The following is a 42,963-nucleotide window of genomic DNA, read 5'->3' as shown; positions in this document are numbered from 1 at the left end:
GAACTGACATCCCCCGGTGGTGGACCAGTGGGCAGATTCATGTCCGCCACCGGGCACACCTTCGTGACCGTCTACGGGCAGTTTTCACGTCCGCCCGTGGGCACTTCCCGATGTCCCTTGACAGTGGTTCTCCTGTGATCTGACCAAACCGGACGAGATCGATGCCCTGGTCGCCGCCATCGGCGAACGGTTCGGCTCACCCGACGTCCTGATCAACAACGCAGGGCGATCGATACGGCGACGGGCCCGGGATGCCACCGATCGTGTGCACGACTATGAGCGAACGATGGCCCTCAACTACTTCGGCCCCGTGCGTCTGACGTTGGGTCTGTTGCCTGCGATGCGGGCACGGGGAGCCGGCCACATCATCAACATCAGCACGTGGGGAACCACAGCGGGGTGATGCCCAAGTTCTCGGCCTATCACTCTTCCAAGGCGGCGCTGTCGGCGTTGGGCGCAGTCTCGGTGCTGAAGAACGCGAGTCGGGGATCTCGGTGTCCAGCTTGGGTTTTCCGTTGGTCAGAACCCCGATGATCGCACCGACCGCCGACTATGACGCGCTGCCGACCTTGACTCCCGACCAGGCCGCACGCTGGGTGGAGCGGGCCATCGCGACTCGCCCGGTCGAGCTGTATCCCGCGTACGCCGGCTTGCTGCGTGCGGTCTCCGCCGTGTCACCGCGGCTGGCCGACCGGCTTGTCGCGGCCGCCGGGATCTGACCGCCGACGGATCAGGGTCACGCCACCCGCCGGAACACGCCGGGCTCGGCTTCGGCGACCGCGCCGGCACCGATCAGCCGTTCCAGGTGCAATTGCGCCGTCCGTGTCTCGACGGCCTGCACGTAGGGCGCCTGCACGTGTGGGCGGTAGACAAGTCGGTGGCCGACGATGTCATCCATCGTGCGTGGTTCGTCCAGGAACTCGAGCAAACGCTCTTCGCGACTGAGGAGCTTGTCCCGATATGCGGCGAGCCGCGTCCGGAACTCGGCGCGGCCGTCGATCACACCCTTCTGGTGGAAGGTCCCGAACCAACGGGCGTCCACCGCGTCGGCGACCGCGATGGAGGCCAAAAAGTCGTCGACGCTGCTGCCGATGTCGCCGTACATGGGCCCGAACGATGTGAGGTCGATGTCGGCCACATAGAAGAACCCGTCGGGCTCCACCAGTACTCCGCTGTGACCAGGGGTGTGCCCTGGTAGGTGGATCACCCTCGCGGTGCGGTCACCGAGGTCGAAGACGTGTCCGCCGTCGATGCCCTCGACCCGCCGGGTGGGTGCCAGTTCGAACCTGTCGGCCATGTACTGCTCGATCTCGGCGCGGGCCTGCGTGTCGAGACCGTACTGATCCACCATCACCTCGAGCGATGCGACGGCAGCGGCGTCGAGTCCGTGCGTGTACGTGGGTGCCGCAAAATGGCGCACCCCGGCGATGTGGTCCTCATGTGCGTGGCTGATCAGCACCGCGTCGGCGCCCACCGGGTCGCGGTCCAGTGCCAGCGACGGATCTATCACCAGCGTCCCCGACGAACCATGCACGACGACCGAGTTGCCGTAGGGGACGGCTCCGCCGTTGTCGGCCATCAGGACCGAGACACCGCCGTAGCGATGTTCGACGTACCCGGCGGACGGTCGGGTTGGTTGGCTCACGACTCGTCGGCGGTCCCGAGCTTGAAGCCGACTTTGAGGGTCACCTGGAAATGCGCGACCTGTCCGTCCGCGATGTGACCGCGTGTTTCGGTCACCTCGAACCAGTCCAGGTGGTCGAGTGTCTCAGCAGCGCGGGCGATGGCGCTGCGGATGGCGTCGTCGGTGCTCGACGTCGACGAGCCGACGATCTCCACGACCTTGTAGACGTGGTCTCCCATGGGTATTCCGCCTTCCTTTCTCGGCCGGCCCCGATCCGGTTCCTGTTCGATACTCCTGAATTTTGTCTACCAGGTCGGCCCGATGATGGCCGTCGAATCGGCTGCGCGATGTCGGCAGTGCGAGGTCGGGCGTCGGCCGGACCCAAGTGGCCCCGTCCAAATACCCCGGACGAATTTATGAACAGCACCACTAAGATCACGAGATGACCGCCACCGATCGGCCCGACCCGAACTCGCTGAGGTGTCCGTGCTGCTCTGGACTGGTTTTCGGAGAATGCTGTGGACCACTGTTGAGCCGGGTGCGGCCGGCACCGACCGCCCAGGCGATGATGCGTTCGCGTTTCACCGCTTTCGCCCGCGGTGATCGCGACTACCTGCTCGACACCTGGCAGCCCGACACCCGGCCCAGGGAACTCGTCCTCGCCGACGACCTGCGGTGGTACCGACTGGACGTCGAATCGGTCAGTGCCGGAACCCCTTTCGATTCGGCGGGTGAAGTGGGATTCACTGCCTACTACCGGACGCCAGACGGCCCGGGCACCCTGCACGAACTCAGTCGGTTCACGCGGGTGTCCGGGCGCTGGTACTACGTCGACGGAAAGGTCGGCTGACCCGGCTACTCCTTCGGCGCCGGCTTTTCGACGGCGATGAGTGGATCGCCCACCGACACCTGGCCGGTGCCGATCTGGGTGACCGACGGGAATTTCTTCGTGTTCATGATGACGACGGGTGTGATGTCGGAGTACCCGGCCGCCGCGATCTTGGCCTTGTCGAACGTCACCAATGGTGTTCCGGCGGTGACCTTCTGGCCGGCCTTGACCTTCACGTCGAAGCCGTCGCCCTTCATCTGCACGGTGTCGATGCCCACGTGGATCAGCAACTCGATTCCGCCGTCGAGGACGAGACCGAAGGCGTGACCCGTCGGCTGTGCGGCCACCACCATGCCGTCGGCGGGCGCGTACACCGTGTCGCCGGAAGGCTTGATCGCCGCACCGCTGCCCATCGTGCCCTTGGCGAAGACGGGATCGGGGACGTCGCTGATGGGTACCGCTTCACCCTCGAGCGGGGCACCGATCTCGGTCACCGGCCCGGCCACCTTGGTGTCGGCGTCTGCTTTGGACAGCGTCGCTGTCGCTCTGTCGGGCCTGTCGATCACCGCTGTGGTCGCTGCCGCCCCGGCCGCAGCTCCCGCCGCCAGCCCGGCGCCACCACCGCCTCCACCGTCAGGTCCCGAGACCGGAGAGGTCCCCTTGGCTTCGGCTCGTTCCTGCTCTTCCGCGTCGCGGATGGCCTCGAACTCGGCCTGTTGTTCGGGTGTGCGGAAACCAGAGATCATCACCAGAATCATGGCGGTGAAGAACGCCGCGGCAACGGCGATGCCATAGAGAACCACGCTGTCGAAGGCCGGGATGGTCAACAGCGAGGTGAACACGAACGCGTTGGTCGTGACACCGCCGCCGATGCCGATGATGAGTCCACCGACGAAGCAGCCCACCAGTAATCGCGGGTAGATCCGTTTGAATCGCAGATGAATGCCGTACAACGACGGTTCCGAGATGCCACCCAGCAAACCTGCGGCCAGTGCGCCCGTCGCTGTCTGTTTCATCTGCCGGTCACGCTGACGCCACGCCAAGACGAGGACGCCGGCGGTCGCACCGAAGCACGCGAAGTTCCACGCGCCCATCGGGCCCTGGATGTAGTCGTAGCCGAGCTGCTGGATGTTGAGCAGCATGATCGCGTTGATCGGCCAGTGCAGACCCAGTGGAACCATGAACGGGTAGGCGAGTGGCACCACGATCGCGAAGATGAACGGCGAGAAATCGTTGATCGACTTCAAGATGTCCGCCAGACCGGCGCCGACGTAGACGCCGAACGGTCCGATCAGGAATGCCGTCAACGGGATCATGATCAGCATCGCGAGAAACGGCACGAAGATCAGCTGGACGTTGTCCGGGATCAGCTTCTTCAGGTACCGGGTCAAGTAGCCGAGAACCGCCGCCATGATCAACGGTGGGAACACCTGCGAGCTGTAATCGAAGAATGTCAGCGGGATGCCGAAGACGTCCACGATCTGGATTTCTTGGCCTGCGACGGTGACCTTGTGCGTGTACTGCTCGAGGTCGGCAAACTGCGGGAGCATCAGCACCGCCATCACCGAGAAGCCGACCCACGGGTCGGCGCCGACCTTCTTCGACGCGTTGTAGGCGATCATCAACGGCAGGAACACGAAAACGCATTGCCAGCACAGGTTGACGAACTGCCAAGACGGTGAGAGTTGCGATGCCTCATCGGGATTCGACCAGTTCGGGATCACGTCGAGCGTGCTCATCAGGGACATGAACGTGATGAACAGCGATGCGCCGAGCAGAGCGCCGAGGATCGGTCGGAAGGAATCGGACAGGTACTCGAACAGTGAGTCGAGCCAGGCGGACTTCCCGCGCGGACCCTTGGAGCGCTCGGCGGCCTTGATGGCGGCCGCGGAGTCGCGGGCCTTCATCTCGGGCAGCGCCATGATGTCGTTGTAGACCGACTCGACAGCGCCGCCGATGACCACCTGATAACGGTTGCCCTGTTGCGGTACGGCACCGAGCACGCCTGGAACCGATTCGACGACTTCTTGATCCACATGCGACGAGTCGCGCAGTTGGAAACGCAATCGAGTTGCGCAGTGGGTGAGGCTTTCGATATTGCCGGGACCGCCAACACTATCGACGATATCGGCTGCGGAGTTCGTGGCCATGACTCTCCTTTGAGTGCCTGAAACCTATGAGTGCCGAAACACGGGTGCGATGCACCTTTTCGTGCACTCACGGGCACCGCAGTTCCACGGTGCCCGTGCACCTTTCTCGATGCTATTACGACGTGTCCGCGCGTGGTGTCAGGTTGAGAAAGACGGCGTTCGAATCGTGATGCGCCGCAATTGCGGCAGCTCCCAACGCCGCCGCTGTCGCAATTGCGGTGGTGAGGGAGTGGGCGCCGAAGCGGGTGTCAGTCGCGGTCCTTCTTGCCCGGGATTCCGATGAAGAAACCGATCCCGATGATCACGCTGGACAACAGAGCAACGGCGGGCATCATCCACATGCTTTCCATGCGTGTGACGATACGATCGCCGAGCCGACCGCGCAGGAGTATTTGGTCCCTTGGTGTTCTGAGACGCTGGGTTGACGATGGCGCTCGGCGGACGTCAGTTGGCTCCGTGGCGGGCGATCCACTCGACGAGTGGTGTTGTCGCCCGCCAGTCGGAGCGGATCTTGTCGACGAGCGCGCGGCCGTGGATGACCTCGTCGAAACCGTAGTCCTTGCCGACCGTGAGTGATTTGTGTCGAAGCAGATCGATCCGGGGATGGTCGGAATCCCATCCGCGCGGTGCCGTCTTGAGCCGATTGCCGCCGATTTCCCAGCCGGATGTGTTGAGCTTCTTGAGAATGCGCTCGAGTTGCGGTCCGTGGCGATCGTGGTCGATGGCTTTGCGCAGCGCGGCCAACCGTTCGGCCAGTGCTTCGTAATACCCCGCCCCGACGCGCACTCCGGGTGCGCCGATCTGGACGTAATACCCGGTGGCCGGGCCCACTGCGACAAACGCACCCTGGTGCGTCTTGTAGGGCGTCTTGTCCTTGGCGAACCGGACATCTCGGTAGGGCCGAAAGATCTTGGCCGGACCGAATTCCCCGGCCAGTTCATCGGTGAGAGCCGCCATCGGCGCGGCGACTGCGTTCGTGTAGATCTCCTTGTGCGCTTCCCAGAAGACCTTACTGTTGTCGATCTCGAGATCGTCGTAGAAGTCGAGCGCCGCCTCGGGAAATCCCGCAAAGGTCATGGCACCACGCTACGTCCGGTACCCAAAGGCACGTCAAGCGGCTGACGATCTCAGGTTTGACGCGCGGCCGTGGCAGCCGTGGCAGGTTCGGCGAACGCTGGGGCGTGCATGTGCACCCACGAAGAAATGTCGTGCGCCGGGCGCCCGGTCAGCTCTGAAACCCCATCGGAGACCGCGTCGAACCCGCCGTCGCGAATGACGCCGAACGCGCCGCTAAGCTGAGCAGCGAGCCAGGGTGGCAGGCCGGCGCCCGCAAATCGGGGCGCGGCTTCCTCTGGTGTGAGGTCGTCGAAGACGACGGACCGTCCGGTGGCGATACCGAGGGCATCGGCGACCTCGGCGAAGGTCACCGATTCCGGTCCGGTGAGCGAGTAGCCGGCGCGCAAGTCACGGTTCGACATCAACGCGCCCGCAGCAGACGCGGCAACGTCGCGGACGTCGATCATTGCCGCCCGTGCGCCTGCGGTCGGTGCAGCGAGGTGTCCGGTCGCCGCCACGCCCGGGGCAACCATCAGCAGGTTGTCCAGAAAGAACGCCGGACGCAGGAGGACGTGCGGCACCCCGCTGTCGGCGAGTTCGAGTTCGATCCGCCCGTGCCAGTCGAAGGCGGGCAATGGCGACCCGATGCGAGCGTGCATCGCCGAGAGTTTGACGATCCGCTCGACGCCTGTGCGTTGCGCCGCGGCTATGACGGCGCTCTCGTGTGCGACCTTGTCCGGTCCGTCGGCGGAGGTGAGGAAGACCCGATCGGTTCCGCTCATCGCGGCGTCGACACTGCTGACGTCGTCGAAGTCGCCGAACGCCACCTCGACACAGTCGTCGTCAAGCCATGGGTTGACCGGCCGGGCGGTATCCCGGATCAAGACGCGCGGTCGGACCCCGGCCGCGACGAGGTCGGCGACCACGCGGGAACCGACGTTGCCGGTGGCTCCGGTGACGAGAATTGTGGACATGTGCTCACTCCTTGATTGATGTGTGCCCGGTGGATTCGGGCAGTGCTGGGACTTGGTGGGAGGGCCGGAAGATGTCGTCGGGGTCCCACCGTGACTTGATGTCTCGAAGCTTGCGGAAGTGCCTGTCGGTGAAGGCCGTTGCGGTGAGCTCTGGCCGGGTCAGCAGCGTCAAGAAGGAACCGCCGGTGGCGCGCGCACGGCATATCTGATCGAGACGATCGACCGCAGAGTCGACGCCTTGCCGGTCCGGTGTCAAGTACGGCGCCACCGCGAGGATCGAGAACGGGGTGTCCCGGTGCCCGGCAGGCCCGGCGTCCGACGCCGGCTCGGACATCGCGCCACCCCAATGTCGCAGCTCGATGAACGCATACGGTGAGTCCGGTGCCCGGCCTTCGTCGTCGATGACGCGCGCAATCACGTCGTCGTCGAGGCTGTCGAACAGGTGGATCAGCTGACGGTGTGGCATGGGTGGGGCGTCCGGTCCGTTGGTGGCGGTGCTCGCATTGGCGAACCCGCGCTCGGCGAATCCGTCGTGCAGCGCCGGCCCGGCCGCTTGCAGGACCGCGTGGAGCTGACGACGACCCTCCCGTTCGTCGCACAGTGCGAAGGCCCGCAGCGCGACCACCTGGCGTCCCCGCACCGCGTCGGGAATCGTCGGCGCAGGTGGCAGGCGCATCAGGAGCACCGCGGTGTTCATCCCGTCAGGCTCGTCGAGCGACCAGTCACGATAGGCGCGGAAGATGTCGGCAGCACGCTCAGCAGGGAAGAACGACATCCCGGAGAAGACACGCTGAGCGGGGAACAGCCGGAACGTGAGTGAACTGACGATGCCGAAGTTGCCGCCGCCACCCCGGATCGCCCAATGGAGATCGTCGTGCCGGTACCGGTCGACGGTGACCATATCTCCTGTGGCGGTGACGATCTCGGCTTCCATAACGGAGTCGGCCGCGTATCCGTAGATGCGTGACAGCCAGCCCGACCCGCCGCCGAGGGTGTAGCCGGTGACTCCGACCGTTCCACAACGACCGGAGAGCGATCCGAGTCCATGTGCGGCAGAAGCGCGGTTGACGTCGTTCCAGGTTGCCCCTGGCCCGACGGTCGCGAGCATGCGTTCGGTGTCGACGTGCACGTCGTTCATCGACGACAGGTTGACGAGTAGTCCAGAAGTGCTCGATGTCAGCGTGCCGTGCCCGGTGGCCTGGACGTGCAGCGGGACATCGAGCTCACGCGCCGTTCGCACCACCGCCTGAATGTCTGTGCGGCCGTACGGCATTGCCACAACGTCGGGCGACGCCGTGACGGTGCGATTCCATCCCAGACGCGCGGAATCGTAGTCCGTGTCGGTGGGCGTGATGACGGGACAATCGACGCGTGCGCTCAATCGGGAAACCAGCCTCGTCGAGCGATTGGTTGTGTAGTACGTGCTCATGTCCAATAGGAGATCAGCGCATTCGCCCGAAATGGATGTGGTCTGGATGCGGTGACCGGGTGACACTGGTGATGTGACCGTGATCGGCGTGCTGGGTGGCCTTCGCATCGTCGATGCCGAGGTGACTGCGAGTGCGGCAGGAGAGTGCCGGTTGGTGCTCGAACGCAAGGCGCGTGAGGTGCTGACATTGTTGGCACTTCACCGGCCCGCCACGCTCTCACTTGCCGAGATTGCCAATGTGCTCTGGGATGATCCACCGCCGTCGGTGGCGAAATCCGTACGCGCCCACATCTCGCGCATCCGACGAGCATTGGGCGATGCCGGCCTGCCCGACGGGATCGTGACCGTCGGGAATGCCTATCGCCTGGACGTCGCCACCGACATCAGCGAGGTTCGCGACCTCCGGGAGCGGGCCCGACACCTGGTGCCCACCGAATCTGACTCGGCTGCAACGATTCTCGCGGATGCACGAGCGCGCTGGCGAGGTGATCCGGAGTTGCCCGCGACTCGTGGCGGACAGGCACTGCTGGTCGGTTGGCAACGTGAGCGTACACAACTGGTGCGCGAGCATCTGGCGTCCCTGGCTCGCGGCGATCACCCCGACCGTGCGCTCGGAGAGTTGGCAGCGATCACGGCTGCCGATCCGGTCGATGAGTCGTCGTGGGTGGACTACGTTGTCGCCCTGAGCCGTTCGAACCGGCAAGCCGAGGCGCTGGCGGCGGTGTCCCGTGCACGCGCTGCGCTGCTCGACGTCGGACTCGACCCAGGACCCGCATTGGTCGCTGCGCACGCGCGGGTTCTGGGTGGGCTGGAGCCGCCCGCCGAGTCGAGCGTCGAACGCGGGGGAGGGCCGCCGACAGTTACTCGGTACACCGCCGACGGCGCCACGGCCTACGTCGCGCTGTCGGACGCGGGGCCCGACGTCCTGCTGCTCAATCCCGCCATGATCACGATCGACGGGATTCTCGACGAGCCGCATGTGCGCGCCGCGCACCGCGACCTCGCTTCGGTGGCCCGACTCGTCTGTCTCGACCGACGTGGGGTGGGTTTGTCCGAACCACTCGACCGACGCTCGCCCCTCGACGTCTGGGTGCACGACGTGGAAAGTGTCGCAGAGTCGGCCGGCCTGCAGAGGCCAATCCTGGTCGCCAACTTCGACACCGGTCTGATCGCGCTGGAGTATGCGGCGCGGCACCCGGCCGACATCGCTGGGTGCGTCTTGGTCAACTGCTACGCGCGCTATCAGCGAGGTCCGGACTACCCACATGGCCTCGATCCGATGACGGCGCGAGATCTCATCGACGAGACGGTTGACCCGGCGCGAACTCAGCCGGTGGACACAGCCTCGCTGGTGGCACCGAGTTTGGCGGCCGACCCTGGATTTCGCGCATGGTGGGAAAGGATCGGTCGTCGTGGGGCGGGGCCGGGAACCGCGCGGGCGATTCGACTGGCCGCGACGACCACGGACCTTCGAAACAGGCTGTCCGACATAGAGTCCCGTGTCCTGGTGATTCATCGTCGAGCCTGCACCAACGTCGATCCGGGTCATAGCCGCCACCTGGCCGACCACCTGCCGAACGCGACTCTTCAACTCGTCGACGGCGTCGACGCGGTGTGGTTCGCCGCCGCGGACACGGTGACCGGCCACATCAAGCGGTTTGTTCTCGACCAGACACGTTGAGCCGCACCACGCTGAGTCGGTTCATCAACCGACTCGGCGGCGTCCACACTGTCGCAATGCCACCGAACAGCCGACAATCGGTTTCATGCCCCCGAATGTGGCGCAAGCTGTTCCGCAGCCGGTCCCGACCGTCACCACCATCGACGACGTGGTGGCGGCACTCGACGGCATCCTCGAATGGGCCGGTGCCGAGGCCAGCCGTCTGGGCTATTTCGCCGCGCTGTACAAGCGGATCACGCTCGCCGTGGGCAAGGCCATCGACGACGGCGCATTCGACGACGGTCCGCGATTGGAACGACTCGACGTCGCCTTCGCCGCCAGGTATTTCGACGCGTTCAACGGATACTTCCATCCGAGCGAGTGCCCCAAGCCGACGCGGTCGTGGCGCACCACGTTCGACCACGCGAGTGATGTCAAACCAATCGTGGTGCAGCACATGCTCTCTGGTATCACCAGCCACATCGTCCTCGATCTCGGGATCGCCGCGCTCGACGTGACGGGCCGGCGCGGCCTACGCGCGGTCAAGCATGATTTCGACGTCATCAACGCGGTGTTGGCGAGTCAGATCAACGGGGTCGTCGCCGACATCAACGACATCTCGCCGGCACTGGCCGACATCTACGCGGTGCTCCGGGACAATCAGATCTTCGTGATCAACCAGGCGATCAAGGCGTTGCGGGACAGTGCCTGGCGATTCGCGACGGTCCTGGCCCTCGAACCGTCGTTCGCGCGACGCCCGACGATCCTTGCCCGCGATATTCAAGTGTCGCGGCAGTGCGCGTCGGTGTTCGACCCGCCGGGCATCGTCGGTGTGCTCGACGCGGCAATCAAGGCCATCGCCGACCGAGAGAGCCGCGATGTTGCCGCGAACATTCGAATCCTCGACGATGTGGCGTCCTCTCCGTCGGACATCATGACCGAACTCTGATCGGAGCGGATTCGCGTGACGAATGAGACGCGAATCTGGTCAAACCAACGAAACCTCAGATGGATCTCGCCATATTGGAGAGAGGAGTCCGGATCCGCGCGACTCCGACATGACGAGAGGATGTCCGATGGCAATCGAAGATGATGACATCGAAACAGGTGGTACGGGCGTCGGCGAACCCGGTGAAGGTGTGGCCGACGGTGGTTCCGACCCAGGGGGTCACGACGGTGGCGCCGATGGCAGCGCCGCACCGGGTGAGGGCGTGGCCGACGGTGGTTCCAACCCCGGGGGACACGACGGTGGCGCCGACGGCAGCGCCGATCCCGGCGAAGGCCCGGCCGATGGCGGATCGAACCCCGATGGTCACGATGGCGGTGCCGACGGAACTGCCTGAACCGCAACGTAATCAATCGAGAACGATGCTGAGTCGCTGCATCAGCACCGATGCGAACGTGTTCGCGCGCGAGGTCTGGGGTCGACGTCCGCTGCTCACTCGTTCTGCGGCGCTGCCCCGTGATTTCGGCGATCTGCTGTCGTCGGAGAACGTCGACGAACTGATCGCCGAACGCGGGGTGCGCACGCCGTTCATCCGGATGGCCAAGGACGGCGATCTCATCTCGCGCGACTGTTACGCCGGGCCGGCCGGATTCGGTGCCGAGATGCCCGACCAGGTCGATTCGGCCAAGGTGCTGGCCGAATTCGCGGCAGGCGCCACGATCGTGCTGCAAGGCCTGCACCGACTGTGGCCCCCGATCATCGATTTCGTGCGTGGACTCATCGACGACCTCGGCCACCCGGCGCAGGCGAACGCGTACATCACGCCACCGGCAAATCGAGGTTTCGATCCGCATTACGACGTGCACGACGTCTTCGTCCTGCAGGCCGACGGCCGCAAACGGTGGACGGTGCACGCGCCGGTGCACACCGATCCGCTTGTCTCACAACCGTGGACCGATCATCGCGAAGCGATCGAGGATCGCGTCCGCGACGAGCCGATCCTCGACACGGTCCTCGAACCCGGGGATGCCCTCTATCTGCCGCGCGGTTGGGTGCACTCCGCGAAAGCGCTGGGACACACGTCGATTCACCTCACAATCGGTGTCGCGGCGATCACCGTCTTCGATGTCGTCCGAGCGGTCACGGACAAGCTCGCAGCCAACTCCGAACTACGGAGCTCGCTTCCGATGGGCGTCGATCTCACCGACCCCGATGAGACCACGGCGATCGCCACCAAGGCGGTCGCCGGGTTGATCGACGTTCTTCGGGAGCGCGAGACCTTCTTCGATGAGGCGGTGGGCGCAAAGGTCACCGCGCGCTTCTCCGAACGAACTCGCCCCGCGGCCGTGCGACCCATCGCGACACTGCGTGAGGTCTCCGCCCTCGGAGACGACACTGCCGTGCGATGGCGGCGCGGGCTCATCGCTTCCGTGCGGGTACACGGCGAACGAGTCGAGTTGCGGCTACCTGACCGCGTGGTGACCTTCCCCGGGCTGTGTGCCCCAGCTCTGCGAGCACTGCAGACTGGTCATGTGTACACCGCGCCAGAACTACCCGGCCTCGACACCCACGACGCCCTCGTCGTACTACGTCGACTCCTGCGTGAAGCGGTGGTCGTGGTGTCCCGGCCCGCGGAATCGGCCTCGTCTGACTCGTTTGCATCCGGCGATTCCGAGCGCAGCTGATGGCTGAGCGCCGCCCGTGCAGTGACCAGTCCATCGATCGTGCTGACCCGATGTACGGGACGGCCTCGGCGGGAGTTTCCTGGGTGCTGCTCGAGCTGTCGGGTCCGTGGGGGCACTCCGCGTTCCTGACGTCACCCACCACCATCGACCCCGACCTGGGCTGGTCGATTGTCCGCCGCGTCGAGACCGCCAAGATGCGTATCGTCGCCATCCGCCGACCCGGTCGACGTGACGCCACCCCGCGCTGGCGATGGTTCATCGCGCACGCCGAACCGGGTGCGGAGGCGGTGTTCGGTGGCGAGGTCGCCGGGCCCGAGGGCTACCTGGATCTGGCCCTGGACGGGTCGGACGGCGAACCATCTGCCGATCCGGTGATCGCCGTATGCGCTCACGGGAAACACGACCGGTGCTGCGCGGTGCGCGGGCGGGCTGCGACGGCGGCGATCGCCGCCGCATACCCGGAATGGACGTGGGAGTGTTCGCACCTGGGCGGTGACCGATTCGCCGCGACGATGATCGTGCTGCCGCACGGCCTGTGCTACGGCCGCGTCGACACAGCGGCGGACGCCGCGGATCTGATCCGACGCTATACCCAAGGGCGGCTGAACAATTCCCTGCTTCGTGGCCGAACCTCGCTGCCCCACGCGGTACAGGCGGCACAGTATTTCGTGCGGCAAGAGACCGGTGACGATCTGATCGATTCCCTTGCGCCGCTCGCGGTCACGCACGCCGATCATCAGATTCAGGTGCGGCTCGCCGGGAAACTCGGCCCGATCGACGTGGTGCTCGGTGAGCAGTTCTCCGAGCCCCTGTTGTCGACGTGCACGGCCGGGATCGCCGGCCGGGTGCGCCAATTCGTTCTGGTCGACATCGACCTCACGGTCAGATGACTTTGGGTCAAAGCGCGGGTTTCCGCCCGCGGTCTTGGTGTCTGGCGGGGTGGCGACGTAGGTAGTGTGCCGTACATGACGATGTCCAACCTGCCGTTTCTGCTGCTGTCGATCCGCGCCGAGACCGAAGCGGCCGACGATGAGTACCGGTCGGTTATACGCCTCGGTGGCCTCGCGCCGGCAGACATCGCGGCCGTCAACCTCACACAACGTTCGCTTGGGTCGATCGATCTGGACGACTGGTCGGCCATCATTCTCGGCGGCGGTCCGTACAACGTGAGCGACCCGCAGGACACCAAGACCGACACCCAGCGTCGTGTCGAGGGGGAGTTGCTGGAGTTGGTCGGCCGGGTCGTCGAGGCCGATTTCCCGTTCTTGGGTTGCTGCTACGGAGTCGGTGCGGTCGGTTCGGCGATCGGGGCAACGATCGATCGCGCGTACAGCGAACCGGTCGGGGCGGTGACGGTCAGCCTGACCGACGAAGGCCGGCGTGATCCGCTGTTCGCCGATGTACCAGACACTTTCGACGCCTACGGGGGTCACAAGGAAGCTGCCGCGACATTGCCGGACGTCGCGGTCCACCTCGCGACCTCGCCCACGTGCCCCGTGCAAGCCTTTCGGGTGGGGCACAACGTGTACGCAACCCAGTTTCATCCGGAACTCGACGCCGACAGCCTGTCGACCCGGATCGACGTCTACCGCGAGTTCGGATACTTCGCACCGGAGGAGGCCGACTCGCTGAAAGCCGCAGCGCGCGAACGCGATGCCCGCCACCCAGCCGCGATCCTGCAGCGTTTCGTCGAACGTTACCGCCGCCCGTCGAGCTGAATCCCGTCCCGGCGGTTCACTGTCGGAATCCGGCAACCATCGATTCGACCGCGGCCTTGCCGGCCTCGTCGACGGTGAGACTCATGATCGACGACATCGCGAGCAGGACCGTGAACTCCCGCGGTTTGCGGGGTTTGCCGAACAGCGAGGTGTTCTCCGAGATCTTCAGTTCCCGAAACGTCGAGACCGGATTGCGGGCGGCCTCGTCCTTGCCGTGATGCCGGAACTTCGCCACCGTGAGGCCATCGCAGAGAATCGATTCGCCGTTGGCGCCGTGTACTTCGGATACGGGTGTCTCAGACATGGACCCTCCTTTTCGACGTGATCATAGTTTCACAGTGGGAGGAGCGCGGTCTCGCCGCAGAAACCGCACTTGTCGCCAGAAACCGCAGGTGTGGTCGGAAACCGCTGGTGTGCACCGGGTTTCTGACCAGACACGCAGTTTCTGCACTCACGCCACGCCGATGTCGCGCCTCGGGACGCCATCTCGCCCGCGCGCAGACACCTCACATCGAGGGCGCTGCCACCTGCCTCGTCGAGCCCGCGCATTGTCGACCGACGCGTCCCGTCGAACGCTTCACACGCTCGCGGCACCCACGAAAAGTAGGGGAAGAACTTCTTCCCCTACCCTTGGTGTCCTCCTCCAGAAATTTCTCGCGGACGACTGTGAAACCCGGGGAAGAAACTCTTCCCCTAGATTTTGCGGGCACGGCACCGACGCATTTGACCAGGTCAGCGCGGTGGTCACCAGACTCTTCGGATCAGCGACCCACCCGCCGACGTCGTCGGCGATCGTGGAGACAGGAAGAACGTGGCCGCCCATGCGGCCCGGAGCCTCCGCGCGGCCGGCACCCGCGACAACCGGAGCCGAGTTGGAGAACGCGAGTGCTGCAGCACTCGCGTTCTCCAACTCGGCTCGAGTTCTCGCAGGACGACGCGGGACATGGCCAGACCGAAGCCGAGGCCGCCCTGGGCGGTGGTGTGCCATGGGTGGCCTCGGACCACACCCTGTGCCGAATCGGGTCAACCGTGTGCTGCAGCACACAGATTCTCCAACAGGACACAGAGTGTCAGGAGCGACTCCTCGGCCTGCTGCATTTGCCCAGTTCAGAGCGGTGGTCACCGACCTCGTCGATCAGCCGACAGGCGCTAATCGCAGCAGTCGCAACAATCGCAGCAGTCGCAGTCGTCGCACGCGGCGTCTTTCCACTTGTCGCTGCAGTGGTTCCAATGGTCGACGACGCAGGCCTTGCCGAAGCACGAGACACCGATGAACGGCAGGATGCGTTCGTGGAGCTTGCGGTTCGGTTTGAATGGCGGCGGGTAGGGCCAGTCATCGGGATAGTTGGGTGGTCGCATCGGTGGCCATTGGGTGTCGGCGGCGGTCGGGATGCGATGGTGATGGGTTGCGCGACACTCGGATCGGGGTTCGCGCCTGCCGATCGCGCGCTGAAGTCCGCCGAGCAGCAGGACCCTGAGCAACCGGTCGTCGTGGACGGTCAGTTTCGCATAGCGGGTTCGAATCGCGTCGGCGAGCGTGCGACATTCCGCGAGCGCGGTCTCGCGTGACGTGTCCGTGGCCCGGAGAGGATTGAAGCTGCCTGACTCGTGATCGGATTCGTAGTCGTCGATGGCATCGAGGAGATGCGCGATGCGGCCGAAGTCGAATCCGATTGCCGCGAGATGGTCGGCGTTGGCGGGCGTTCCCGACAACTCGGCGGAGGATGCGAACACCTGCGCGCAGGCCTGACCGGATGCCTGGGTGATCTGGTCGAGTTCTGAACTATCACACTCGATTTCGGCCTGGTGAGACAGCGTCTCGAGGATATCGTCGACGCCGAGCTGCATCGCGGTCGACTCGTCTGCGCCGGCACTTGAGCGGAGGCGCCGGCCCGCCTGGCGCAGCGCTGCCGACCGCACCCGAGACCGAGGTGCCAGCGCGTGGTCCTGTTCGGCGGTGACATCGAAAGCCTTTGCGGCGGCGAGGGTGAGCGACGTGGTGGTCGCCAGTCGCACTCCAGGTTCCGACGCGGCGACCACCGTGGCCGGGCGCATTCCGCGCAGCGCGCACCTGCCCACCTCCGTGGAGGCGGGCGCCTCGACGCGTTGTGCCGCGGTCAGCACGGACACCATGACCGCATCGGTGTTGGTCGTCAGGCGCATTGCCTGGCCGTGGTTGTCGCGCAAGGACACGCACAACCCGCACATGTGACTGCGCCACTGCGACATCAACTCATCGTCGAACGCGTGGCGGCACGGTGAGAGCAGTCCGAACATTGCAGTATTCAAACACGCCGATCACCGGTTTCGTCGGGGACGAAAGCAGATTCGTTCAGACAACGCAGGCCGCACCACTGATCCGGTTAGATTCTCCTCGTGGCCAAGGAGAAGTCGCAGGTGAACCTGCGTCAGACAGTCAGCGGAACGTCCCTGTTCGAGCGCGGCAAGCAACTGCGCCACACCATCCCGATCGAGGCACACGACCGGGTCGTCGAATCCGTTGAGCGCCCCGGTGTCCTCGACTTCATCGACGCCAGCAATCGTGGTCGGCTGCCGCACCTCATTCCACTCCGCATCGGCCGAATGGTGTCGTCACCGTTCGCGTTCTACCGCGGCTCGGCCGGACTCATGGCGGCTGACCTGGCCGCGTCTCCGGTGAGCGGCATCGAAGCGCAGCTGTGCGGCGATGCCCATGCCGCCAACTTCGGTCTATACGGCACCCCAGAGGGTGACATCGTCATGGACATCAACGATTTCGACGAAACGATCGTCGGCCCGTGGGAGTGGGATCTCAAACGGCTGTCGACCAGCCTGGTGCTCGCGGGTCGGGAAGGTGGTGTGCCCGACACGGAGTGCGTGGAGGCCGCCGAGGACGCGGTGAAGTCTTACCGGCGAACCATTCGTGAACTCGCGCAGCAACCCTTCCTCCAATCCTGGAGTGCCTTGCCCGATCAGTCGGTCATCACGCGCGCCAAGGCGGATGCGTTGCTCGACGATTTCGCCAAGGCCGCGAAGAAGGCCAGCCGCAACACCAGCGCGCGGGTGGCAGAGAAGTGGACCGCACACTTCGACGACCACGAAACGGGTGTCAAGCACCGCAGATTCGTCGAAGAGCCACCCACGCTCACCTCGGTGGACGCAGACGTGGCCGACGCTGTGATCGATGGACTCGAGCGGTACGTCGACACGTTGCGTGAATCCCGGCGCAACCTGATCGGCCGCTACTCGGTGGCCGACGTGGCATTTCGGATCGTGGGTACCGGAAGCGTCGGCCTCCGCAGTTATGTCGCGCTGTTGCTGGGCAACACCGACGAGGTACTCGTCCTGCAGATCAAGCAGGCTCAACCGTCGTCGCTGGCGCCATATCTGTCGGCGGCAGAGCCGTCACACGAGGGCAAGCGGATTGTGCACGGCGCCAGGCTCGTTCAGGCCGAGACCGACATTCTGCTTGGCTGGACCACCATCGACGGAATCCCGTACATCGTGCGCCAGTTCCGGAATCTGAAGGGTGACATCGACCCGAGTGCGTTGGAAGCAGATCACCTCGACGACTACGGCCGACTCGCCGGGGCGCTGCTCGCCCGCGCACATTCACGCTCGCTCGATCCTCGGCTGTTGAGTGGCTACCTCGCCGGCGACCAGGAACTTGACGAGGTCATCGGCCGCTTCGCGGTTCGCTACGCCGACCACGTGGAGGCCGACCATGCTGTGCTGGCAGAGGCCGTGCGAGCCGGACGGATGGCCGCGGAGTCCGGATGACGTTGTCGGACATCATCGATGACGCTCCGCGAAGGCGGCGGCGAAGTAGGTGAAGTCGCGGGCCGGGCGGCCGAGAACGTCGGCGACATCGGTGGTCACGCTGGAGTTCCGCCCATCGAAGAGGTTCGTCAGCAGGGTGGACATGAGTTCGATCGTCGGCGCGTCGAGACCTGCCGATGCCAGTATCGCGCGGTACTCATCGTGGGTCACGCGGTGGAAGGCGATTGCGGCTCCGGTGGCCCCGCCGAGTTCGGTGGCCACCTCGGCGAAGGTGAGTAGCCGCGGGCCGGTCAGGTCGTAGGTCTTGCCGGCGTGTGGGTTCTCACCGTCTGACGTCGTGTCGAGGAGAGCGGCGACGGCCACGTCGGCGATGTCGTCGGCGTCGATGAACGGTTCACCAATCTCGCCCACCGGCAGCGTCAACGACCCGGCGTCGATCTCCGGGGCGAAGCCGCCTTCGGAGAAGTTCTGGTCGAACCACGCACAGGACAGGACGGTCGAATCTGCCTGCGCGGCATGCACGACACGGCCGGCATGCTCGGCCTCGGGTTCACCGCGCCCGGCAAGCAGAACGAGCCGTGCCGCACCCGCCTTGTCGGCGAGTCGCACGAACTCCGCGATGTCGGCGACCGCTCCGTCGGCGATCAGGTCGGGCTGATAGGAGATGTACACCAGTCCAACGTCTTCCAGAGCGGACGCCCAGGTGGTGCGGTCGGTCCAGTCGAACCGGGGTTCGGTTGACCGGCCGGCCCGGCGGACGGGAACCCCGCGCGCATCGAGTCGATCGGAGATGCGCCGTCCGGTCTTGCCGGACGCGCCGACGATGAGGGCCGGGCGAAGGTCGGGGCGTTGAATGGTTGCGTCGGGGAGTGTCGAGAGTTGTGTCATGCATCGAGTACACCGCCCTCAGGCGAGACGATCCATGGCTCATAGGATCAGTTGCATGTCCGATCGTCTCATCGCGGCGTACTCTCGTGGTCGTGGATGCTCTGGGAAGTCTGCTGAACGGTCCGCGCGCGCACAGCCCCATGATGCTGCGCATGGTGATGGCGTCGCCCTGGTCGGTTCGCATCGAGGACACGGCTCCGCTCACCGTCGTGGCGGTCACGCGAGGGGAGTCGACGCTGTCCTATGACGACGGTGTGAGCTATCGGGTGCGACCCGGCGATGTCGCGCTGGTGCGTGGGACTCATCCGTATGTGATCGCCGACGAACCCGAACACGAGTGGGTTGCGCGCATCGACACCGGTGGTCAGTGCTTCGACCCGACGGGCACGCACAGTGTCGCCGAGGACATGTGCTTCGGCGTGCGTTCGTGGGGAAACTGCGCCGACGATACTGCGGCGCAAGCGATCATGCTGATCGGCACGTATGCGAGTGGGGAGGTGAGCCGACGCCTTCTCGACGCTCTCGACCGTTTCACCCTGGTGTCCCTGCGCGACCATCCGCTGATCGCGCTCATGGAAGACGAGATCGTCCGTGACTCGCCTGCCCAAGACGCCGTCCTCAACCGTTTGCTCGATCTACTTCTCATCACGGGGCTGCGACAAGCCATGGAACGCGGCGATGTTCGCGCCGCAAAATGGTATCGCGCACACTCCGACCCGGTCGTCGGCCATGCTCTACGCCTGCTGCACAACGGGATTGACCAGCCATGGACGGTGGCCTCGCTGGCCACCGCGGCCGGCGTGTCACGCGCGGCGATGGCCAGACGCTTCACCGACCTCGTCGGTGTGCCCCCGATGACCTACCTCACCGACTGGCGGCTGTCGGCCGCCGCCGACCTCCTCGCCGATCCAGAGCAGACCCTGACATCGATTGCGCGACAGGTCGGCTACGGCAGCCCGTTTGCCTTCAGCGCGGCGTTCAAGCGGCAACACGGTGTCTCGCCGGCAGTCTTTCGAGCGCGCGCGACGCCCGGGAACGCCCATGGCCCGGCGGATGGTGTCAGCCGAGCAGATTGACCGCGTTGGCGACGACGAGGCTCAGGATGACGATCGACAGCATCGACTGCACAGCCATGGCGAGCTTCGCCCATCGGGCGAGTGGCAGGACATCGGTCGGGCTGAACGCGGTGGCGTTGTTCAGGCCGAGGTAGAGGTAGTCGAAGAACACCGGCCGCCAGCCCGGAGCGGCAAGTTCGGGATTGAGTTGCTGGGGGAACGCCAGATCGGTGTACTCGCGGGGATGCAGATGCCGGTTGACCGGCCCGCCGTTGTCGAGTTCCCAATACAGGAACGCGAACGCGATGATGGTTTGGATCCAGACGAGCGCACCGGACACGAGGAGTTCCAGGGCGTTGGTCGTCTGCGGGCTGCCGTGGAGCAGATCCCAGACCAGTCTCGCCGATCCCCACGCCGCGCCCGCGGCGATCGTTGCGACCAACGCGAGCGACAGTCCGCGAACCCACGGACCGGGCCGGTCGATGCGGCCGGGGTCCGCGATCACGAGAGCGAGGAGTGCCACTCCCTGAATGGTGGGGAAGAACCAGGGGATGAACCAGTCGGTGCCCGGGCCGTAGTGGCCGGGCAGAAGAAACGGCACCGACATCGAGACGAGAACGCACGCCGATGCGGCCCAGCGTCGTTCCGCGCGTGGTCTCTGTTCGCCCGGCCCCGTGTCGTCGGGCGCGGTGTCGTCCGCCACCTCGGTTCCCTTCCGGTCGGGCAACGCTCAGGTTCGGGAGCCGGTCACCTCTGCGGCGCCTCCACGAGCATGCATTTGTTCGCATGCTTGCGAGGAAGGGTACCCAGGAGAGGTCAATACGACATGTTGTAGTGGAATGTCGTTGACTGAGGGGTCCCCGACGGTACTGTGGTGCGTATCACATAGTTCTTGGAGGGAGTCCCATGGTAACGGCCGAGATGAATGAACTCCATCGGAGCATCGGGACGCTGCGGCACCACATCGTCAAGCTCAAAGCACGGTATGGCGATGTCGACGCCGTTCGACGGATGACGAACGACCTCGACCGGCTCGAAATCGATCTGCACGACTTCGAACATGCGCCGCCGCCCCTCCTCAAGGCCAAGAGCGGCAAGGACGACGTCATATACGTACCGGACAGCAAGTCGGATGAGTCGGCGTGGCTCGGTGCACAAGACGAAGGGCTGGGCTTCCACTCGCGTGAGCGAACGAAGTGAGCGCCCCCGCAGCTGAGCGGGAGGCAACCGGGGTCTTTTCTCCGGGACGGGCGCGCATTCTGGCGCGAACCCTGAGGGTCGACAGGTGGTGGCTGTCGCCGCTGCTGACGGTGCTCGGTCTGTCGGCTTTCATCGTCTATGCGACGGTGCGTTCGTTTGTTCGCAGCGCGTACTGGGTTGCCGACTATCACTATCTGACGCCGTTCTATTCGCCGTGCCTGAGTGAGTCGTGCGTGCCGGGTTCGAGTCATTTCGGGACCCCGTTTCCGGAACTCCCGATGTGGATCCCGCTCGGTTTCGTGGTGCTCCCGTTCCTGCTGGGATTCCGCCTGACCTGCTACTACTACCGCAAGGCCTACTACCGTTCGATCTGGTTCTCCCCGCCGGCCTGTGCGGTGGCCGAGCCGCACGGCCGCTACACGGGAGAGACCAGGCTACCGCTCATCGTGCAGAACGTGCACCGCTACTTCTTCTATGTCGCGGTGATCGTTTCGCTGATCAACACCTACGACGCGATCACCGCGTTCCACGGGAAAGACGGCGGGTTCGGCTTTGGGCTGGGCAACGTCATCTTGGTGGCGAATGTGCTGCTGCTCTGGACCTATACCGTGTCGTGCCATTCGTGCCGGCATGTCACCGGAGGCCGGCTCAAGCACTTCTCGGCCCACCCGGTCCGGTACTGGATCTGGACCCAGGTGTCGAAGCTCAACACCCGGCACATGCAGTTCGCCTGGATCACCCTCGGCACCCTGGTGCTCACCGACTTCTACATCATGCTGGTGGCCAGCGACACGATCTCTGACCTGAGATTCGTAGGGTGACACCCCTTGGATTTCACAACGACTGACATGTTCACAATCACTGTCGTGCAATCGATTTCACAGTAGGGGGTCTTGGCTAGATGACTGAACCGGAACGCCACAGCTACGACGTCGTCGTCATCGGTGCGGGCGGTGCCGGGCTGCGTGCGGTCATCGAGGCTCGTGAGAAGGGCTATTCGGTTGCCGTGGTGTGCAAATCGTTGTTCGGCAAGGCACACACGGTGATGGCCGAGGGTGGTTGTGCCGCATCGATGGGCAACGCCAACTCCAAGGACAACTGGCAGGCGCATTTCAAAGACACCATGCGCGGAGGTAAGTTCCTCAACAACTGGCGCATGGCCGAACTGCATGCCAAGGAAGCGCCGGATCGGGTCTGGGAGCTGGAAACCTATGGCGCCCTGTTCGATCGAACGGCCGACGGGCGGATTGCCCAGCGCAACTTCGGGGGTCACACCTACCCGAGGCTCGCCCACGTCGGCGACCGGACCGGCCTCGAACTGATCCGGACGATGCAGCAGAAGATCGTCTCGCTGCAGCAAGAGGATTACGCGGCCACCGGAGACTACGAGTCGCGGATCAAGGTGTTTGCCGAATGCACGATCACCGAGCTACTCAAAGACGGCGACGCCATCGCCGGCGCGTTCGGCTACTGGCGCGAATCGGGCCGCTTCGTCCTGTTCGAGGCACCCGCGGTGGTGCTCGCGACCGGCGGCATCGGCAAGTCGTTCAAAGTGACGTCCAACTCATGGGAGTACACCGGCGACGGACATGCACTCGCCCTGCGCGCCGGCGCGAGCCTCATCAACATGGAGTTCATCCAATTCCATCCGACAGGCATGGTGTGGCCGCCGTCGGTCAAGGGCATCCTGGTGACCGAAGGTGTTCGAGGTGACGGTGGTGTCTTGAAGAACACCGAGGGCAAGCGCTTCATGTTCGACTACATCCCGCCGGTGTTCAAAGGGCAGTACGCCGAAACCGAAGAGGAAGCCGACAAATGGCTTGCCGACAACGACAGTGCGCGGCGCACTCCCGATCTGCTGCCCCGTGACGAGGTGGCCCGGGCGATCAACGAAGAGGTCAAGGCGGGCCGTGGCACCGACCACGGGGGTGTCTACCTCGACATCGCCTCCCGCATGCCCGCCGACGAGATCGTTCGCCGGCTTCCGTCGATGCACCACCAGTTCAAGGAGTTGGCCGACGTCGACATCACCGCCGAGCCCATGGAGGTGGGTCCGACCTGTCATTACGTGATGGGTGGGATCGAGGTCGACCCGGATACCGCTGCGTCGCGCGTGCCCGGCCTGTTCGCCGCAGGGGAATGCTCCGGTGGAATGCACGGGTCAAATCGGTTGGGCGGCAACTCATTGTCGGACCTGCTGGTGTTCGGGCGCCGGGCCGGACTGGGCGCCGCGTCTTATGTCGAATCGCTGGACCGACGACCGGAGATCGCGGCCGAAGACGTCGAGCGTGCAGCTTCCTTCGCGCTGGCTCCCTTCGATCCTCCGGCCCAAGGGAAGCCCGAGAATCCCTACACACTGCACACCGAACTGCAGCAGTTCATGAACGACCTGGTGGGCATCATCCGTAACGAGGCGGAGGTGCAAGAGGCGATCACCGACCTGGAAGAGATGCGAAACCGGTTGGGCGGCATGCAGGTCGAGGGTCACCGGCAGTTCAACCCCGGCTGGCATCTGGCGGTCGACATGCGCAACATGCTGCTGGTGTGTGAATGCGTCGCGAAGGCGGCACTCATCCGTACCGAGAGCCGAGGCGGTCACACCCGCGACGACCACCCGGCGATGGACGCGACGTGGCGTAACACGCTGCTGGTGTGCACCGCTGACGCCGGTGACGATTCGCCGGTCCCCGAGGTCACCGTGGTCCGCGAAGATCAGATCCCGATGCGCCCGGACCTGCTGGAGCTGTTCGATTTCTCCGAAATCGAGAAGTACTACACCGCCGACGAGATCGCCGGGCACCCCGACGCGGACGGCCACGGGGAGAACTGACGGTCACGAGGAGACAAGATGGGCTACGACGCGAAGTTTCGGGTGTGGCGCGGGGACACCGACAGCGGTGATCTCCAGGACTACACGGTGCTCGCCAACGACGGCGAGGTGGTGCTCGACATCATCCACCGTCTGCAGGCCACACAGGCCCCCGACCTGGCTGTGCGCTGGAATTGCAAGGCCGGCAAATGCGGCTCGTGTTCGGCGGAGGTGAACGGTCGCCCGAGGCTGCTGTGCATGACCAGGATGTCGACCTTCACCGAGGACGAGGTCATCACGGTGACACCGCTCCGCACCTTCCCGGTGATCCGCGATCTGGTCACCGACGTCTCGTTCAACTATGCGAAAGCCCGCGAGATCCAGGCGTTCACCCCACCCGAAGGCTTGGAGCCGGGGGAGTACCGGATGAAGCAGGTCGACGTGGAACGGTCGCAGGAGTTCCGCAAGTGCATCGAGTGCTTCCTATGTCAGGACACCTGCCATGTGGTCCGTGACCACGAGGAGAACAAGCAGAACTTTGCCGGACCTCGTTTCCTGATGCGAATCGCCGAACTCGACATGCATCCGCTCGACGTCGCCGAACGCCGCGACTCGGCACAGACCGAGCATGGTCTGGGACTGTGCAACATCACCAAGTGCTGTACCGAGGTGTGCCCCGAACACATCAAGATCACCGACAACGCGCTGATCCCGATGAAGGAACGGGTGGTGGATCGTCGATACGACCCGTTGGTGTGGTTGGGGAACAAGCTCTTTCGTCGCTAGTGGTGTGTCCGTCAGGGAATGCGCGCCAGGCCGTCGAATCGCGGTTAAGCTCAGCGAATGTCGAGTCCTCTCGGGATCACCCCGGACGAGTCCCTGCGCAAGGGGCTGCAAACCCGTCACATCAGCATGCTCGCCCTCGGCGGCGCCATCGGTACCGGTCTGTTCGTGGCGTCGGGTGCGACCATCGCCGACGCCGGACCGGGTGGCGCGATCACGGCATACCTGCTCATGGGCGCTATGGTGTTCTTCCTCATGCAGAGCCTGGGCGAGATGTCGGCGTACATCCCGTGCAGCAACCCGTTCGAGGAGTACGGCAAGCGCTTCGTGAGCCCGTCCTTCGGCTTCGCGGCCGGATGGAACTACTGGTTCAACTGGTCCATCACTCTCGCCGCGGAGGTGGTGGCTGCCGGGCTGATCATGAAGTACTGGCTGCCCGACGTCCCGTCGTGGGTCTGGTCGGTGGTCTTCCTGGCGGGTCTGTTGGCTCTGAACCTGTTCGCGGTCAAGGCCTTCGGTGAGGCGGAGTTCTGGTTCGCCACCATCAAGGTGATTGCGGTGGTGGTGTTCCTGTTCGTGGGCGTCCTGTTGATTCTCGGTGTCGTCGGTGACATGCCCTCGCCCGGGTTCAGCAACTGGACGGTCGGCGACGCGCCGTTCGTCGACTTTCCGCTCGGCATGCTGTCGGTGTTCCTGATCGCGGGCTTCGCGTTCCAGGGCACGGAGATGATCGCGGTCGCGGCAGGTGAGGCGGTCAATCCGAAGACAGCCATCCCGCGTGCCGTCCGCACGGTCTTCGTACGGATCCTGCTCTTCTACGTGGGAACCCTGACCATCATCGGATTCCTGATCCCGTACACCAATCCCAACTTGCTGAATGCCTCCGAGGAGAACATAGCGATCGCGCCGTTCACCCTGGTGTTCAGTCAGGCGGGCATCTCGGTCGCGGCGTCGATGATGAACGCCGTGATCCTGATCGCCATTCTCTCGGCCGGCAACGCCAGCCTGTTTGCCGCGACCCGGGCGTTGTTCGGCCTGTCCCTGGAAGGCAGCGCTCCACGCGCCTTCGCGCACGTCACTCGCACCGGAGTCCCGATACTGGCAGTGGCCGCCACCGCGGCCATCGGAGCTCTCTGCTTCCTCGCCAGCAGGGTGGGCGACGGACGTGCGTACGTGTGGCTTGTCACCGCGTCGTCGGTGGCCGGTTTCGTCACCTGGATGGGAATCGCCTGGGCCCATTACCGCTTCCGGCGGGCCTGGCATGCGCAAGAGCGACCGCTCGACGACCTGCCGTACAAGGCATGGCTGTATCCGGCCGGCCCGATCATCGCGCTGGTCATGTGCGTGGCCGTCATCGCCGGCCAGAACCTGCCCGCCATCCGCGACGGCAGCGCAGGCAATCTCGAACTATGGCTGACCGCCTACGGCGCGTTGTTCGTGTTTCTGGGGCTGTGGTGGGGACACAAACTCGTCACCCGACTACCGGCGGTGGACTTGCGCACCGCCGACCTCTCACCCAGGTCGGCCGCGTCGGCGCATTACCTGACCGACGAACACGCGAAGTAGATCTACTCCGGCACCGATGTTGCCGAATGAATGACCCGTTTTTGTTGACTACCAGGCACTCGAACTACCATCCAGCCCATGAAAATGCGCACCCTCGTCTTGTCGGTCCTCATCGCAGGCGGAACCGTTCTCGGTGTGGCCGGGCATGCCGATGCCGCCACCAAACCACGCGTCGGGGCACCCTGCTTGCTGTCCGAGGAAGGCAAGTTCCGCACGGCTCCCGGCGGTCAGACGGTGCGCTGCACCAACACCGGATACTCCGGGATGAAGTGGGTGCGCGTCGCGCAACGCTAGTGCTCGCCCTCCACTCCTGACATCCATCGGATCGGTGACCGCGGCTACGACCTGTACAGGCCTGCCGGTCTGCGGGTTCCGGCCCCGCTGGTCGTGGTGCTGCACGGTGCACTTCGCAGCGGACACGAGGCCGAGGAACGCTTCGGTTGGGGATGCGGCGGCCGACCGTGGTGGCTTTGTCGCGGCCTTCCCCGACGGACTGAATGGTTTCTGGAACGCCGGGGCGTGCTGTGGCATGGCTTCTCTGCACGGCGTTGACGATGTCGGCTTCGTCAAACAGGTTGTCGCCGACGTCAAACGCACGGTCGACATCCACGAGTCGAGAGTGTTCGTCTTCGGTATGTCGAACGGCGCCATGCTGGCCTACCGATTCATCTGCGAGACAACACTGTTCGTGGCAGCCGCACCTGTCGCCGGTTCGCTCGGGGTCCCGTGCGTGGGACATCAATGGCCGGGTGGCCGATGGGCGCCGCTCAGCGTGCGACGACGTCCGGATGTGTGTTCAGGTACGCGTCGAATGCGTCGGCGGTGGTGAGCTCCGGGGTGTATCCGAACTCGGACTTCAAGCGGGTGTTGTCCAGCACAGGGCGGTAGCGCAGAAACCGGACCTGGGCGGGACCGTGGGGCGTCAGACGCAACGCACGCGCCACGAGCAGCCCTGCGGCCAACAGCGGTGCAGGAACTGTCAAGCGCGGTTTGCCGAGTCGCGCGGCGATCTGTTCGACGGTCAATGCGCCGTCGCCGGCGACGTTGAAGATCCCGGCCGGCCCGTCGGTGGCGGCGCGCGCCATGGCACGCGCCACGTCGTCGACCCAGACGAAGACGAACGGCGAGTCCGAACCTCGAATCGCCAAGATTCGCTTGCCATCCCACAGGGCGGTGATCTGATTGGCGACGGTGGGGCCGAGGATGGTGCCGATCCGAAACACCACCTGCTCGAGTCCCGGGTGCTCGACGCGCGTGCGGGCCAGCATCTCTTCAACCAGTCGCTTGTGCCGCGAGTACGGGAACTCGTCGTTGCCTCGCGTCGGTTCGTCCTCGCTGATCCACCCCGGATTGTCCGGGTGATAGCCGTATGCCGCACCCGAACTCGACACCACGATTCGCCGAACCTGCGCACAGACACACGCGCGCAGCACATTCGCACTTCCCGTCACGTCCACCCGGTACTCCAGGTCGACGTCCCGTCCACGATTGACGATGGCGGCCAGGTGCACGACCACGTCGATGTGATGCTCGCGCAGCAGCGGCTCGATGCGATCGGGATCGGTGACGTCGAGGAGCACGTCGACGACGCCCGCACGGGGTGCGTCGGGTATCCGGATGTCCGCGGACACCACCGTGTCCACCTCGTCACGTCCGACGAGTTCACGCACCACAGTCGACCCGAGGAAGCCGGCCCCGCCGGTCACCAGCACGTTGGTCATCAGGACGCCACCGGATTGGCCACGGCAGCGTCACCTTTCGCCGAGCCGGTCCGCCTGAGCGTGTGACGGCCCCACACAGTTGCCAGCACCAACCCGGCGAGGACGTCCCACACTCCCCACCAGCCGGCCACGACTGCCATCCCGCCCAGTCCGTCGAAGAAGGTCATCACCAGACCGAGTCCCAGGCCGGCATTGCGGATGCCGACCTCGAAGGTCATCGCCTTGCGCTCACGAGTGCCGAGGCCACCGACCGCCGCGGTCGACCACCCGATCCCCAGCGCCGCGGAGTCGTGGATGGCGACGACCACCAAGATGATGCCGAGGTGAGAGACGAAGGCCTCCCAGTTTCCGGCCAACGCGGCCACGACGAACCCGACAAGAGCAAGCAGCCCAACCCATTTCACGGTGGGTTGCACGCGGTCGGCGAAGCGTGGGTACGCGCTTCGCAGTCCTAGGCCCAACGCGAAGGGCACCCCGATGATGAGTGCGATCTCGACCAACATGCGCATTGGGTCGAGTCGGACGTCGGTCAGCAGATCGCCGGCGTCGGGGTGGATGGATCCCCAGAAGGAAATGCTCAGTGGCAGAGCGACTATGTAGATCACATTGCTCACGGCGGTCATCGAGACCGACAACGCCACATTGCCCCCGGCACGATGCGTCAGGATCTGCGAGATGTTGCCCGGTGGGCAGCACGCCACGAGCAGCATGCCCAACGCCATCGAGGGGGTTACGGGCAGGATCAACGTCAACACGAAGGTGATCGCCGGCAGGATCAGCAATTGGGCCGCGATGGCGAGGACGAATGGGCGCGGATGCCGTGCGACCACCCGAAAGTCCCGTGGTGTGGTGTCCAGGGCGATACCGAACATGATGAACGCGAGCAGGATGCTCAAGAGAGTCAGCGATCCTGGCGTGAAGTTGACGGTGACCTCGTCGATACCGGCGGCGAGTGTCATGGGTGTGCTCGGGTCTCGCCCGCAAGCACCGCAGTTTCCTTCAGCACAGCTCGACGGTAGGCGTCCTTGTTGACGTAGTAGGACATTCGCGCCAGGCCGAGGTAGCGATAGCCTGCCGTGAGGTCCGGCCACGGATTCTCGCGAACCCGGGACCGAAACGCTTCGGCAGCGGCCGGGTCGTGCTCGACGGCGTGTAGGTAGGCCGCGATCAGTTCGGCCTGTTCGTACCGTCCTTGCCATCCCAAACCGGACGCCTCGACCATTCCCATCACGAACAGGCCGGAGAAGTCCGGCGGGAAGATGTTCATGAACAGTTCGGGTGCGTCCGAGGTCCAGTTCAGCAGGGCAGAGTCGACGAACGGGTAGTCGAGTCGGTAGCCGGTGGCCAGTAGGAGTACGTCGTAGTCCCCGCTGCTGCCGTCGCGGAAGGTGACCGTGGTGCCGTCGAAGCGTTCGACGTCCGGGCGGATCCGCAGATCACCCTGGCCCAGGTGATTCAGGATCGCCGTGTTCACGACCGGATGCGACTCGTATATCCGGTGGTCCGGTGTGGGGAAACCGAACCGAATGGGGTCACCGGTGAACAGCTTCAGAAGGCGGGTGTCGATGAATTGTTTGATACGCCGGGGCAGTGGCCGGCCCTGGTTGAGGGTGTCTGATGGACGCCCGAAGAGATATCGGGGCACGAAGTAATAGCCGCGTCGCACACTCATGTCCACGGTATCGGCGTGGTGGACGGCGTCGACGGCGATGTCGCAGCCGGAGTTGCCCGCGCCGACCAGCAGCACTCGTTTGCCGGCGAGTTGTTCTCCACGTTTGTAGTTGCTCGAGTGCAGGATCTCACCGGTGAACTCGCCCGCGAACTCCGGCACATTCGGCTCGGCCAGGGTGCCGTTGGCCGCGATCACACCATCGACGAACTCGGTGACTTCGCCGTCACGTGTGGTGACCGTGAGCAACCATCCGTCGCCCTTGGGTTCAGCTCGATCCACACGGGTGTCGAAGTGGAAATGCCGCGTGAGGTCGAAATGGGTGGCGTAGTCGTCGAAGTAGCGCTTGAGCACGCGGTGACCCGGATAGTCGATCGCGCTGTTCATCGGAAACTCGCTGAACTCGGTGGTGGTTCGCGAGGAGATCAGATGAGCGGACTCGTACACGGTGCTGCGCGGGTTGTCGATGTCCCACAGCCCACCGACCCCGGACGCCGCCTCGAACCCGACGAATGCGATGCCCGCAGCTTGCAATGCCCGTGCGGCTGCCAGCCCGCTGGGCCCTGCCCCGATGATCGCGTACTTACTCACCCGACTCACCCAACCCGTACCTGCGCTGATCGTTCACCGCATCGACTCCGACGATTTCGAGCCATATTGTGTCATCGTCGGGAGCCCTGGATTGTCCGACGGCAGGTTTGACCTGCGGTGAGGTGCGCGGGGGCCTTCGGATCACGGCGGTGGAAAGTCGATCGTGTCCCGGGGTGCCTTCTGACGATTCTGGGGCGGATGCCTCACGCGAGTGACGACGCCGCAATCGCCCGCGTTCACCACGACCACCTCGACGGGGCCGCTGACTCGACGAGTTCGGTGACCACCGCTATGACCTGGAGAGATGCAGACTGTCGCGGGAGGCGCGCCGGACACTCTGTGTCCTGTTGGAGAATCTGTGCGCTGCAGCACACGGTTTACCCGATTCGGCACAGGGTGTGGCCTGAGGGCATCCATGGCACATCACCGCCCGGTCGGGCGCGGCCTGGGCTTCTGTCTGGCCACCTACCACGTTGATCTACGAGAACTCGAGTTGAGTTGGAGAACGCGAGTGCTGCAGCACTCGCGTTCTCCAACTCGGCACCGGTTGTCGTGGGTGCCGGCTATCGGCGTGGCGCAATGTCAGAAGCCGCGTGGATGGTCATAAACCCTATGCGCACCAGCGGTTTCCGACCACACTAGCGGTTTGTGGCGAGGAACGCGGCTAACGGGTAGGAGGCTCTCAGCCGAGTCGCCCGGACAGTCGTTCGACGCTGCGGAACAATGCGCTGTGGTCGAGCCCGCCGTCCCCGTTGGCGCGTGCCGACGCCATCAACGTGGCGACGAGGTTTCCGACCGGAAGCGCGAGCCCGGCGTCGCGTGCCGACGCGGTGACGATCCCGAGATCCTTGTGGTGCAAGTCAATTCGTGCGCCCGGAGCGAAGTCGCGGTCGATCATCCGCTGCGCCTTGTGGTCGAGAACCGTCGACCCGGCAAGCCCACCACCGAGGACGCGAACAGCAGACGACGTGTCCACGTTGTGGGCTTCGAGGAAGACGATGGCCTCGGACAGTGCCGCTATGTTCGCTGCGACGATCAGTTGATTGGCGGCCTTGACGAGTTGGCCACTGCCGCTGGATCCGACGTGAACGACGGTGGTGCCGACCGCATCGAACACGGGCCGGGCCTTCGCGAACGCGTCGTCGGGTCCGCCGACCATGATCGACAGCTTTGCGTCGATGGCGCCCTCCTCGCCGCCGGAGACCGGTGCGTCGAGAAAGACGTGGCCGTGCTCGGCTGCTGCGTCGGCCATGCCCATGGCCACGTGAGGGCTGATGGTGGAGAAATCGATGACCACGGTTCCCGGTGCGGCATGGGTGAAGACACCGTCGGGGCCGGTCAGGACCGATTCGACATCGGCGGAGTCGGGCACCATGGTGGCGACGAACTCGGCGTTGGAAACCGCTTCGGCGATCGAATCCGCGGCCGTGCCCCCGGCCTCCACGAGATTTGCGGCTCGCGACGGTGTCCGGTTGAAGCCGACGACCCGATGGCCGGCCCGGACCATGTTGATCGCCATGGGGCTGCCCATCACGCCGAGTCCGATGAATGCGATCGATGTCACTTCTGCTCCCTGGTCGGTTGCTGATTACGTTGTGCCCCAGGCGAACCCCGGGAGCCAGTCGAACGGATCCGGGCGCGTCGCCTCGTACTCGAGACTGATCCATCCCCGATAGCCTTCGGCCGCCAGGGTCCTCAGGTGGCCGGCGAGATCCAATGTCCCGGTGCCGGGTTCGCTTCGGCCGGGAGCATCGGCGATCTGCACGTGACCGATGTCATCGGTGAGACCGGATAAGACCATCCCGAGATCCTCGCCATTGACCGCCAGATGGTAGAGGTCGGCGAGCAGCTTGAGGTTGCGGCACCCGTGTTCTCGTCGCACGCGCTCGATGACTTGTATCGCATCGGCGGCACGCCGCAGCGGGTACGTGGGAATCGCACTGAGGGGCTCGATCAGAATGTCCGCGTCGATCGTCGCCGCGGCCCGCGCGGCAAATGCGAGGTTCTCGGCGGCCAGGTGATCCTGGCTGTCGGCACCGACGCCCTCGATCCGGTTGCCGTAGAGCGCATTGAAACCGACTGTCCCCAAAAGCTTACCGATGCCGACCGCCACGTCGACGCTGTCTCGGAACTCGCCGGATGCTCGAGGATCGGAGACCAGGCCGCGGTCACCAGCCGCGAGGTTGCCCGCAGCGAAGTTCACATGGGTCAGTCGAACACCGGCGTCGCCGATCGCCGTGACGAACGCGTCGACATGGCTGTCTCTGGGCACTGCGGACTCGAACGGCCACCAGAACTCGACGGCGTCGAAACCGGCTTCTCGGGCTGCCTGCGGGCGCTGATGCAGTGGCAACGACCGGAAGAGGATCGAACAGTTGACTGTCAGACGTCGATGGTCCATCGCCTGCTCCTGCATCCTCGTTTCCCTGCATACTCGCTCACCGTGCGATGACCAATTCTGCCGTGGCCCGGGTCATGGCCACATAGGTGTCCACCGATCCGGTGATACCAGAGCCGAAGTCTTCCGGCCGCACCACGATGACCAGGTCGAATTCGAGGCCCTTGACTCGTTCGGGGCTCAGTGACCGGACGCGCGGCCTCTCGTCGAACGTGGCGTCGCCGATGACACATGCCGTCGTGTCGGGATGATCCGCGAGCCACTTGTCCAGGAACCCGTGGAGGTCGACGATCGGAATGTGCCCGACGGGCCGGCCGGATCGGCGTATGGAGGTGGGCACATTGGCGTCGGGGAGGGCGGCGCGGATGATGGGTTCGGCGGTCTCCATGATCTCCGCCGGGGTGCGGTAGTTGACGCTGAGAGGCACGATTCGGACCTCGCCCAGCCCGATGCGGGTGAGGCGTTCTGTCCACGACTCCGAGAACCCTCGCCGAGCCTGTGCGCGGTCGCCGACGACGGTCATGCTCCCGGACGGGCATCGGTCGGTCAGCATGTGCCACTGTGCGTCGGCGAGTTCCTGCGCTTCGTCGACGATGATGTGTGCGAAGGGACCGGCCAACAGGTCGGGATCTGCACGAGGCACTTCGCTCTCGTCGACGAGCGCGTCGCGCAGGTCACCTTGCCGGAGCATCGACATCAAGCCTTCGCCGTCGTCGTACTCTCTCGATGAAATCAAGTGGCTCACCACGTCATCCATTTCTGCCCGCTGGGCGGCCAGTACCTTTGCGCGGCGCCGACGACGCTGCTCGGCCCCGGGGTCGCCGAGGCGGCGACGGGCAGCATCGAGGAGGGGGAGATCCGCGGATGTCCACGCCGCTCCATCGGGGCGTTGGAGTAGCCGGACCTGGTCCTCGGTGAGGTCGGGATCGCACCAGCGCAGGAATGCCGGAACCGTCCACAGATCGCCGACGATGTCGGTGGCGTGCACGATGGGCCAGGAGCGGCTGACCAGGGCAGCCAGGTCCTCGTCGGACTGCAGTGCGGCGCTGACCATTTCACTCGTGATGTCCCCGACAACGGCGCGAATCGAATCCACGGCGATATCGCTCAGCGTCTTCCAGATGTGTTCGCGGGCTTCGTTGTGTGGCGCGTCGCCGGCGGCATCGAAGGCCTCCGACCAGTCGGCGGCCGTGAACGTGACTTCGCCCCAGAGTGTGTCGACCGTGGTCGTCGACGGTGGTTGCTCATAGAACAGCACCGCGCGTTCCACTGCGCGCACCATCGCCAGCGAGCCCTTGAGGTGCGCCACGCCCGGATCGCGTTCTGGCCGAGACTGTTCGCCCTCGGCGACGATGTCGTTCGGTGTGCACAGCCGCACCCCGTCGGTACCGAGATTGGGCAAGACGTCGGCGACGTAGCCCAGATACGGCTCGTGCGGTCCCACCACCAGCACGCCGCCACGGTGCCCGCTCACGCGCTCGTCGGCGTAAAGCAAGTACGCGGCACGATGTAGTGCGACAACGGTTTTGCCCGTTCCGGGACCGCCGTCGACGACGAGTGCGCCCTGCGACGGCGCGCGCACCGCGAGGTCCTGATCTGATGCGATAGTGCCGAGGACATCGCGCATCCGAGGCGAACGTCCGACCGACAGCGTGGCAAGGAACGCGGAATCGTCGTCCGGAGCGACCGGGTGGGTGAGCGGGGCGTCGACCAGGATCTCGTCCCAGAAGTCGACGATGCTGCCCTGCGACCAGCGATACCTACGCCGACTCTCCAGGTCTGCGGGATGAGCCTGCGTCGCTCCGAAATATGGCTCGGCCTCCGGAGTGCGCCAATCGACGAGCAGTACGTCGCCGTCGAAGTCAACGAGACCGACGCGGCCGATGTAGACAATGCTGCCATCGCGACAGACGAAACGCCCGAGGCAGACGTCGCGCTCGTGGCGTCGGAGTACGGCGAGTCTCGAGGTCAGACCGCGGATCTCCAGATCACGATCGGACGCCTCCTGCCATTCGTTGCCCGACAGTGTTCGGCGCAGCTCGTCGAGCCGGGCGGTGAGCGTGCTGACAGAGTGCTCCAGGTGTTGGGCGATACGCGCCATCCATTCGGTGTCAGTGGTGATCAGAGTCGGGTTGGCGTGAGCGGGATGGTCGGCGGCAAGGGTGAAGATGGGGCGGTCGAACGGCATGCAGTCTCTTCCGTGAGGTGGCGGAGTCGACCATGGTGCACCACGATGGGGGCCTTGCCGCAAGCCCCCTACCTCGGTATATGGTGAAAGGGGAAGTGATCGTGAAAGTGGGGGTTGCGCCCGATGGCGATTGTCAATCGAGGTTTTGTCGGCCGTCGGGACCGCGCCGCCGATCGGCTTCCGCCCGGACAATACTCCACCGTCGACTTCCCGGTGCTCTCCGCGGAGCCGACACCTGTTCTGCCCCATGACTCTTGGCGACTGACCATCCAATCGTCCGAGCATCGCGCGCACTCAATGGACTGGGCGGCCTTCAGTGCATTGCCGCATCGGGACCTCACCACCGACATTCACTGCGTGACCCGCTGGTCAAAGTTCGACACCCGTTGGCGTGGTGTGGCTTTCGATGACCTACTGGGAGTTCTGCCCTGGCAGCCCGACGCCTACGTGATGGCGCACTGCTACGGCGGATACACCACCAATGTGCCGTTGGCCGACTTGGTCGACGGCAAGGGATGGCTCGCCGACACCTACGACGGCGAGCCCCTCGCGCCCGAACATGGCGGTCCGGTACGCCTTCTGGTACCGCACCTCTACTTCTGGAAGAGTGCCAAATGGGTTCGGCGCCTTCGGTTCATGCCCCACGATGCGCCAGGTTTCTGGGAGGAACGCGGATACCACATCTACGGCGACCCCTGGCGTGAGCAGCGCTATTCATGACCACCCACTGGCAGGTCACCACGGTGATCGCAGCCGAGCTGCAAACGCCGACCGCCCGCTCCTTCCGATTGGCCTTGAGCGAACCGTTTAAGGCCGACGCGGGTGCACATGTCGACATCCGACTGACCGCCGAGGACGGCTATTCCACCGCGCGTGCCTACTCGCTGTCCGATGTTCGTGAGACCCGCACCATCGAGGTCACTGTCGAGAGGGCCGACGACGGGGAGGTGTCGCCCTACCTTGTCGATGTCGTGGAACGAGGCGACCCTCTGGAGATCAGCGGTCCACACGGAAATTGGTTCACGTGGGACCCGGCCGGCACCGAGCCGGTGCAGTTGATCGGTGGCGGCTCGGGAATCGTGCCGCTGATGTCGATGATTCGTCTCCGCGAGGTCGCCGCGCCGTCGGTGCCGTTCAACCTCGTCTACTCTCTACGAGCCCCGGATCGACGCTACTTCGGTGCCGAGCTCGATCAGCTGTCGTCGCACCACCGGATGCCGATCACGTACTTCCACACCCGGAATGCACCTGACGGTGATCCGCGTCGTCCCGGTCGCGTGACCGCAGATGAACTCACGGCCGTCACCATACCGCCCGAGCGTCAACCGACCGTCTTCATCTGTGGCCCAACGGATTTTGTCGAGCACTGCGCGCGGGCGATGATCGCGGCCGGACACGACGCTGCGCGGATCAGGACCGAACGGTTCGGGTGAACCCCCCCAGCGAGCATCGACCCTCCGATGGCCGAGGTGTGAGGAGCCCTGACGACGAGCCTCGAAGCCCCTGGCGAGAGTCCATTGTCGTCTCAACAGCAGTACTCTTCGGATCAGCCGAGGCGGTCGAGCAACTGTGTCAGGGTCTGTCGTTCGCTCGGAGTCAACGGCGCCAAGAATTCCTCTTGTACCGAGGCGAGGACTGCGGCCAGGCGATCGAGTTCGCGATGCCCGGCAGGGGTCAGGCGGACCAGCATTCGCCTGCCGTCGGTCGAATCCGATTCTCGCGCAATGAAACCCTGCGCTTCGAGGGTCCTGAGTGAATTCGTCACATCGCTGCGATCCAGTCCGGTCGCTCGGCCGATGTCGGCCTGGCTCAGTCGATCTGCCGATTCCAGGGTCGCCATGATGCGGTAGAAGTATGGCCGCGAATCGGCTGCGGAGAACGCCTGCTGGAGGAGGGTGTGAGCGCGAAGGTTCGCGCGACTCATCAGCCACGTGGCCTGGTGCCGGAGACGATCCGTCATATCGTGACCGTACCAGTTCGTTGGCCAGGCCAACGTTATCGGAGTATTGTTGGTGCAACCAACGAATAAAGACGGCGAGGAGAGCGGGATGATCGAGTTCGGGCCCCAGTTGATCGGTCAGGTCGAGAAGACGCTCGGCGCACTACTGGAGTCCGTACTGCGCGACTCCAATATCTCCGAGAGGGAATGGGTCACCTTGCGGATCGCGGCGCAGAACACGAACGGACCCGCCGGCCTGTCCGCGGTCGTCTCAGATCGGGCACGTTTTGCCGATGCCGAGCAGATCATCGGTGGCCTGGCGGAGAAGGGGTTGCTCGATGGCGACGCGCTGACCATGCGCGGCCGGGAGTTCCTCGATCAAACAGGAGCGAGGATCTCCCGGCTGACCGCGCCGATCTGGGGTGGCTTGCCCACCGCAGACGTCGAGGCGGCCACACGCGTGCTCAACGAGGTCCTCGACCGGGGTCGCGTCGTCGCGAGTTCCGCGGAATCGTCGTAGCGACGATTCCGCCCGGGCCGCGTTGGTTGGTCAGCGGGTCACGGGTGGACGTTGCGCTTGTTCAGCCAGACCTGCGGATTGATCTTGTTGCCGCTCTTGTCCCAGACCTCGTAGTGCAGGTGCGGCCCGGTGGACTGGCCACGGTTTCCGACGGTGGCGATCTTCTGGCCGGCGCTGACCTTCTGTCCGGCGTGGACAAAGCTCTTGTCGACATGGCCGAAGACGCCGGTGGTGCCGTCGTCCTGCCGAACGCGGACCCACTGGCCGAAGCCCGACGCCGGACCGGATTCGAGGACGACTCCGTCGGTCACCGCGTAGACCGGGGTCCCGATCTTGTTGGCGATGTCGACTCCGTTGTGGTGGCTGCCCCAGCGTTCGCCGTAGCCCGAGGTGACGGTGCCGCTGGTCGGCGCCACGGCGCGGCCCGGCACGTGCGGGGCAACGCGCAGAGGAAGGAAGTTGCGCGCCAGGTCTTGGATCTGCGGCGGCAGGGTCACGTTTGCCGGCAGCTTGGGCATCGGGGGAGCGGGCTGTGCCGCCGCGTGGGCTGCGCCTCCGATGGTGAGGCCGATCGTGCCCGCGAAGGCTACGACGGCGCCGGTCTTGACCTTGGTGGTCCAGGCGCGGGTGACGGGCTTTGTCGAGTTGTGTGCGTTCAGTTGGTTTCGTGGCACGTCGTTGTCCATTTCGTCTTTTGGTAACAGTTCGGTATCGGCAAGGACACGGCGAGGCTACTCACGGAAAGGTCGGCGAAGCCAGCGAGAAGGGGGTGGACGTGAGGGGGCTCACCCGTCACGCCGCGAGCGACAAATGCCACGATTGGGATGAAATACCAGGTGAAAGGCGGATCAGGCGCTTCACGCGTGCTCGGGCCCGGATTCCCAGAAGTCGACACGCGGGCCCTTGGCGACGGGCGTGCCGGCTTGTCGGGCTCAGCGACCCAGTCGAACGTCGCGTTGTGACCACAGTCACAAGGCTCGGCCCAGACTCGGAGGCTGATCTGGGCGCCCAGGCTTGCGCCACGAGGAGGCACTGACATGACACCCGATTACGGGGCTTTTCAACTCGAGATATACCTGGCCGGCACCCAGGGCCGGCTTCCGAGGTATCCCGTGGATTCGGAGTCCCTGGAACACCGGGCGCAGGAGGTGTTGCCGCCCTGGATCTGGTCCTATGTCGCCGGTGGGTGTGGGAACGAGCGGACGCAGCGGGCAAACGTCGATGCCTTTGAGAAGTGGGGCGTAGTGCCCCGAATGGGTGTGGGGGCGGTCGAACGTGACTTGTCCGTCGAATTGTTCGGCATGACGCTGCCGTCGCCGGTATTCATGGCGCCGATCGGGGTGATCCGGATCTGCTCACAGGACTTCCACGGCGATCTCGCGGTCGCACGCGCCGCCGACCGCACCGGAATCCCGGCCGTGCAGTCCACGCTGTCCATGGACCCGGTCGAGGAGACCGGTGCCGTCCACCAGGAGACGCCGGGCTTCTTTCAGCTGTACATGCCCAGGGATCGTGACCTCGCGCTGAGCTTCATCCGCCGTGCCGAGCAGTCCGGGTACAAGGGAATCGCGGTCACCCTCGACACCTGGACGCCTGGCTGGCGGCCGCGTGACCTCATTACATCCAACTTTCCGCAGCTGCGTGGGATGTGCGTCTCGAACTACTTCACCGATCCCAATTTCCTTGCCAAGCTCGCCAAGAGCCCGGAGGAGGACCTGCCGACTGCGATCCTGACGTGGGCGGCGAACTTCGGGCAGCCGGTCACTTGGGACGACCTCGCCTGGATTCGAGAGGTGACCGATCTCCTCGTCATTCCGAAAGGGGTATGTCACCCCGACGACGTCCGCCGCGCCATTGACGTCGGTGCCGACGCGATCTACTGCTCGAATCATGTTGGGCGCCAGGCGAATGGAGGACTACCCGCCTTGCAGCAATTGCCCGGCGTGGTGGCCGCCGCGGGCGATACGCCGGTCCTGTTCGATTCGGGGGTGCGCAACGGGAGCGACGTCGTCCTCGCGCTGGCGCTCGGGGCCACCGCGGTCGGTCTCGGACGCTCTTATGCATACGCGCTGGCCGTCGGCGGCGAGGACGGGCTGGTGCATCACCTCCGGTCGGTGCTGGCCGAGGCCGATCTCCTGATGGCGATCAACGGCTACCCGACGCTGGCCGACCTGCGCGCCGAGGGTGCCATTCGCCGCGAGATGTAGTCGCCACGGCTCGCGCTCGGTTTCGGGCGCTCGCTCGCGATCTGCGCCGACGTCTATTGCCGTCGGTATGGATCACCCCCAGGCGAGGGCGGTCTCCGCCGGGACGCGCGGCAGTCGGTCAAACCACGGGTTGTCCCCGGGGTGTCCGATGGTGACAACCAGATGGCTCTTCCACGTCGTGCCGGCGAAGAACTCCGCGTCGACACCAGCGCGGTCGAATCCGCCCATCGGGCCGGCAGCGAGCCCTTGTGCGCGGACCGCCATGAGGAACACACCGGACTGCAGAGCGGCGTTGTACTCGGCCATGTCCTTGACGACGTCCTCCGGCATCGAGGAGAAGTGCTGGAAGTACATCTCGGCACGATCCGGGAATGTCGTTGGGAACTGTTCGTAGAAGCGTCCGTCGTAGGCCAGGATGGCCAGCGCGGGGGCGGCGAGAACCTTGTCGCCGTTGGTCTCCATCATGTGCGGCGCCAGTCGTTCGCGCCCGCCCTGGGTTCGGATGAACAACGCGCGCAGGGGCTGCGCGTTGGCGCCCGACGGAGACCACCGGGCGAGATCCCAGATGCCCTGCAACTCGTCGTCGGAGACGGGGATGTCGGCAAACGAATTGGCGGTTCGCGCTTCGGTGAACAGCAGCGATCGGCCGCGCTCGTCCAGCTGTTCGAGGTCATACCCAAGATCTACACTCATCGATTTACTCCTATAATCAGTGTGGCTCTTCAATTTGATGGTACTACTAATCTAGTAGTTAAGTCCAAACCGAGAGTTGCTAAGATCGGACCCATGCCTACTCGTCGCGCTGCATCGGTGGCATCGTCGACGGATGGTCAGCCCCCCGCCTGTGATGCGACGCTGACCCGGGCGTTCACCTTTCTGGGCAAACGCTGGAACGGACTTCTGCTGGGCACGTTGATGCACGGGCCGGCAGGTTTTGCCGAGCTCAAGCGCGGACTGGGCATCAGCGATTCGATGCTGTCGGACCGACTCAACGAACTGACGAGAGCAAATCTCGTCGAGCGCAAGGTGGACCCCGGACCTCCAGTCGCCGTGACCTACGCGCTCACCGACGACGGACTGGCGATCTCACCCGTTTTCGAGGCGCTGGTCAAGTGGGCCCACAGTCATCTTCCCGCGGAACAGTGCGTCGGCCACGCCGACGGCTGACCGGAGAACTCCCACCCGCGCACCAGAAGGATTGCGCAAGCGGGATATTCGTGAGCGACCGACGGTTCTCGCTTACCTCCGCGGCATCGCGGAAGCCAGGTTGACGCCGATGACCCGGCATTTCATGTTGTCGGGTGGCGAGCAGAAAACCCCGCTGAACAGGGGTTTCATGGTGCCCTCGGTGAGACTCGAACTCTAATGCAGAGGCGCAGCGACCTCGTCACTCCGGCGAGAACCACTGCGTCTCTGCTGTTTTCACGTCAAGCGAGTTCAACGCACGTCAACGAGTCTCAGCGCAGCCTGTAGTCAAACGGTAGTCAGACGGTCGTCAATCGAACGCGTGGTCGAGGTCCACAGTTTCGGAGCACGAAGGAGTCGATATCACGCTCACCAGCGTCGGCCCCGGACCTCGTCATACGATTCTTTGTAGGTCTCGATCGCTCTGATCGCGGCGTCAGAACTGCCATCGAAGAGCTTTGCGCGCAGTGGTCCCCAATCCGCACCTTCAGACTGGGCCTCATCGAGCATGTCATCGAGGGGGCTTCGTGACCCGCGCAGCCGCCAAGTAGATCGGCCATACCATGAAGCCCGGCTCAGGTACCGATCGTGCTTCTCGGACATGGCGATGTTCTCGAACTGCTCCAGGGCGCCCAGGAAGCATTCGGCTCGGTCGAAAGCGTCGGCATACTCGGTCTCGTCCGAAAACTGGTGCTCGAAGATGGGCTTCAAGCTGCGGAACATCCAGTCGGAGACCGGGGTGTGCAATTTGACCTTGCGGCTGGCCTCAACAGCTGCGGGGATTCCCGCATCGGGCTCGCTACTTGCGTGGGCGAGCACATGCGCGACTATGTCGCTCGTCTCGAAGGGGCGATACTGGGCAATCACGTCAACGAGGGACCGACGATCTGAGTAGCCATTGATGCTGATCCGTGGCCCGATGAGAAGCGATCTCAGATTGGACCACCGCTCTGCGGCTACAGCAGCGACAGCAACAGTCTCGGCGAGACAAAGCGCTGGTAGCCGACGGAGGTGGATTGGGGTGGTTAGTCCGCCCTCTGGCTTCTCTCCGAAGGACGCGATACTCCGCATCGCCGAGACCCAAGGAGTCAAAGCATCGGAATCGGCGTATCTCGCCGCAACTTGCAGCGACCAGCACAATGGTTCAACGAGCCCCCAAGTGCGTTGTGCCTGACCGACGAATTCGATGAGTAAGGCCTCGCTATCACCCGTGCTTCCCGTGATTGGGAACTTTTCGGTGTCCGACAACTCGGCGAGTACGCGCCGAGTCTCCTGATTGACGATGTCGTCGAGCTCGATTCGACGTGACGGGTCGAGCAAGAGATTCTTGGTGAGTTCCTGAAACCGACGTGGTCGTTCTTGCGACGACGCCCTCGCTATCGCCTCACGTGCGTCAGTGACAGCGCTATCTGGTTTCCCAAGAAGCCCGTTGATCTGCTGGATGAGCGCAACAAGATGGGGACCATAGTTGCCGCCGAACAGGTCGGAGCGGTTGTAGTCATTGATGGATCGACCCGCGCCGAGGTCCCAATATGGGATCTCCACTTCATCGAACCTGATGGGTAGCAGCCACGGTCGATCTGGCGGACGCAGCCGGAACTCCTCGGCAGCGAGCGTGAGTTCCTCGTTCATGTACGACTTGTCTTTTGCAACCGAGTTCTCAGAGAAGCAGGCAAGGAAGACGAGTGCCCCCGATTGGATCGCCTCGCGAATCTTCTGCCTCCACGCGTCACCAGGTGCAAGCGAGGTCCGGTCACGCCAGTACGGAATTCCTGCGCTCTCCAATGAGCTGCAGAGGTTGTCTACGCGATCGCTGTCTTCGCGAACGTATGAGATGAAGACGTGTTTGGTTTTGTCAGAGGCCACGGCAGCAGATCGTATCGAGGACGTCGGACAACGCCTGCCAGGACACGGCGATGCAGACATGGCACCGCCCCGGTCCAGTTGAACGAGAATGGCCTCTCGCTCGGGCGGCGGACCGGGGCGGCAGTGAGTCGGGAGACCCGTCAACGGAGGTCACCGCGCCAACCCATGACGCGCACCATGCGCGTCGACGCCGACGCTACCCGCTGAGTCGGGGCGTGATCGTGAACGCGCCCGGGGTCGATCCCATGCGGATGCTCGCGAGGTGCGCTGCCCGCAGCTCAGGATCGGTCGGCAGGCACAGCGCGGCGTCGACGCGGGCGGCGTCGATCTCCAACGTCAGGAACATGACGTGCGCGAGTGAGAGCGTCGAGGCCCACGACCTTTCGATCAGCGGCTCGACGTGGCGCGGCAGGCCATCGACCGACGCGGTGAGCACAGCAGCGTCGGAGGCGTGGGTGCGCAGCACCGCGCGGATGTGCCGCAGGTCCAGGCGCGGACCGTACCGCCACCGTGCCTCGGCATACGCTCCCGCGTAGGTCACGGCGTCG

At 64.7% G+C, this 42,963-nt stretch carries 41 protein-coding genes and 1 pseudogene (1 of these 42 cut by a window edge); 21 read left to right on the top strand and 21 right to left on the bottom strand.

Translation table 11 applies throughout. The annotated features are described in order from the left end of the window. Nucleotides 1-133: 133 nt before the first annotated feature. Nucleotides 134-719: pseudogene (locus ACWDTF_RS18895) on the top strand (SDR family NAD(P)-dependent oxidoreductase); the annotation flags it as partial. Nucleotides 720-736: 17 nt separating this feature from the next. On the opposite strand, the gene ACWDTF_RS18890 reads toward ACWDTF_RS18895, so the two are convergent. Next, nucleotides 737-1,579 (bottom strand): MBL fold metallo-hydrolase, encoded by an 843-nt coding sequence (locus ACWDTF_RS18890; protein WP_240856033.1) that lies wholly within the window; start codon nt 1,577-1,579, stop codon nt 737-739. Between the two features lie 62 nt (nt 1,580-1,641). Further along, the gene (locus tag ACWDTF_RS18885) at nt 1,642-1,863 is read right to left on the bottom strand and encodes a dodecin (protein WP_240855780.1); all 222 of its coding nucleotides are present in this window, start codon (nt 1,861-1,863) and stop codon (nt 1,642-1,644) included. Between the two features lie 203 nt (nt 1,864-2,066). Between ACWDTF_RS18885 and ACWDTF_RS18880 the strand changes: the two genes are divergently transcribed. Further along, nucleotides 2,067-2,474 (top strand): YchJ family protein, encoded by a 408-nt coding sequence (locus ACWDTF_RS18880; RefSeq protein ID WP_449754844.1) that lies wholly within the window; start codon nt 2,067-2,069, stop codon nt 2,472-2,474. A 5-nt stretch (nt 2,475-2,479) separates the two neighbouring features. Here ACWDTF_RS18880 and ACWDTF_RS18875 read toward each other — a convergent pair whose 3' ends face one another. The 4 genes from ACWDTF_RS18875 to ACWDTF_RS18860 form a co-directional block, all read right to left on the bottom strand. After that, nucleotides 2,480-4,603 carry a glucose PTS transporter subunit IIA gene (locus ACWDTF_RS18875; RefSeq protein WP_449754843.1) on the bottom strand — a complete coding sequence of 708 codons (2,124 nt, stop codon included), beginning with the start codon at nt 4,601-4,603 and terminating at the stop codon, nt 2,480-2,482. 444 nt (nt 4,604-5,047) lie between these two features. Beyond that, entirely contained in the window at nt 5,048-5,680 is a 633-nt protein-coding gene (locus ACWDTF_RS18870) for a DUF2461 domain-containing protein (RefSeq protein ID WP_449754842.1), read from the bottom strand. A 50-nt stretch (nt 5,681-5,730) separates the two neighbouring features. Next, a complete protein-coding gene (locus ACWDTF_RS18865) occupies nt 5,731-6,633 on the bottom strand; it encodes an NmrA family NAD(P)-binding protein (protein ID WP_355276062.1) in 903 nt (300 codons plus the stop codon). Between the two features lie 4 nt (nt 6,634-6,637). Beyond that, nucleotides 6,638-8,062: an FAD-binding oxidoreductase gene (locus ACWDTF_RS18860; RefSeq protein WP_449754841.1), complete on the bottom strand. Its 1,425-nt coding sequence runs from the start codon at nt 8,060-8,062 to the stop codon at nt 6,638-6,640. 73 nt (nt 8,063-8,135) lie between these two features. Between ACWDTF_RS18860 and ACWDTF_RS18855 the strand changes: the two genes are divergently transcribed. From ACWDTF_RS18855 to ACWDTF_RS18830, 6 genes are all read left to right on the top strand, one after another. Continuing rightward, nucleotides 8,136-9,743, top strand: coding sequence for an alpha/beta fold hydrolase (locus ACWDTF_RS18855; RefSeq protein WP_240855770.1), 1,608 nt, complete (start codon nt 8,136-8,138; stop codon nt 9,741-9,743). Nucleotides 9,744-9,828: 85 nt separating this feature from the next. Next, on the top strand, nt 9,829-10,671 hold the full coding sequence (locus ACWDTF_RS18850) for a DUF5995 family protein (RefSeq protein ID WP_240855769.1): 843 nt from the start codon (nt 9,829-9,831) through the stop codon (nt 10,669-10,671). 127 nt (nt 10,672-10,798) lie between these two features. Next, nucleotides 10,799-11,065 (top strand): BatC protein, encoded by a 267-nt coding sequence (locus tag ACWDTF_RS18845; RefSeq protein ID WP_240855766.1) that lies wholly within the window; start codon nt 10,799-10,801, stop codon nt 11,063-11,065. A 25-nt stretch (nt 11,066-11,090) separates the two neighbouring features. Next, nucleotides 11,091-12,353, top strand: a complete 1,263-nt coding sequence (locus ACWDTF_RS18840; protein ID WP_355276056.1) for a cupin domain-containing protein — start codon at nt 11,091-11,093, stop codon at nt 12,351-12,353. After that, nucleotides 12,353-13,243 carry a sucrase ferredoxin gene (locus tag ACWDTF_RS18835; protein WP_355276054.1) on the top strand — a complete coding sequence of 297 codons (891 nt, stop codon included), beginning with the start codon at nt 12,353-12,355 and terminating at the stop codon, nt 13,241-13,243. Before ACWDTF_RS18840 ends, ACWDTF_RS18835 begins: the two co-directional genes overlap by 1 nt. A gap of 81 nt (nt 13,244-13,324) precedes the next feature. After that, complete coding sequence (locus tag ACWDTF_RS18830) at nt 13,325-14,071, top strand: glutamine amidotransferase (protein WP_240856030.1); 747 nt, start codon at nt 13,325-13,327, stop codon at nt 14,069-14,071. 16 nt (nt 14,072-14,087) lie between these two features. Here the strand turns inward: ACWDTF_RS18830 and ACWDTF_RS18825 are convergent, their stop codons facing one another. Both ACWDTF_RS18825 and ACWDTF_RS18820 read right to left on the bottom strand, forming a co-directional pair. Continuing rightward, the gene (locus tag ACWDTF_RS18825; protein ID WP_240855761.1) at nt 14,088-14,375 is read right to left on the bottom strand and encodes a hypothetical protein; all 288 of its coding nucleotides are present in this window, start codon (nt 14,373-14,375) and stop codon (nt 14,088-14,090) included. 845 nt (nt 14,376-15,220) lie between these two features. After that, complete coding sequence (locus ACWDTF_RS18820; RefSeq protein WP_240855759.1) at nt 15,221-16,348, bottom strand: DUF5685 family protein; 1,128 nt, start codon at nt 16,346-16,348, stop codon at nt 15,221-15,223. A gap of 99 nt (nt 16,349-16,447) precedes the next feature. Here ACWDTF_RS18820 and ACWDTF_RS18815 point away from each other — a divergent pair, with 99 nt between their 5' ends. Continuing rightward, a complete protein-coding gene (locus ACWDTF_RS18815) occupies nt 16,448-17,830 on the top strand; it encodes a DUF2252 domain-containing protein (RefSeq protein WP_355275629.1) in 1,383 nt (460 codons plus the stop codon). A gap of 12 nt (nt 17,831-17,842) precedes the next feature. Here ACWDTF_RS18815 and ACWDTF_RS18810 read toward each other — a convergent pair whose 3' ends face one another. Then, on the bottom strand, nt 17,843-18,718 hold the full coding sequence (locus ACWDTF_RS18810) for an NmrA family transcriptional regulator (protein WP_449754840.1): 876 nt from the start codon (nt 18,716-18,718) through the stop codon (nt 17,843-17,845). 92 nt (nt 18,719-18,810) lie between these two features. Between ACWDTF_RS18810 and ACWDTF_RS18805 the strand changes: the two genes are divergently transcribed. Continuing rightward, a complete protein-coding gene (locus ACWDTF_RS18805; RefSeq protein WP_355275633.1) occupies nt 18,811-19,794 on the top strand; it encodes an AraC family transcriptional regulator in 984 nt (327 codons plus the stop codon). Here ACWDTF_RS18805 and ACWDTF_RS18800 read toward each other — a convergent pair. Further along, complete coding sequence (locus tag ACWDTF_RS18800; RefSeq protein ID WP_240855750.1) at nt 19,778-20,476, bottom strand: hypothetical protein; 699 nt, start codon at nt 20,474-20,476, stop codon at nt 19,778-19,780. The genes ACWDTF_RS18805 and ACWDTF_RS18800 overlap by 17 nt on opposite strands. Nucleotides 20,477-20,679: 203 nt before the next feature. Here ACWDTF_RS18800 and ACWDTF_RS18795 point away from each other — a divergent pair, with 203 nt between their 5' ends. The 6 genes from ACWDTF_RS18795 (at nt 20,680) to ACWDTF_RS18770 (ending at nt 26,425) form a co-directional block, all read left to right on the top strand. Beyond that, entirely contained in the window at nt 20,680-20,973 is a 294-nt protein-coding gene (locus tag ACWDTF_RS18795; protein ID WP_240855748.1) for a hypothetical protein, read from the top strand. Continuing rightward, complete coding sequence (locus ACWDTF_RS18790; protein WP_240855745.1) at nt 20,970-21,794, top strand: hypothetical protein; 825 nt, start codon at nt 20,970-20,972, stop codon at nt 21,792-21,794. The genes ACWDTF_RS18795 and ACWDTF_RS18790 overlap by 4 nt, the downstream gene beginning before the upstream one ends. An 80-nt stretch (nt 21,795-21,874) precedes the next feature. Further along, nucleotides 21,875-23,803, top strand: a complete 1,929-nt coding sequence (locus tag ACWDTF_RS18785) for a fumarate reductase/succinate dehydrogenase flavoprotein subunit (protein ID WP_449754839.1) — start codon at nt 21,875-21,877, stop codon at nt 23,801-23,803. A gap of 18 nt (nt 23,804-23,821) precedes the next feature. Further along, the gene (locus ACWDTF_RS18780; RefSeq protein WP_240855741.1) at nt 23,822-24,568 is read left to right on the top strand and encodes a succinate dehydrogenase/fumarate reductase iron-sulfur subunit; all 747 of its coding nucleotides are present in this window, start codon (nt 23,822-23,824) and stop codon (nt 24,566-24,568) included. A gap of 57 nt (nt 24,569-24,625) precedes the next feature. Next, complete coding sequence (locus ACWDTF_RS18775; RefSeq protein ID WP_240855739.1) at nt 24,626-26,131, top strand: amino acid permease; 1,506 nt, start codon at nt 24,626-24,628, stop codon at nt 26,129-26,131. Nucleotides 26,132-26,209: 78 nt separating this feature from the next. After that, nucleotides 26,210-26,425: a hypothetical protein gene (locus ACWDTF_RS18770; RefSeq protein WP_240855737.1), complete on the top strand. Its 216-nt coding sequence runs from the start codon at nt 26,210-26,212 to the stop codon at nt 26,423-26,425. 473 nt (nt 26,426-26,898) lie between these two features. On the opposite strand, the gene ACWDTF_RS18765 is transcribed toward ACWDTF_RS18770, so the two are convergent. From ACWDTF_RS18765 to helR, 6 genes are all read right to left on the bottom strand, one after another. Next, the gene (locus tag ACWDTF_RS18765; protein ID WP_240855736.1) at nt 26,899-27,852 is read right to left on the bottom strand and encodes an SDR family oxidoreductase; all 954 of its coding nucleotides are present in this window, start codon (nt 27,850-27,852) and stop codon (nt 26,899-26,901) included. Continuing rightward, nucleotides 27,852-28,811, bottom strand: a complete 960-nt coding sequence (locus tag ACWDTF_RS18760; RefSeq protein WP_240855735.1) for a bile acid:sodium symporter family protein — start codon at nt 28,809-28,811, stop codon at nt 27,852-27,854. The genes ACWDTF_RS18765 and ACWDTF_RS18760 overlap by 1 nt, the downstream gene beginning before the upstream one ends. Then, nucleotides 28,808-30,112: a flavin-containing monooxygenase gene (locus tag ACWDTF_RS18755; protein WP_449754838.1), complete on the bottom strand. Its 1,305-nt coding sequence runs from the start codon at nt 30,110-30,112 to the stop codon at nt 28,808-28,810. The genes ACWDTF_RS18760 and ACWDTF_RS18755 overlap by 4 nt, the downstream gene beginning before the upstream one ends. A gap of 682 nt (nt 30,113-30,794) precedes the next feature. Then, nucleotides 30,795-31,676 (bottom strand): 2-hydroxy-3-oxopropionate reductase, encoded by an 882-nt coding sequence (locus ACWDTF_RS18750; RefSeq protein ID WP_449754837.1) that lies wholly within the window; start codon nt 31,674-31,676, stop codon nt 30,795-30,797. A gap of 24 nt (nt 31,677-31,700) precedes the next feature. Continuing rightward, complete coding sequence (locus ACWDTF_RS18745) at nt 31,701-32,513, bottom strand: hydroxypyruvate isomerase family protein (protein WP_449754836.1); 813 nt, start codon at nt 32,511-32,513, stop codon at nt 31,701-31,703. Nucleotides 32,514-32,550: 37 nt separating this feature from the next. Then, the gene (helR, locus tag ACWDTF_RS18740; RefSeq protein WP_433254988.1) at nt 32,551-34,698 is read right to left on the bottom strand and encodes an RNA polymerase recycling motor ATPase HelR; all 2,148 of its coding nucleotides are present in this window, start codon (nt 34,696-34,698) and stop codon (nt 32,551-32,553) included. Between the two features lie 123 nt (nt 34,699-34,821). Here helR and ACWDTF_RS18735 point away from each other — a divergent pair, with 123 nt between their 5' ends. Continuing rightward, on the top strand, nt 34,822-35,418 hold the full coding sequence (locus tag ACWDTF_RS18735; RefSeq protein ID WP_240855727.1) for a sulfite oxidase-like oxidoreductase: 597 nt from the start codon (nt 34,822-34,824) through the stop codon (nt 35,416-35,418). After that, nucleotides 35,415-36,131 carry an FAD-binding oxidoreductase gene (locus ACWDTF_RS18730; RefSeq protein WP_449754835.1) on the top strand — a complete coding sequence of 239 codons (717 nt, stop codon included), beginning with the start codon at nt 35,415-35,417 and terminating at the stop codon, nt 36,129-36,131. Before ACWDTF_RS18735 ends, ACWDTF_RS18730 begins: the two co-directional genes overlap by 4 nt. A 113-nt stretch (nt 36,132-36,244) precedes the next feature. Here the strand turns inward: ACWDTF_RS18730 and ACWDTF_RS18725 are convergent, their stop codons facing one another. After that, on the bottom strand, nt 36,245-36,658 hold the full coding sequence (locus tag ACWDTF_RS18725; RefSeq protein ID WP_355275651.1) for a MarR family winged helix-turn-helix transcriptional regulator: 414 nt from the start codon (nt 36,656-36,658) through the stop codon (nt 36,245-36,247). A gap of 88 nt (nt 36,659-36,746) precedes the next feature. On the opposite strand from ACWDTF_RS18725, the gene ACWDTF_RS18720 reads away from it, so the two are divergent. Then, entirely contained in the window at nt 36,747-37,157 is a 411-nt protein-coding gene (locus ACWDTF_RS18720) for a hypothetical protein (RefSeq protein ID WP_240855722.1), read from the top strand. 38 nt (nt 37,158-37,195) lie between these two features. Here the strand turns inward: ACWDTF_RS18720 and ACWDTF_RS18715 are convergent, their stop codons facing one another. Continuing rightward, a complete protein-coding gene (locus tag ACWDTF_RS18715) occupies nt 37,196-37,843 on the bottom strand; it encodes a M23 family metallopeptidase (RefSeq protein ID WP_449754834.1) in 648 nt (215 codons plus the stop codon). Between the two features lie 351 nt (nt 37,844-38,194). On the opposite strand from ACWDTF_RS18715, the gene ACWDTF_RS18710 reads away from it, so the two are divergent. Beyond that, nucleotides 38,195-39,364, top strand: coding sequence for an alpha-hydroxy-acid oxidizing protein (locus ACWDTF_RS18710; RefSeq protein WP_449754833.1), 1,170 nt, complete (start codon nt 38,195-38,197; stop codon nt 39,362-39,364). Between the two features lie 72 nt (nt 39,365-39,436). On the opposite strand, the gene ACWDTF_RS18705 is transcribed toward ACWDTF_RS18710, so the two are convergent. Beyond that, a complete protein-coding gene (locus ACWDTF_RS18705) occupies nt 39,437-40,057 on the bottom strand; it encodes a malonic semialdehyde reductase (protein WP_240855718.1) in 621 nt (206 codons plus the stop codon). Between the two features lie 93 nt (nt 40,058-40,150). Here ACWDTF_RS18705 and ACWDTF_RS18700 point away from each other — a divergent pair, with 93 nt between their 5' ends. Continuing rightward, nucleotides 40,151-40,531: a winged helix-turn-helix transcriptional regulator gene (locus ACWDTF_RS18700; protein WP_240855716.1), complete on the top strand. Its 381-nt coding sequence runs from the start codon at nt 40,151-40,153 to the stop codon at nt 40,529-40,531. Nucleotides 40,532-40,918: 387 nt separating this feature from the next. Here ACWDTF_RS18700 and ACWDTF_RS18695 read toward each other — a convergent pair whose 3' ends face one another. Together ACWDTF_RS18695 and ACWDTF_RS18690 are read right to left on the bottom strand one after the other, a co-directional pair. Beyond that, nucleotides 40,919-42,415 (bottom strand): toll/interleukin-1 receptor domain-containing protein, encoded by a 1,497-nt coding sequence (locus ACWDTF_RS18695; RefSeq protein WP_449754832.1) that lies wholly within the window; start codon nt 42,413-42,415, stop codon nt 40,919-40,921. 196 nt (nt 42,416-42,611) lie between these two features. After that, nucleotides 42,612-42,963, bottom strand: the 3' portion of a protein-coding gene (locus tag ACWDTF_RS18690; RefSeq protein WP_449754831.1) for a hypothetical protein. Its footprint extends 170 nt past the window's final position; the window shows 352 of its 522 coding nt (coding positions 171-522); the start codon falls outside the window, past its right edge — the gene reads right to left on this strand; the stop codon is at nt 42,612-42,614.

This window comes from Gordonia sp. NPDC003422, assembly GCF_053588675.1.
Note: the sequence above shows the minus strand (reverse complement) of the source record. Positions and strands in the feature narration are given on the sequence as shown.

Excerpts from the sequence above, each read along its gene's own strand:
- ACWDTF_RS18890 (WP_240856033.1), bottom strand. The coding sequence starts at position 1,579 with ATGGCCGACAACGGCGGAGCCGTCCCCTACGGCAACTCGGTCGTCGTG.
- ACWDTF_RS18885 (WP_240855780.1), bottom strand. The coding sequence starts at position 1,863 with ATGGGAGACCACGTCTACAAGGTCGTGGAGATCGTCGGCTCGTCGACG.
- ACWDTF_RS18880 (WP_449754844.1), top strand. The coding sequence starts at position 2,067 with ATGACCGCCACCGATCGGCCCGACCCGAACTCGCTGAGGTGTCCGTGC.
- ACWDTF_RS18875 (WP_449754843.1), bottom strand. The coding sequence starts at position 4,603 with ATGGCCACGAACTCCGCAGCCGATATCGTCGATAGTGTTGGCGGTCCC.
- ACWDTF_RS18870 (WP_449754842.1), bottom strand. The coding sequence starts at position 5,680 with ATGACCTTTGCGGGATTTCCCGAGGCGGCGCTCGACTTCTACGACGAT.
- ACWDTF_RS18865 (WP_355276062.1), bottom strand. The coding sequence starts at position 6,633 with ATGTCCACAATTCTCGTCACCGGAGCCACCGGCAACGTCGGTTCCCGC.
- ACWDTF_RS18860 (WP_449754841.1), bottom strand. The coding sequence starts at position 8,062 with ATGAGCACGTACTACACAACCAATCGCTCGACGAGGCTGGTTTCCCGA.
- ACWDTF_RS18850 (WP_240855769.1), top strand. The coding sequence starts at position 9,829 with ATGCCCCCGAATGTGGCGCAAGCTGTTCCGCAGCCGGTCCCGACCGTC.
- ACWDTF_RS18845 (WP_240855766.1), top strand. The coding sequence starts at position 10,799 with ATGGCAATCGAAGATGATGACATCGAAACAGGTGGTACGGGCGTCGGC.
- ACWDTF_RS18840 (WP_355276056.1), top strand. The coding sequence starts at position 11,091 with ATGCTGAGTCGCTGCATCAGCACCGATGCGAACGTGTTCGCGCGCGAG.
- ACWDTF_RS18835 (WP_355276054.1), top strand. The coding sequence starts at position 12,353 with ATGGCTGAGCGCCGCCCGTGCAGTGACCAGTCCATCGATCGTGCTGAC.
- ACWDTF_RS18830 (WP_240856030.1), top strand. The coding sequence starts at position 13,325 with ATGTCCAACCTGCCGTTTCTGCTGCTGTCGATCCGCGCCGAGACCGAA.
- ACWDTF_RS18825 (WP_240855761.1), bottom strand. The coding sequence starts at position 14,375 with ATGTCTGAGACACCCGTATCCGAAGTACACGGCGCCAACGGCGAATCG.
- ACWDTF_RS18820 (WP_240855759.1), bottom strand. The coding sequence starts at position 16,348 with ATGTTCGGACTGCTCTCACCGTGCCGCCACGCGTTCGACGATGAGTTG.
- ACWDTF_RS18810 (WP_449754840.1), bottom strand. The coding sequence starts at position 18,718 with ATGACACAACTCTCGACACTCCCCGACGCAACCATTCAACGCCCCGAC.
- ACWDTF_RS18795 (WP_240855748.1), top strand. The coding sequence starts at position 20,680 with ATGGTAACGGCCGAGATGAATGAACTCCATCGGAGCATCGGGACGCTG.
- ACWDTF_RS18785 (WP_449754839.1), top strand. The coding sequence starts at position 21,875 with ATGACTGAACCGGAACGCCACAGCTACGACGTCGTCGTCATCGGTGCG.
- ACWDTF_RS18780 (WP_240855741.1), top strand. The coding sequence starts at position 23,822 with ATGGGCTACGACGCGAAGTTTCGGGTGTGGCGCGGGGACACCGACAGC.
- ACWDTF_RS18775 (WP_240855739.1), top strand. The coding sequence starts at position 24,626 with ATGTCGAGTCCTCTCGGGATCACCCCGGACGAGTCCCTGCGCAAGGGG.
- ACWDTF_RS18770 (WP_240855737.1), top strand. The coding sequence starts at position 26,210 with ATGAAAATGCGCACCCTCGTCTTGTCGGTCCTCATCGCAGGCGGAACC.
- ACWDTF_RS18765 (WP_240855736.1), bottom strand. The coding sequence starts at position 27,852 with ATGACCAACGTGCTGGTGACCGGCGGGGCCGGCTTCCTCGGGTCGACT.
- ACWDTF_RS18760 (WP_240855735.1), bottom strand. The coding sequence starts at position 28,811 with ATGACACTCGCCGCCGGTATCGACGAGGTCACCGTCAACTTCACGCCA.
- ACWDTF_RS18745 (WP_449754836.1), bottom strand. The coding sequence starts at position 32,513 with ATGGACCATCGACGTCTGACAGTCAACTGTTCGATCCTCTTCCGGTCG.
- helR (WP_433254988.1), bottom strand. The coding sequence starts at position 34,698 with ATGCCGTTCGACCGCCCCATCTTCACCCTTGCCGCCGACCATCCCGCT.
- ACWDTF_RS18735 (WP_240855727.1), top strand. The coding sequence starts at position 34,822 with ATGGCGATTGTCAATCGAGGTTTTGTCGGCCGTCGGGACCGCGCCGCC.
- ACWDTF_RS18730 (WP_449754835.1), top strand. The coding sequence starts at position 35,415 with ATGACCACCCACTGGCAGGTCACCACGGTGATCGCAGCCGAGCTGCAA.
- ACWDTF_RS18725 (WP_355275651.1), bottom strand. The coding sequence starts at position 36,658 with ATGACGGATCGTCTCCGGCACCAGGCCACGTGGCTGATGAGTCGCGCG.
- ACWDTF_RS18720 (WP_240855722.1), top strand. The coding sequence starts at position 36,747 with ATGATCGAGTTCGGGCCCCAGTTGATCGGTCAGGTCGAGAAGACGCTC.
- ACWDTF_RS18715 (WP_449754834.1), bottom strand. The coding sequence starts at position 37,843 with ATGGACAACGACGTGCCACGAAACCAACTGAACGCACACAACTCGACA.
- ACWDTF_RS18710 (WP_449754833.1), top strand. The coding sequence starts at position 38,195 with ATGACACCCGATTACGGGGCTTTTCAACTCGAGATATACCTGGCCGGC.
- ACWDTF_RS18705 (WP_240855718.1), bottom strand. The coding sequence starts at position 40,057 with ATGAGTGTAGATCTTGGGTATGACCTCGAACAGCTGGACGAGCGCGGC.
- ACWDTF_RS18700 (WP_240855716.1), top strand. The coding sequence starts at position 40,151 with ATGCCTACTCGTCGCGCTGCATCGGTGGCATCGTCGACGGATGGTCAG.